Below are 56,697 nucleotides of genomic sequence, written 5' to 3' on the forward strand. Positions count from 1 at the left end.
CATGCCTGTTGCTGAGTCAATGCACATCGAAAATCCGTGTACAACAGAAAATCGGTGAATCCAGTGTTTTGAGCGCGAAAAACCCAGGATTGGCGCCAATCCTGGGTCTCGCATGTAGCCGGAACTGTCGAACGCCTGCACAGAGGACACGGAGGACACAGAGGAGGTTTTGCTTTTCCTCCGTGTCCTCCGTGCCCCCTGTGAGAGACAGAACGAGACGAGGGGCGCACCGGGAATCCGGCGCGCCCCTCGTCTTTCGATCTCCCTGCCGGCTCAGCTGCTGTAGGGATGATTCTTCGCGTAGTTGTACGCGGTCCACGCGCTGATCACATGGCACACCCATCCCAGCAGGCCGCCGGAGCCGATCCACAGGCCGGGGGTGACGATGAACCAGAAGATGGCGCGCAGGATCTTGCCGTTGTACAGCTGCCCCAGACCGGGGATCAGCAGGCTCAGGACCGCGGCCGTGCCGGGATTACGATAGCTCGCCATCGTTTCGAAACTCGGGTCGGGGGACAGTCGGGATTGTCGGACGAGAGTCTCTACGGCGGCGCGCGACGGAAGTTTCAGTCTATTTCAGAAACGACAAAAGAAATGTCTCACGCAGGGTTAGCAGGGTAAGCAGTAAACTGCGGTTCAACTGCTGACCCTGCTAACTCTGCGTGAGACTTTCTGTTATCAATCCCAGTCCCCCTCGAGATACGTGTACCCGTCGAGCCCGGCTACGTAGTCGGCGATGAAGGTGTTGGCCTCGGAGCGCTTCAGCCGGGCGTTCTGCACCTTGCGGCGGAAGGTGGCGACGAGGTCGGGGGCGTTGAACTGCACGTAGTTCAGCACCTCGGTCACCGTGTCGCCGTGCACCATGTCGCCGATCTCGTAGCCGTCTTCCGTCAGCCGCACGTGCACGGCGTTGGTGTCGCCGAACAGGTTGTGCAGGTCGCCCAGGATCTCCTGGTAGGCGCCGGTCAGGAAGATCCCCAGGATGTACGGCTGCGTGTGGTCGAAGGGGTGCAGCTCCAGGCTGGGCTTGGCCTTACGCCATCCGGTGAAGTGGTCGATCTTGCCGTCGCTGTCGCAGGTCATGTCCTGCAGCGTGCCGCGCCGCGTGGGCTCCTCGTCCAGCCGGTGGATGGGCATGATGGGGAAGAGCTGGTCGATGGCCCACGAGTCCGGCAGCGACTGGAAAAGCGAGAAGTTGCAGAAGTAGCGGTCGATCAGCACCGCCTCCAGCTCGGGGAGGATGTCCTCGTACTCCTCCGGGTCCTGCGCGGCCAGGACCGCCACGCGGTTCATGATCGCCAGCCAGAAGCGCTCGGCCGCCGCGCGCTCGCGCAGCGTCATCGCCCCCGAGTTGAAGTGGCTCTGCGTCTGCTCCTTGGCGAACGCGGCGTCGTGGTACACCTCGCGCAGGTTGCGGTGGTCCGCCTCGCGGTACGTCGCGGCCAGCTCCTGCACCAGCGGGTGGTCGTCCTCCGTCACCTCGCCCAGCGCGTCGGGCGCCTGCGTCTCCAGGTCGATCACGTTGATCAGCAGCAGCGCGTGGTGCGCCGTCAGCGCGCGCCCGCTCTCGCTGATCACGTGCGGCATCGGCACCTCGTTCTCGCGCGCCGCCTCGGCCAGCGAGTAGATGATGTCGTTGGCGTACTCCTGGATGGAGTAGTTCACGCTCCCCGCATGGACGGAGCGCGAGCCGTCGTAGTCGACACCAAGTCCTCCTCCGACGTCGACGTACTGCACGTCCACGCCCAGCTGGCGCAGCTCCACGTAGTACCGCGCCACCTCCGCCATCCCCAGCTTGATGTTGCGGATGTCGGGGATCTGCGAGCCCAGGTGGAAGTGGATCAGCTTGAGGATCTCCGTCTTTCCCGCGGCCTCGAGCTTGTCCAGCACCTTCACCAGCTGCGCGGAGTTCAGGCCGAACTTGCTCTTCTCCCCCGCGCTCTCGCTCCACTTCCCGGCGCCGGCGGTGGAGAGCTTGATGCGGATGCCCACCGTGGGCTCCATCTCCATCTCCCCGGCCACGCGCAGGATGGTGTCGACCTCGCTGATCTTCTCGATCACGATCAGCACCGTGTGGCCCAGGCGCTGGCCCATCAGCGCCAGGCGGACGTACTCTTCGTCCTTGTAGCCGTTGCACACGATCAGGTGGTCGGTGCGCTCGCTCAGCGCGAGGACCGCCATCAGCTCCGGCTTGCTCCCCACCTCCAGCCCCACGCCGTAGGGCCGCCCGTACTCGGCGATCTCCTCCACCACGTGGCGCTGCTGGTTGACCTTGATGGGGTAGACGGTGGTGTACGCGCCGTCGTAGCCGAACTCGGTGATCGCGTTGCCGAACTTCTCGGCCAGCGTGGCCACGCGCGTGCGCAGGATGTCGGAAAAGCGCAGCAGCAGCGGGAGCCCCACGCCCTGCGCCTCCATGTCGCACGCCAGCTCGTACAGGTCGATCCCGCGCGACTTGTCCTTGGTGGGGTGCACGGTCACGTGCCCCCGGTCGTTCACATCGAAGTACCCGATCCCCCACCCCTCGATGTTGTAGAGCTCGCGGGACTCCTCGATGGTCCACTTCCTGGCGATGGCGCCCTCCTGCCCGGCCGGCGTAACTGGTTTCGGAAGGCGGTGATAATGCGCGTCGTGCGCGCCGTGCGAAAGAGCAGGGGACAGGGGACAGATGGGGATTGATGCGGTACGAGAACGAAGCGGCGCACCGGAAGGACCGGTGCGCCGCTGATGCTGATTGCGCGGGAGAGTATCTGCCGCGCCGATCAGTCGCGCTGCGCGGCGGCCGACGCGCCGGCGGAGGGCGGCGGAAGCTCCACGCGCTCCCACTCCTCGTGGCGGAAGCTGGGCCCCACCATCGTCCCCACCAGCGCGCCCAGGAGGCCGCCCTCGGCGGTGAAGGCGCCCAGCGCGTTGAGGTCGCCCTTCCCCGCGGCCTCGCCGGCCACGAACCCGAGCGCCAGCCCGGCCGCCAGCCCGTACAGCGCGCCGCGGCGCATGGCCGGGCCGCGCGTGGCGCGGTTCGCCGAACGGTACACCTCGCGCACGTTGCTGCGGAGCACGCCCACGTTGGCGCCGCGCGCGGCCACCGTCACCGTGTCCATGCCGAGCTTCGCGAGCGTGCCGGTGTAGCTCCCCGACACCGACACCAGGCGGATGGGGTCGCCCACCGACAGGGGGCGCACGGGGGTGGACGGCGCGTCGGCGGCCTGGGCGCGCGCGAGGGTGGGCGCCGCCGCGGCGGCAAGGACGAGCGCGGCCAGCGCGCGCAGCGCACGAGAGGTCTTCATTTCAGTCCCGCGATGATGTGTTGCGATGCGCGGCCGGCCGATGCGGCGCCGCGGAGTTCATCGCCACCTGTTGAAAAGGGGATGCCGTCAACGTTACGGAAACATATGATCTAGCGCAACCCCTTGTCCAGCCGCTACTTGGCGCGAATCTCCAGTCGCTCGGATCAGGGCGATCGGCGGGCGGAGGTCTCGCAGAATGACAGACGGAGAGGGAGGATGCCCGGGTGGCCGCGGCGTCCGGGAACGCGAACGGCGCCCGCGGGGAATCGTTTCCCCGCGGGCGCCGTCTCACATCTCCGTGACGCTCGTCTACAGCCCGAACACCGCGCGCAGGTCCCAGGGGCCCGGGATGGGCGAGGGGGTGGCGGGCTCGAGCACCACCAGGCGCCGGTCGGCCTTGGCGATGCGCCCCACCACGAACGGCACCGGCTCGTCCTTCACCATCGCCTGCCTCCCGGGTTTGTGCGGTTGTCCGCCCCCGCGCGCCAGCACGCCCACGCGCCGCACGTGGGCGCGGCGCTCGCGGAGGGTGCGGGTGCTTCGCGGCATTGAACTGATAGTCCTGGGTCCTAAGTCCTAAGTCCTAAGTAGATCTGTCCGGCGCTGTCCTTTCGCCACAAAGTCCGCCGTGCAGCACTGACGACCTGGGACTCAGGACTTGGGACTTGGGACTTAGGACTTTCTGTTTCAGTACTTCCGGATCACGCCGACCACGATCCCCTGGATCATCACGCGCTCGGCGGGATAGAACATCGCCTGCATCGTCGGGTTGGCGGGCTGCAGCCGCACCCGGCCGGCGCCTTCGCGGTAGAACTTCTTCACCGTGGCCGCCTCGCCGTCGATCAGCGCCACCACCATCTCGCCGTTCTCCGCCGTCTGGCGCGAGTTGACGATGATGTAGTCGCCGTCGCGGATCTGCTCGTCGATCATCGACTCGCCCTTGACCCGCAGCACGTAGTTGTTCCCCCGGCGAACCATGTCGTGTGGCACCGCGACGGTCTCCCGTTCCTGCTCGGAGAAGGTGTCCAGTGGCAGGCCGGCCGCCACCGTGCCCCAGAGCTCGAGCTCGACCGCCAGCGAGTTGGGGTCGGTGCGCACCACCTCCAGCGAGCGGCTCTTGTTGTAGTTCTTCCGGAGAAAGCCCTTCTGCTCCAGATTGGTGAGGTGCTCGTGGACGGTCGCCAGCGAGGAGTAGTTGAACGCGTTCGCGATCTCCTCGTAGCTGGGCGAATAGCCGTAGCTGTCCACGAAGCTCTCGACGTAGTCCAGGATCTGCCGCTGCTTCTTGGTGAGCGCCATTGCGCGTCTCCGGTCTGCTTCAGGGTTCGCTTCCGAACAGCCGCCGAAGCAATACTAACCGAAGGTAGACCGAAGCGCAAGTAAAACGTACAAGGCTTTGAGCGAAAACATTCTGCAGCGCATCGTGGATGTCAAACACGCCGAGGTCCGCGCCCTCCGGGAGCGGGCCTCGGAGCTTCGTGGGCGTGCATCCGATGCCTCTCCGACGCGCGGTTTTGCCGCCGCATTGCGCCGCCCGGACGAGGTGCGCCTCCTGGCCGAGGTCAAGCGCCGCTCGCCCTCCGCGGGCGAGATCCGGCCGGGCGCGGACCCCGTCGACGTGGCCCGTGCGTACCGCGAGGGTGGCGCGGCGGCGCTCTCGGTGCTCACCGACCGCGACTTCTTCGGCGGCGAGCTGGATTTCCTCGTCCGCGTGCGCGACGCCGTCGACCTCCCCGTGCTGCGCAAGGACTTCGTCGTCGACCCGCTGCAGCTGTGGGAGGCGCGCGCGGCCGGGGCGGACGCGGTGCTCCTCATCGTCCGCATCCTCTCCGACGCGCAGATGGCGGAGCTGCTGGGGCTCGCGGCGGAGCTGGGGATGGACGCGCTGGTCGAGGTCCACACGGCGGGGGAGATGGAGCGCGCGCTGGCGGCGGGGTCGATGCTCGTCGGCATCAACAACCGCGACCTGTCGACCTTCGTCACCGATCTGGAGCTTTCCATCTCCTTGGCGCGCAATGTCTCGCCGGAGGTGACGCTGGTGGCGGAGAGCGGGATCCGCACGGCGGCGGACGTGGACCGGCTGGGCGCGGCGGGGTTCGACGCCATCCTCGTCGGCGAGTCGCTGATGCGGCAGCCGGACCTCCGCGCCGCGGCGGCCGCGCTGGTGGGGCGGGGGAAGTCTCCGCGCGCGGTGGAGGGATGATGCAAAACGAACGGATGTCATTCCGAGCGGAGCCGCCGCGCCGTGCTTTCAGCTGCGCCGATGGTCGGCGGCTCCCGAGGAATCTATGCTCCGTTGACGAGCGAAAGGCGGCCGTTCGCGCGAATGCAAGCCATAGATTCCTCGGGCTGCAACCATCCGCGTGGACGCGGTGTCGGTCTGGCCGCCCTCGGAATGACATAGCTCCTGTCGTACGTAACTTCGCGTCCGTGCGTGTGGAGGAGTCGCCATGACGCGCGAATGGCCGCCGGCGGTGAAGGTTTGCGGGCTGATGCGGCACGAGGATGCGGTCGTGGCCGCGGAGGCGGGGGCGCGCTACCTGGGGGCGATCCTGGCGCCGGGGTACCGGCGTACGGTGACGCCGGAGGCCGCTGCCGTTATCTTCGAGGGCCTCCCCGCCCAGCGCGCAGGCGTCTTCGTCAACGCGGCCGCGGACGAGCTCCGCCGCGCCGCGGAGGCCGCGCGCCTGGACGTGCTGCAGCTGCACGGCGACGAATCTCCCGATCTTGCCGCGGCTCTGCGGGGCGAGGGATTCACGGTGTGGAAGGCGATCCGGCCGCGCTCGGGTGACGAGTTCGCCGAGGCGGCCGTCCTCTATGCGGGCTCGGTGGACGCGCTGCTGATCGACGGGTTCAGCGCGGACGCGCGCGGCGGCACGGGGACGGCGTTCCCCTGGCGCGAGGTGGCGGAGCGCATCGCCGCGCTGGGGCTGGACGTCGCCATCGTGGCCGCGGGAGGGCTGCGGCCGGAGAACGTCGCCGAGGCCGCCTCCATCCTCCGCCCCGACGTGGTGGACGTGAGCTCGGGGGTGGAGAGCGCCGTGGGGATCAAGGACGCGGAGGCGGTGCGGGCGTTCGCCGCGGCAGTGCGCGGGCTCGCCCCGTCCTGAAATCTGTTTGCACGAAGAACCATGACCTTGCTGGAAGATTCGGTTTCCGCCGCGGTGGACGAGGCGGAGCGCACGGGCCGCTTCGGCGCGTTCGGCGGGCGGTTCGTCCCCGAGACGCTGATCGCCGCGCTCGACGAGCTGACGCGCGTGTACGCCGGCGCGCGGGCCGATCCCGCGTTCTGGGACGAGCTGGGCGCGCTCTGGCGCGACTTCGTGGGCCGGCCGACGCCGCTCTATCGCGCGCGCCGCCTGGGCGAGGCGTGCGGCGGGATCGACGTCTTCCTGAAGCGCGAGGACCTGAACCACACCGGCGCGCACAAGATCAACAACTCGCTGGGCCAGGTGCTGCTGGCGCGGCGGATGGGGAAGGAGCGCATCATCGCCGAGACGGGCGCCGGCCAGCACGGCGTGGCAACCGCGACGGCGTGCGCACTCTTCGGCCTGCGCTGCATCGTCTACATGGGCGAGGAGGACGTCCGCCGGCAGGCGCTGAACGTCTACCGCATGAACCTGCTCGGCGCCGAGGTGCGCCCCGTTGGCAGCGGCACGCGGACGCTCAAGGACGCGACCAACGAGGCCATCCGCGACTGGGTGACCAACGTCGGCGACACGCACTACATCATCGGCTCGGTCGTCGGCCCCGACCCGTATCCCCGCATGGTGCGCGACTTCCAGTCGGTGATCGGCCGCGAGGCGCGCGAGCAGGTGCAGGCGGTCGAGGGCCGCCTCCCGGCCGCCGTCGTGGCCTGCGTGGGCGGGGGATCGAACGCCATCGGCATGTTCCACCCCTTCGTCGGCGACGAGGGTGTGGAGCTGGTCGGCGTGGAGGCGGCGGGCGAGGGCGTGGACAGCGGCCGCCACGCCGCCACGCTGACGCTGGGGAAGCCGGGCGTGCTGCACGGCTGCCTCTCCTATCTCCTGCAGGACGAGCACGGGCAGGTGGCGCCGGCGCACTCCGTTTCCGCGGGGCTCGACTACCCCGGCGTGGGGCCCGAGCACTCGTTCCTGAAGGAGAGCGGCCGCGCGCGCTACACCTCGGTGACCGACGCGGAGGCGCTGGACGCGTTCGAGCGGCTGGCGCGGCTGGAGGGGATCATTCCCGCGCTGGAATCGGCGCACGCCATCGCCTTCCTGCTGCGCGAGGGCGCGCGGTGGAAGGATCGCGGCCCGGTGGTCGTCTGCCTCTCCGGTCGCGGGGACAAGGACGTGGCGCAGGTGGCGGAGATGAACGGATAGTGCCAAGTGCCCAGTGCCCAGTGGGAGCAGCGGGCGAGCCAGGCGTCGTCCAGCCGCTTTTCACTTGGCACTGGGCACTTGGCACTGGGCACTGGGCACTTTCGGGGACGAAACCGTTGTGAGAAATCAGTTCAGCCGTTAAGCTGTCGTCTGCTACCCCCACAAGTCGAGTCCCGCCGCCCCTGATGACGGATTCCGCCACGCAGACCCTGTCCCACGCACCCGCGGCCGGGCGCGCGCCCGAGCCGGCCGAGGTGCGCGCGCAGGTGCAGGACGCCGTGCGCGGGCTGACCAAGGCGTGGCGCACCTACCTGCTGTACGAGGGCCGCAGCCCCGCGCTCGACCGCATCGTCGACGGGCTGCGCGAGTCGCTGCGGCAGATGTTCACGCGCATCCCCTTCTTCACCCTTTCCGTCGAGGAGCGCGAGCTCCTGTGGGAGGGCGTGCCCGTCTACCAGGGCGACGACGGCGACCGGCCGCTGGGCGGGCCGGCCACCTCGCGCGAGAACCTGGCGTTCACGCTGTACCGCGACGGGCTGCGCGAGCTCTCCTTCCACCACGGCGTGGAGCGCGAGGAGCTCGACGCGCTGCTGGAGATCCTGGCCCGCGTCACCCGCCTGCGCGGCGAGGAGCAGGACGATCTCCTCACGCTCCTCTGGGACCACGACTGGTACCATCTCCGCTACCGCTACGTCGAAGGCCTTCCCGACGGCACCGTCCTTCCCGCGCCCAGCGGCGAGGAGCCGCAGCCGGCCGAGCAGGCACCGCGCGAGGAGGTGCAGCTCGTCTCCACCGTCAGCCCCGACGACTTCCGCGGCGCGCTGTACTTCCTGGACAGCGACGAGCTGCGGCGGCTGGAGCTGGAGCTGGAGCGCGAGATGCGCCGCGACCTGTGGACGGACGTGCTGAACGCGCTGTTCGACCGCATCGAGGACGGCGGCGCGCTGCGGCAGGAACAGATCGTGGGGATCCTGGGCGACCTCCTTCCCATGCTCCTGGGCGCGGGGAGGCTCGACACCGCGGGGCTGATCCTGGGCGAGCTGGTGAAGATCGCCACCGGCGGACAGCGCCTTCCCGCGCCGGTGATGCGCGAGCTGCGCTCCCTCTTCGAGCAGCTGGCCGATTCCGCCACCGTGGCCGAGCTGGTGCGCACGGTGGAGGAGAGCGGCGCGGCGGTCAGCGAGGCCTCGCTGGGGACGCTCCTCTCCTATTTCCCCCCCGACGCGCTGGGGCCGCTGCTGAAGGCCGCGGAGACGAGCGCGAGCCCGGCCGTGCGCCGCACCGTGCAGGCCGCCGCCGAGCGCCTGGCCGGCTCCGCGCGCGAGCACGTCACCCGGCTGGTGGGCGACCAGGATTCCGCCGTGGCCGCGGGCGCCGCGCGGCTCATCGGCCGGCTGCGCATCGCCACGGCGGCGGGGGAAGTCGCGAGATTGCTCCGCCGCACCGAGGCGGCCACGCGGCTGGCGGCGGTCGAGGCGCTGCAGGAGCTGCGCTCGCCGATGGCCAGCGAGGCGCTGCAGGGCGCGCTGGAGGACGCCGACGGCAAGGTGCGCGTGGCCGCGGCCCGCGCCCTCTCCGACCTGCGCTACGCGCCCGCGAAGGCCACGCTCGAGGCGGCGCTCGACAGCAAGCGCCTGCGCGAGTCGGAGCTGACCGAGCGCATCGCCTTCTTCGAGGCGTACGGCGGGCTGGCCGGCGCCGAGGGGGTGCCCCTGCTGGAGAAGATCCTGAACGGAAAGAGCTGGCTGGGCCGCCGCGAATCTCCCGAGATCCGGGCCTGCGCGGCGCTGGGGCTGGGGAAGATCCGCCATCCCGCGGCCGAGAAGGCGCTGAACTCCGCCTCGGCCGACGCCGACCCCGTGGTGCGCAGCGCCGTGGGGCGCGCGCTGAAGGCGGTGCGCCAGTGAGCGACGTGCTGACCCACCCCGCCGAGGCGCCCCGCTCGCAGCAGCCTTCGCCCGTCCTCACCGCGCACGACCGCGACCTGCAGCGCCGCGGCCGCGACCTGGTGTTCGCGCTGGCCGGGGCGCTGCGCGCGCTGCAGCTCTATCCCCTCGAGAACCAGGCGGTGGTCGAGGCGCTGGCCGGGCTCGAGGCCGCCGCGCAGGCCGTCCTCGGTCACGAGGACGAGATCGTCATCCGCTACGTGGGCGACTTCTTCTTCGTCAACGACGTGCGCCTGCGGCAGGACCTCGCGAGCTACGCGACGTATGGGCAGGTCGGCCGCGCGCTGCACCGGCACCGCATCGGCCAGCTGGAGGTGTTCCGCGGCGTGGAGCGCGGTGAGTGGACGGCGCTGCTCTCGCTGGTCAATGCCGAGCCCGACGAGGAGAACCCGTTCGGCGACTTCTTCGACCGGCTGGGCCGCACCGCCGTCCTCCACCTGGCCGTCGGCCCCGACCGCGAGGGCGAGCCGGACCCCACGGGCGACAAGGCGCGGCAGCTGGCCAAGCGGACGTACGCGCAGACCGTGGCCGTGGCGCGCGAGGCGATGACGGGCTTGAGGATGGGAAAGGGCGTCACGCTGCGCCCTGTGAAGCGCGCGGTGCAGGCCATCGTCGACCAGGTGCTGACCAACGAGGCCTCCATCGTGGGCCTGACCACGCTGCGCGACTACGACGAGTACACGTTCACGCACTCGGTGAACGTCTGCATCTTCTCCGTGGCGCTGGGGAAGAAGCTGGGGTTCGACAAGCACGAGCTGTACGAGCTGGGGCTCGGCGCGCTGCTGCACGACGTGGGGAAGGTGCGGATGCCGCTGGAGCTGATCAACAAGGAGGGGCCGCTGACCGCCGAGGAGTTCCCGGTGATGCAGCAGCATCCGGCCGAGGGGCTGCTGTCGCTCTTCGAGATGCGCGGGCTCTCCGAGGTGCCGCTGCGGGCGATGCTGATCGCGTACGAGCACCACATGAAGATCGACCAGACGGGCTACCCGCAGTCCATCCGCCGGCGCGACCCCACGCTGTTCGGGCGGATCGTGGCGGTGGCGGACGGCTTCGACGCGGCGACGACGAAGCGCAGCTACCAGGCCCAGCCGTGGACGCCCGACCGCGTGCTGAAGGAGATGCGCGACAATCCCTCGCGCGGATTCGACCCGCTGGTGGTGAAGGCGTTCATCTCCATGACGGGGATCTACCCGGTGGGGAGCGCGGTCATCCTGGACACCTACGAGCTGGCCGTCGTGGTGCAGGCCAATCCCAATCCCGAGGCGCTGCACCAGCCCATCGTGCGGGTGGTGTTCGACTCGCTGGGAGTCCCCGTCCATCCCCCGCGCACGCTGGACCTCTCCGAGACCGACGCCGACGGGCGGCCGCGGCACAGCATCATCAAGACCACGGACCCGGAGCGGTACGGGATCAATGTCAGTGATTACTTCGTCTGAGATCATGGGCGTCGCGCGGGCATTCAAGACGGGGCGCGCGGCGCTGGTGCCGTACGTGACGGCCGGGCATCCCTCGCCCGGGGCGACGCTCGGCGTGCTGCGGATGCTGGCGGAGGAAGGCGCGGACGTGATCGAGCTGGGCGTGCCCTTCAGCGACCCGCTGGCGGACGGGCCCACGATCCAGCGCTCGTCGTTCCGCGCCATCGAGCAGGGCGCCGACCTGCCGTGGACGCTCTCCGTGCTCGCCGACTTCCGGCGCGGGCACGACACGCCCGTCGTCCTCTTCACCTATCTCAACCCCGTCCTGCACTACGGCCTGGAGCGCTTCCTGGACGATGCGGTCGCGGCCGGCGCGGACGGGGTGCTGCTGACCGACCTCCCCGTGGGCGCCGACCCGGCGATCGAGCGGGCGGTGGACGACTCCGGCCTCGACCTCATTCGCTTGATTGCGCCGACGACGACACCCGAGCGGGTGCGCGAGATCGCGCGGGCGGCGCGCGGGTTCCTGTACTACGTCTCGCGCACGGGGGTGACGGGCGCGCAGCAGGACCTGTCCGCCGGGCTGGCGCGCGAGGTGGCCGAGGTACGCGCGGTGACGGACGTGCCCGTGGCGGTCGGCTTCGGCATCTCCACGCCGGAGCAGGCGGCCGAGGTCGCGCGCATCGCCGACGGCGTGGTGGTCGGCAGCGCGCTGGTCGACGCGCTCGAGAAGGGCGGGGTGGAGGCCGGCCGCGCCTTCGTCCGCGCCCTCCGCGCCGCCGTGGACTCGGCCGCTAGCTGACCGCGGCTGGGGCGATCGACGTCCGCTCTATCGGACCGGCCGCCATCCCGCCACTGACGTCGCTGCAGCACGGAACTGACCCCGTAAGAGTGATCGGCACCCGACCGATCGCACCGTCGGCCGATACCGCGCTGACGTCATCCTGAGGCCGGCCAGACCAGAATCGCGACTTCACCGAAGCTCGCAGGCCGAAGGATCTATAGCCTGTTGCGGCAGAGAGTTACGGAATCGAGCGAAAGTTGATTCTTGGTATCGTTGCGGGTGCCAAGCTATCGCTCGAACGCGATTATAGATCCTTCGGGCACCCCGACATCTTCGCGGTGGATGGTTCGGCGCAGCGCCCTCAGGATGACGTCGAGTGGGGTGATGCGCGAGGTTTCGAACTCAATCCGCGGTGATGTCCGTGCGGGTGTCCAAGCTCTCGCTCGAACGCCGATGATAGATCCTTCGGGCGCCCGACATCTCCGCGGTGGATGGGTTGGCGCATCGCCCTCAGGATGACGTCTCTGTCTCGCGTCAAACGGTTCGACGTGATCATCAGGACGATGCCCTTCGTCCAACCTGCGGCGGGATACCAGGCCAGCATCGAAACGTCCGCATCCGGACACTGGCCGCGGCGGCGCCGCATCCCCATCTTCCCAATCCACAACGCCATCCCACCCGCACGTCCTTCTTCCCGGGATGATGCTCCCCGACGGTGAGACCCGGCTTGTCCACACGCGCTGAACCCGCGCCGCGGCTGTCGCCGCTGCTGGAGGCGGTGCTGCGCTCGTACGCCCGCGCGCTGATGTGGGCGGGCGGCGCGATCGTCGTGGCCGCGCTGCTGCGCTGGCCGCCGTCGCCCACCGGGTACCTGGCCGCGGTCGGGGCGTCGCTGGCGGTCGCGGGGCTGCGCTACGGCGCGGTGCCGCTCAGCAAGTTCGCTTACATCACCATGACGGTGGTGCCGGTGGGCGCGCTGACGCTGCTGGGCCAGCCCACCGCCGCGCTGATCGCCGCCGCGCTGGGCACGCTGCTGGGCGACATCGCGCGCGGGAAGCAGGCGCTGGCGGCGGGGATCAACGCCGGCCGCGAGGTCGTCTCCGCCGCCGGGGCGGCCGGGGTGTACGCGGGGATCGCCGCGTGGACGCACGATCCCGTCACGGCCGGCGCGGGCGCGGGGCCGCTCGGCATCAACGCCATCCCCGCGCTGGCGTTCTTCTTCCTCGCGTACTTCGCCTTCAGCCGCGGCCTCTTCTACTTCTCCCTGATCGTCCGCGGCAAGCTGACCAAGGCGGAGTGGATGGTCATCCTCCGCTACGAGTTCGTCTCCGCCGGGCTGGGCGCCATCGCCACGCTGCTGGTGACGGCCGCGTTCTGGTACGCCGCCGAGGGGTTCGGCTGGCTGCTGATCCTCATCCCCCTGGTCGTCGTGGGGATCCTGGCGCGCGCGCTGATCGTGGAGGCCATCGCCAGCGAGGAGCTGCGCAAGGTGGTGGCGATGGAAGCCGTGATCGCCGCCGGGATGCCGCTGGGCGAGAGCCTGGTCCAGATCGAGCAGCTGGCCGCGCGGCTGGTGGAGTGGACGCGCCTGAAGATCTACACCGGCCAGCCGGGGAGCCTGAGCGCCATCTATCCCCCTGTCCGTGATGGAGATGAGCGGCTGGAGATCGACGGCCTGCGCGACGCCGCGCTGAAAAGCGATGCCCCCGTGGTGGTCGACGACGCGCGCCGCGACTCGCGCGTCCCCGGCGGGGGCGAGGGGGACGGTCCGCGGTCCATCGTGCTGCAGCCGCTGCGCTACGGGACGCTGACGCTGGGCGTGCTGGAGCTGGCGCATCACCGCCCGCGGGCATACGGCGCCGGCGAGGTGCGGCTGATCGAGCGCTTCGGGCGGCAGGTGGCGCTGGCGCTGCAGCTGGACTCGCTGGTGCGGCCGATGACCACCAGCGCGGCGGAGATGGAGGGGCAGCTGCGCGCGCTCGGCGGCCGCTTGGCCGAGCTGCGCGAGAGCGGGCACGGCGTGGCCGGCTATGCGGCCGAGATCCGCCGGCGGATCGACGACCAGTCGCGCCGCACGGCCCGCGGGCTGGAGGCCACGGAGGCGCTCGCCGCCGCCGCCGAGGCCATCGCGCGCGACGCGGGCGAGGCGGCGCGCGCCGGCAGCAGCGCGGGGGTGCTGGCCAGCGAGAACCGCGCGGCCATGCGCGAGGCCATCGAGCGCCTGGTGGAGCTGCGCGACTTCGTGGACGGCGAGGCGCGCGAGCTCCAGGCGCTGGCGCGCGCGTCGGACCGCATCTCCGACCTGGTCGCCACCATCCACGACATCGCCGAGCAGACGAATCTCCTCGCGCTGAACGCCGCGATCGAGGCCAGCCGCGCGGGCGAGCACGGGCGGGGCTTCGCCGTGGTGGCCGAGGAGGTGCGCAAGCTGGCCGACAGCAGCGGCCGCGCGGCGCAGAAGGCGGGGGAGATGGTGGACGGCGTGCGCGCGCAGATGGGCGCCGCGCTGGAGCGGATGCAGCTGGGCGCGGCGCGCGTGGCCAACGTGGGCGAGCTGTCGCGCACCGCGCTGGAGTCGGTGGACCGCATCGTCGGCGCCGCCGCGGGATCGGCGGAGGTGACGAGCCGCATGGCCGAGCGCGCGACGGAGCAGCAGGCGCGCGTCGGGGGCCTGCGCGACGAGATCGCCGCCGTCTCCCGCCTCGCCGCCGAGAACGGCGAGGGCACTACCCGCGTCGCCGAAGCCGCCCGCGAGCAGGCCGAGACCCTCGCCGAGATCGAGCGCGCCGCCGCCGCGCTGGGCGAGGTGTCGGGGCGGCTGAACACCTACATCGCCCGCTTCAGCGCGAGGACATGAGGGACGAATCGGGCCTCGGTACGAATCTCCCGTCGCCGCGCTCCGTACACAGTCCCGGAGGGCCAGTTTTCAATCAATTCGGCGCCGCGAGTCATCTCCCATGAAGCAGGACAGCCCCGATTTTCTGGCGTTCCAGGCCGCACTGGAGAGTTCCGACGAGCCGATTACCGAGATCGAGATTCAGGGCCGCCGGTTCATTGTCGAACCAGAGCCCGAGCCCGGCGTGATCGCACGGATGAGGTCGGCGCCGGTTTCGTTACGTTCAGCGTTCACGCAGCATTTCGACGCGCTGGAGCAGCGGCCGCCGAGCTACCCCGCCTGGCTTCCATTCATCCCCGGGCACGAGGTCACCGTCGGTGTTTGGGACAATCCCGAGATGAGCGCCGTCTCGTGGCCCGAACTGACGAACCCCGATGACGTGATCGATCCGTTGATCGCACAGTTGCGGCAGACGGGATGGACAGGAGCTGAGACGCGAACCGGGCGTGGCGATGCGCCCGCCGAATTCCTCGCGTTCGAGCGTGATGGGCACAGGTGTACGGTCATAGCTTCAAGTGCCGATGGCAATTGGGTCGTAATACTGACTGTTTATCCGAACCCCTAGGTCAGCTCCGTCAGCACCTCTCCTTCGCAGTACCCCCGGACGCGTTCCAGGCCGCTGTAGTACGATGCGCTCATCGGACTTCGACGTGGGAATCCGAGAGTCTGCACCCGTCCAATCGACGATTGCCGTGTATTCGAGCCCGGTGCCTTTAGAACCACTTTGCGTATGTCTAGAAAAGCCGCGTTCATCTCTGCCCTCGCACTTCTCGGATTCGCTCTTCTCGCAACAGGATGCGAAGAGGGCGGATCGTCCCGTACCACGTCGTCTACGTCCGCGCCGGCGGCGGTTCCATCCGTCGCGTATCCTCCTCCTGCACCGACCAACGCCCAATACCTCGAGCAGGTCGACCGAGAGTTGGAGTCGCTGAGGACGTTCGATGGCAGCAAGTATCGCTCGACCAAAGACGAGATCCAGATCGAGGTCGTGTTGTTCGGGGCTTGGGCGAATCTGGTCCACGAAGCCAGCGAATACACGCTTACCGCGTCGGAGCGGGCACGGGTCAACCAGCTGAGGGAACGGGTCGCGCAGGTACAGGCGCGTGAGTTCCCGCGGATGCGGGCCGCATGGGCACGCATCCTCGCGAATGCGATGTGGGAGCACGACATGATCGTCAGTTCAGGAGGCGAGGCGAACAGGACTTTGCGCTTGACGTCAGTGATCTTCGCATCGAACAGCAACATCGCGGAGATCCAGCGGACGGTGCACGAGCAGCTCAACCTGTTGCGTTTCAAGCGCGTGGAGTATCGCTGGTACCGGGGCGCAGACGAGTATACGTACTACAGCGTAGAGACGCCGGCGGATCGCGCAGTCCGTGAGATCACGAGCTCGGGGTGGGCAACCCAATAGGGGTCGAGTACCGGCACTCCGGGGGAACGACCGAAAGGCAGAGCAGCGGAGGATTTCTCCACTGCCCTGCCTGTTCGCGTGGCGGCGTGGTGGCTATGTGGCCTGAAGCTTCCGCCTGCTTCGAGGGATCTTGGTCCCAGCGTGACTTTGCTGGCGCTTGACCATCGGGCGGGCGAGTACTATCTGGATTGGGCCGCTCGGCCATGACTCCCATTTGTGTTGGCCGGAAATCCATCCGCTGAACAACAGGTCAGGTGGCGCACCGGCGCGCCGAATCAACACAGCGCCTTACCCTGCCTCAGGATACGGCACATGCCACGACTGCTTGCGTGCGGCTTCACGATCTCCCTCGACGGATATGGCGCGGGGCCACGCCAGTCGCGTGAGAACCCGCTCGGTGTCGGGGGCGAGGAGCTGCACGACTGGCTGGTCCACACCCGTGCCTTCAAGCGGACGCACGGCGGCGGCGACGGTGGGGATACGGGCGTCGACGACGACTTCGCGGCTCGGAGCATGGAGGGTATCGGGGCGTGGATCCTCGGCCGCAACATGTTCGGTCCGATCCGGGGGCCATGGCCCGACGAGTCCTGGCGTGGCTGGTGGGGCGCGAATCCGCCCTATCATGTGCCCGTGTTCGTCCTCACGCACCACGAGCGGCCGCCGCAGGAGATGGAAGGCGGGACGGTCTTCCACTTCGTCACCGACGGGATCGAGGCGGCGCTGGAGCGTGCGCGGGCCGCGGCCGGTCAGCTCGACGTTCGCGTGGGTGGGGGTGCTGCCACTCTTCGCCAGTACCTGCAGGCCGGCCTCGTCGACGAGATGCACCTGGCCGTGTCGCCGATCCTGCTCGGCGACGGGGAGCATCTGCTGGCGGGCCTCGACCTGCCGGCGCTCGGCTACAGGTGCACGAAGTCCGTCCCCGGTGAGAAGGCGATGCATTACATCATCACCAGGACGTAGGCGGCCCCGCGTCCTCTACCTGATGATCGGCCGCAGGGTATCGACGCCCCTGTGTCGCCCATTGGCCATTGGACGATCACTCGAACCCTGCGAGAAACATGTTCGTTGAAGCACAGATGCCCATCAACGGATCCCGGGCCGCGATCTGGGCCGCGATCACCGACATCGAGAACGCCGCGGAAACCCTAAGCGGGGTCGAAGACATCGAGGTTGTCGAAAAACCGGCGAACGGGCTCGTGGGACTAAGGTGGCGAGAGACCCGGATGCTGTTCGGCAAGCCGGCGACCGTGGAAAAGTGGATCACCGATGCGGCCGAGAACGAGTTCTACACGACCAGGGCGGAGGACAATGGATTCGTCTTCCTGACCACCATGCGGATCTCGGAGAGCAGGGGCGGAATGACGTTGACCAGTTCTCACGATTCCAGGCCTCAGGGCATGGTTGCGAGATTGATGTCGCTCCCGATGTTTCTGTTCAAGGGCGTGGCGAGAAAGGCCATCCTTCAGGACCTGAACGACATCAAGTCCGCGGTCGAACAGGAATGATCGATTGCGGGGCCGCTGATGCCGAGCGTCATGTCAGAAGGTCACACGACTCGTCGCCACACATCGGAACATGCTGCCACGGAGGCGCTGATGGAGATGGCCATCCCGATCCTCCCCGCGGACGACCTCCGCGTCGCCCGGGAGTTCTACGTCGACGGGCTGGGGTTCGCCGTGCGCTTCGAGGCGACGGAGGACGGCAGGACGGGCCTGCTCGGGCTGGCGCGCGGCACGATCCGGCTGACGATCGACGCGCCGATGAGCGGGCACGGGCGCGAGGCGTGCGTGTCGCTCGAAGTCGAGAGCGCGGACCGGTATTACGACGAATGGCGGGAGCGCGTCGCGATCCGGCGACCGCCGAAGGACGAGCCGTGGGGCGCGCGTACGTTCGACGTGCTCGATCCGTCCGGGAACACGCTGTTCATCATCGGGCCCGTATCGTGACGGATGAGAATGGCGCGCCGGCGGTTCGCGCGGGCGGAGCGATCCTTCCGCATTGCTGATCGATGAGAGTTGCGTACCGAGCAGGCGCGGCACTCCTGTTCTCTCTGACAGTGACAGCCGGCGAGCCCCGGCCGTGCACGGCGCAGGCTCCATGGCAGCCGTCGCCGGGGCATGCCCAGGTGCGGATCTGGCCGGGTGAGCCGCCCGGCGCGCGGCCAGCCGCGGGCCGAGAGGAGTCCGGGACGGTCGTGGACGACGCTGGCAAGCCGCGGCTCGTCGGCGGCAGGCCGTGGATCTATGTCGCCAAGGTCTCGCAGCCCACGATCACCGTTTACCCGCCGCAGGGAAGGAACACCGGCGCCGCGGTCGTCGTGTTCCCCGGCGGCGGCTACAACGTGCTGGCCATCGATCTCGAGGGGACTGAGGCCTGTGACTGGCTGACGTCGAAGGGAATCACGTGCGTGCTGCTGAAATACCGTGTGCCGTGCGTGAAAACAGGACCGTATCGCGATTGCGCGACCGCGTTGCAGGACGCGCAGAGGGCGGTGGGACTGGTTCGCTTCCGGGCCGCGCAGTGGCATGTCGATCCGCGCAGGATCGGCGTGCTCGGCTTTTCGGCGGGTGGGCACATGGTCGCCGCGCTGAGCACGCACTTCGAGCGTCGCCTCTACCCCGCGGTGGACGCGGCCGACCGGGTGAGCTGCCGGCCGGATTTCGCGGTGGCCCTCTATCCGGGACATCTCGCGGTCCCCGAAAGGAATTTCGCGCTGAACCCGGATATCCGGGTCACCGGCCGGACACCGCCTACTTTCCTGCTGCAGGCGCAGGACGATCCGGTGGATCCCGTGGAGAACTCGCTGGTCTACTATTCAGCGCTGAGGCGGGCCGGGGTTCCGGCGGAGATGCATGTGTATGTCAAAGGCGGGCATGCATTCGGCCTGCGCCGCACGGAATCTCGCATCACGCGATGGCCTCAACTCGTGGAGACGTGGCTCGGGGCCATCGGGATGATCTCGAATTAGCTCACGCTCTCGGCGACGACAGGCTTTTGCGCGCTCTTCGCGGATGCCGCTCCACAGGTTGCTGCCGCCGAAGATGGCGTCGGGGTTGACCATGTTCACCCGCACACCGATGGGCGCCCTCGATCGCCACGGCTCTGGGTGCCGGTGTTGAGGCGGATGAACACCTACATCGTCCGATTCAGCGCGATGGCATAGGCGCTGAATGCATCGGATCTCCCATGGAACCGGACATCGCGTGCCGTCGGACGGCACTGCTGAGACATAAAATTCTTGACGCGTAACGGTTTCTTCGCCTATCCATTTCAGAGCGCGGCTTCGTGCCCGATTTCCCGTTCGTTCCATAGCAGGTCACCATTTTCCCCAGACCGGAGGTGCGCCATGCCCGTCGAAGTCTACTCGACCGATACGGATTCCGGTGTGATTTCGGTTGTCACACCCGTGAACGGATCGTTTGAATCTGTTGCGCAGATTCCGATCGGAAACGCGCCCCGCGGGGCCGTGAAGTTCACGAAGGACGGTCGGGGATTCGTCTCGAATTGTGGTGGAGACACCGTCTCGGAGATCGACGTGCTGACTCACCGCGAAACCGCGAGGATCAAGGTCGGCCCGGCTCCGCGCGGGCTCGGAGTGGTGCCTGGAGATCGCTACGCACTGGTCTCGAACTCGGGTGCGAATACCATCTCCATCGTCGACCTGGGTTCACGACAGGAGGTGCGCCAAGTCGCGACCGGACGAGACCCACGCCACATGGCGATCAGCGCCGATGGCCGTCATGCGTATGTGGCGGTATGGGGCTCTCACTACGTGGCGAAGCTGGACCTCACCGGGCTGGCAGAGGGCAGGCCTGAGGAGGTGCGCGAGGTGGCGCGGATTCCCGTCGGGCACGACAGACATCCCTACAGCGTGGCGCTGCACCCGGCGCGCAAGGAACTCTACGTGGCGAGTACCCGCTCGAAGCTTCTCTCCATCATCGACACTACCAAGGGCGCGGTGGAGGCGGAGATCGACCTGGAGAGCGTCGGTGCGCGCGCTGTGGCATTCAGCAAGGACGGAGGGACGGCGTTCGTTACCATCGAAAACACATCGGAGGTGGTATTTGTGGATACCGTGCGGCGCAAGGTGGTAAACCGGATTCCCGTCGGCCCCGGCCCAAGAGGATTGGCGCTGGAGCCGCTGTCGAACACCCTCTACGTCAGTGCCTTCGCTCGCACCGGCGCCAGCGGCGGCCTCGCCTCGGTCCGGCCGGAGAATACCCTAACCGTGGTGAACCTGGCCCCGGTCGGGCGGTCGCTGGCCACGGCCGGTGCCGAGAAGAAGGTCAGGTACGACTTCGCGCCCGTGGCCCAAGGTTCGTGCAGCGTTGCCGTGCTCGATACCGACGGTCTCAGCGTCGAAGTGCGCTAGCTCGCTGACGCCGCCGTTTCCAGGCGCGGAAGCTCATCTCGATCTCACGCGTGATGGTGAATCGCATACGGTGTCCACAGCCTGGGCTGGAGTGACCGGTCCTTTTACGAACCATGCGCATTGCGTTCACGCGGAAATACGAATGGGCACTGCTGCCCGCCAAGCATCGGATCCCGCCGCCGCCCGACGAGTCCGCCATGTACGAGCGGAATTTCCGATGGGTACGCCAGCCGCGTCGCGCCGAGCGATGTGGACCCTGGCGCCTTGGCAGCGACCTGGGCTGGATCGTCCGCAGCCCGGTCGACATTTGCCTGACGCCGGTGCACGACGTGCAGGTGGCGGGGTTCGAGGGAGAGTTGACGGCGTTCTGGCAAGCCACGGGATTCGAAGAAGTGTGGCCCCGTCCTAATGGTGCAACCGCAGTGCGCCGCACGGGGTGGCTGCGCCTCTACGACATCGCTACCGAGGACGGGTGGAGGTCCATGTTCGTTCCCAATGGCGACGGCAGCGTCGAGTGGCATCTTGGGTGGGAGATGGAGTTTCCCGACACACACTTCGTCCTGGTGCTGCCCGCAGACGTACCGAGCGGGCTGGAGGTTCCCACAGGTGTGCTCAACCACCGCGCCGTGCAGCGACTGAACGCCGCAACGGGATTTTCGGTGGCCATCCGCCCGCACCGGACGGTGCGGCTCAAACGCGGACAGCCCTTTGCCCGGGTCGTGCTGCTCCATCCGGACAGCATCAAAGCGACCGCGGTGGAGGCGGGACCGGAGGAGGAGGGTGGATGAGCCCTGACGGGATCCACCACATCGAGGTGAACGTGCTAAACCTGGCTCGATCGACCGAGTTCTGGTCGTTCCTTCTCGGCGAACTGGGGTACGAGCCGTTTCAGGCCTGGGACGGAGGGAGGAGTTGGAAGCGGGGGACGGCCTACATCGTTTTCGTGCAGGTTGCACAGCGATTCACGAGCAGGTCCTTCCACCGCTCGGCGGTCGGGCTGAACCATCTGGCGTTCCACGGCGGGTCACGCGAACGGGTCGACGCTCTTGCCGAGCAGCTTCGGCGACGCGGTGTACCCATGCTGTATGACGACCGCTACCCGTTCGCCGGCGGCCGCGAACACTACGCCCTGTTCTGCGAGGATCCCGATCGAATCAAGGTGGAGGTGGTTGCCACCCAAGCCTCGGAAGGCGACTTCCGGGCCGTGCCTTCGCAGGGTGAGACAATGGAGGATTTACCGCACGAACGCCTCCCTGACCCCGCCATCCACCGCGATCATGGCGCCCGTCGTGCGCGAGGAGCGGTCTGAGGCGAGGAAGAGGACGGCCTCGGCCACGTCCTCGGCGCGGACCTCGACTCCCAGCAACGTGCGGCCGCGGTAGACGGTCTCTAGCTTCTCCGGCTCCACACCGTAGGCCTTCGCGCGCTCCTCGCGGATGCCGCTCCACAGGTTGCTGCCGCCGAAGATGGCGTCGGGGTTGACCATGTTCACCCGCACGCCGATGGGCCCGCCCTCGATGGCCGCCACGCGCGCCAGCTGCGCCTCGGCGGCCTTCGACGCGCTGTAGGCCGCGAAGTCCTTCCCCGGCGCGGTGACGTTCTTGGTCGCCACGAAGACGATGGCGCCGCCGGTGCCCTGGGCGCGGAAGTGGCGCAGCGCGGCGCGGGTGACCAGGAAGTGCCCCGTCGCGTTCACCGCCAAGCTGCGCTCCCAATCCCCCAGTTCCAGCGACTCGATGGGCGCGCAGTGCGCCATCCCCGCGTTGGAGACCACGATGTCGACGCCGCCGAAGTCGAGCACGGCCTGCTCCAGCGCGTCGGCCACGTCGGCCTCGCGGGTGACGTCGAGCCGATGGGCGACGGCCGTCCCCGCGCCCTCGCGCGCGGCGATGTCGTCGGCCACGGCCAGCGCGCCGTCGTCGTCGCGGTCGGTGACGACCACGTGCGCGCCGGCGGCGGCCAGGCGGTGCGCGATCGCCCGCCCCAGCCCGCTGGCCGCGCCGGTGACGAACGCCACGCGCCGCGCCAGCTCGCGCTCGGGCGGGGCGATGGTGAGCTTGTACAGCTCCAGCGGCCAGTACTCGGCGCCCCACTGCTCCTTCTCCGGCAGCGAGCGGTAGCCGCCCAGCGTCTCGGCGCCCGCGATGATGCCGATGGTGTGCAGGTAGATGTCGCGCGTGAGCCCGGCCGTCTTCGCGTCCTTCGCCGCAGTGAACATCCCCACGCCCGGGACGAGGACGATGCGCGGCGTGGATTCCTGCACCGCCTCGTCCGCCCGCCACCGCGCGACGTAATCCCCATACTGCTGGCGATACCGCTCCAGCGCCGAGGCGAAGTTCCGCGCGATGGCATCCACATCCCCCGGGTTATCTACATCTACCCAAAGGGGATGGACCTTCGTCGTGAGGATGTGGTCCGGCGTCGCCGCGCCCGCTGTGGACGCGGATCGCGCGCGCGGCGAGCCGACGAACGCCAGCACCTCGGGCGAGTCGGTGTGGCGGAGGATGACGCGCTTCTCGGCGGAGAGCGCGCCGCGGATCACCGGCGCCAGCGCGGCGGCGACGCGGCGGCGGTCGTCTGCATCCAGCGCGTACTTCGCATCCGCGACGAAGACGCTGCCGGGGTCGCGCGCGTCGACGTACCCTCGCGCGCGCTCCACGATCTCCATGTGCCGCTCGTAGGCCTCCTGCGGCGACGATCCCCACGTCACCAGCCCGTGGTTGAGCAGCACCAGCCCGGGCGCGTCGGGATGGGCCCGCACCGCGGCGCCGACCTCCTTCGACAGCAGGAAGCCGGGGCGGCGATAGGGGATGCGCAGCACGTCCGCACCCAGCGCGTCGTCGAGGACGGCGTTGGGATCGGGGGTGTTGATGAGCGCGAGGATGGCGTCGGCGTGCGAGTGGAAGACGGCCGCGGCGGGGATGAAGGCGTGCAGCAGCGTCTCGATGGACGGGCGCGGCGCGCGGGGATCGGTCAGCGTCCGCGCGAGGTAGTCCACCATCTCCTCGTCGCTCATGTCGCCGCGGGCGAAGAGGGGGAGGACGTCGTCGAGCCGCACGCCCGAGAAGTCGGCGTGCTTCGCGTACGCCAGGTCGGAGCCGGAGCCCTTCACGCGCAGCACGGGGATGGGGCGCCCGAGCACGTCCGTCTCCTGCAGCTTGACGGAGGTGTTGCCGCCGCCCTTCAGCACCAGCGACGGGTCCGCGCCCAGCCGGCGCGACCACGCCACCAGCTCGTCCACGGCGTCGGCGGGCCCGGCGTACAGCGCGTTCGCGGGGAGGGCGATGGCGGATTCGGTGCTCGACATGGGTGGGTTCGGGTCGGGTGCTCGCGTTGGGTGCTCGGGACTGCGTCGGGTGCGGGATACGTGTCGCGTGATGGAGTTCGGTCAATGCGAGGCGAGGGCGCTTGCGCTGCGGGGCCCTCTCCCTGGCGCTTCGCGCCTGTCCCTCCCCCAAAACCGACTGGGGGAGGGACCTGGGCTCGCTTCGCTCGCGGCTGGTCGGCGCACGGACCAGGCTGTTGCTCGTGCCGCGACTATACATCCCTCGGGCACCAGGGTTTGGTGCTGCATCAACTTACGGGGCAGCGCCCTCGGGATGACATATGCCGGGCGCACGGATGCCGCGGCCGCAGTCCGCGAAGCGGACTTTGTGCTGTTGTTGCCGCGAATTTATTCGCCCGGCACAAGCCCGGCCGCGGCCGGCTCGGCGGCGGTGGTCGCGGACGGGATCTCGTGGCGCTGCAGGATGCCGCGGTCGGTGATGTAGCCGGCGATCAGGCGCGCCGGCGTGGCGTCGAACGCGGGGTTGCGCGCGGACGAGCCGGGCGACGTCACCCGGATGCGGCGGATGGTGCCGTGCTCGTCGGGGCCGCTCTGGAAGTGCACCTCGTCCTCCGCCCGCTCCTCGATCATCACGCTCGCCCCGTCGGGCGTGGCCGGGTCGAAGGTCGAGGGCGGCACGGCGACGTAGAAGGGGATGCCGAACTCGCGCGCGCACAGCGCCTTGGTGAGCGTGCCGATCTTGTTCACCGCGTCGCCGTTCGCCGCCACGCGGTCGGCGCCGGTGATGACGAGATCGACCTCGCCGCGGCTCATCAGCCACGCCGCCGCGTTGTCGGCGATCACCGTGTGCGAGATCCCCTCGCCGGACAGCTCCCATGCGGTGAGGCGGGCGCCCTGCGCGCGGGGGCGCGTCTCGTCCACCCACACGTGCGGGCGGCGGCCCCGCGCGGCAGCCACGTAGACCGGCGCCAGCGCGGTGCCGTAGTCCACCGTCGCCAGCCAGCCCGCGTTGCAGTGCGTCAGCACCCGCGCGCCCTCGCCGATCAGCGCCGCGCCGTGCTCCCCGATGCGGCGGCAGCTTTCCACGCTCTCGTCCGCGAACGCCTGCGCCGCCGCCAGCGATGCCGCGGCGGGATCGACGGCGGACTCGGCGGCGCGCCAGGCGTGCTCGATCCCCGCGAACAGGTCGCGCGCCGTCGGCCGCGTGGCGGCGACGTGGTCGCGGGCCTCGCGCGCATACGGCCACGGGTCGCGCGCGGGCGCCTCGGCGAACGCCTGCGCCACCGCGAACGCGCCCGCCGCGCCGATGGCCGGCGCGCCGCGCACCACCATCTCGCGGATGGCGGCGGCGGTCTCGCGATGCGTGGGGCAGTCGACCAGCGCGAACTCGAACGGGAGGCGGTTCTGGTCGATCAGCCGCACCACGCCGCCCTCCATCCAGATCGTGCGGTACGGGATGCCGTGGACGCGCATCGGTCGCAAGTGCGGGGGAGAGGAACAGATGAGCCGAAAGGTGGTCAGGAACCGCACGCCACGCAACGGCCCCGGACGATGCTGCCGGTCCGGCGCGGGGGCAGGTGGGGCAGGGGACGATGCTGGTGGGACGTCGATCGGCCCCGTGCTGCCGGATGCGGTGTATCCGATCGTGGCGGATGCGTGTAAGTTGGCGGGGGCGAATGAATTCGCTGCAACAACCACACGAAGTCCCCCTGCGGGGACTACAGGATTCGGTGTTGACGGGGCTATCGCGATCGGAGCGGATTTCCTGAGAAGCCGGCCGCGAGCATCGAGATTTCGGCCCGACGAGATCTTGTAGTCCGCGAAGGCGGACTTCGTGTAGTTGTTGCCGCGAATTTATTCGCCCGGCCCAACCGGCGATCGCGGAAGAACGAATCCAGACGAGGACGATAGATGGTGGATGCGCGGGAGACGGTGGTGCTGGTGGACGAGCGCGACCGCGAGGTGGGACAGGCGCCCAAGCTCGAGGCGCACGCGAGCGGGGCGCTGCATCGCGCGTTCAGCGTGTTCGTGCTGAACGCGCGCGGCGAGGTGCTGCTGCAGCGCCGCGCGGACGGCAAGTACCACTCGGGCGGGCTGTGGACGAACACCTGCTGCGGCCATCCGCGCCCCGGCGAGCCCGTGGCCCTGGCCGCGCGCCGCCGCCTGCGCGAGGAGATGGGCTTCGACTGCGCGCTGGCGCCCGCCGGCACGTTCGTCTACCGCGCCGAGGTCGGCGGGGGGATGATGGAGCACGAGTACGACCACGTGTTCGTCGGCCGCCACGACGCGCCGCCCGACCCCGACGCCGCCGAGGCCAGCGAGTGGCGCTGGCAGCCGCCCCAGGCCGCGCTCGCCGAGGCCGAGGCGCACCCCGAGCGCTTCACCCCCTGGTTCGCCCTTGCCCTCCGCCAGCTGATCGGCCGCCAGGACGAGGAGCAGGCGGCGTAGATCGACGGAAATATCACGCAGAGACGCGAGCCGCAGAGGAATCATCCCTGCGGCTCCGAGTTTTCTGCCCACGCGAAGTCCGCGCAGGCGGACTGTGTGTCGTTGTAGCCGCGAGTTCACTCGCATCGTTGCGTATCTCCCCCCAGCACCTTTGGATCGTCGCACCATCTCCATCTCCATCTTCGTCGAGATCCCATCTCCACAATCCCACACTTGACATCCTCGCTCACCTTGGTTATTTAACTATCAGGTAAATTAACCATAAGGTTAAGCATCGTGACCGCCACCGACCCACTCAGCGCAACCTTCGCGGCCCTCGCCGACCCGACGCGGCGGGCGATCCTGGCGCGTCTTGCGTCGGGCGAGGCCACCGTGATGGAGCTGGCGGCGCCGTTCGACATGAGCCTGCCGGCCGTCTCCAAACACCTGAAGGTGCTGGAGCGCGCGGGGCTGATCGAGCGCGGCCGCGAGGCGCAGTGGCGCCCCTGCCGCCTGCGCGGCGAGCGGCTGAAGGACGTGGACGAGTGGGTGGAGCAGTACCGCCGGTTCTGGGAGGAGAGCTTCGACCGGCTGGGCGACTACCTCCGCGAGCTGCAACAGAAGCCGGGCGGCGACCCCGCGCCGTGACGCCGTTTCACTCCGGCCGCGCGGTGCGGCCGGAAATCCATCAACCGTGAACCACGGAGCCGTACGATGTCCGCAGCGCAGACCCTCGATCCCAACGCGGCCGAATCGCCCACGGCGGACCGCGAGGTCCAGTTCTCGCGCGTGTTCGATGCGCCGCGCGAGCTGGTGTTCGATGCCTTCGTCGATCCGCGGCACGTTTCCAGCTGGTGGGGCCCGCGCGGGTTCATCACCACCACGCACGAGATGGACGTGCGCCCCGGCGGCGTCTGGCGCCACACCATGCGCGGGCCCGACGGCACCGACTATCCCAACTACATCGTCTACACCGAGGTGTCGCGCCCCGAGCGGCTGGCGTGGGACCACGGCACCGTCCCCGGCGAGCCGGCCGCTTTCCAGGCCACGGCGACGTTCGACGACCTGGGCGACGGCAGGACGCGCGTGACCATGCGCAGCGTGTTCCCCACCGCCGCCGCGCGCGACTACGTGGTGAAGGAGCACGACGCCATCGAGGGCGGCAAGCAGACCCTCGAGCGCCTGGCCGAGCACCTGGCGTCGCAGGGGAGCTGAGGCTCGTCTGCCAACCGAGGTTCGCCATTCCCGCGATGTCATCCTGAGGGAGGCGCCGCGCCCGAATCGCGTGTGCTTCGATGGTCGGCGCCGACCGAAGGATCTTGCCTGTTGCCGCGGAAATGCCTGCTCGTCTCATCGGCATCGCCGCGGGGCCGGCAAGATCCTTCGGGCGCGTCGGGGTTCGGTGCCGGACACGATCCGGTGCGACGCGCCCTCAGGATGACATCGGAAGATCGCACCGCCGCGCCCTCCCGTGCGATTTCGTTTCCGAATCCCCATCTTCCCGCGCACCTGGAAAACGAGGTTGTCGATCTCGCCGGCGCTCGTTCGTCGCCCTTGTCGAGAGCGAGGGAATCGGCCGGGCAACGAGGCCCGGAGCCCCGGCTCCATCACCCACGCAGCCACAGGAGATCCCGATGCGCGTCATGGTCCTGGTCAAGGCCACCCCGAACAGCGAGGGCGAGGACATCCCCACCACCGAGCTGATGGAGGAGATGGGCCGTTTCAACGAGGAGCTGGTGAAGGCCGGCATCATGCTGGCCGGCGAGGGGCTGAAGCCGAGCCGCTACGGCAAGCGCGTGCACTTCTCGGGGAGCAGCCGCGCGGTCACCGACGGCCCGTTCGCGGAGACGAAGGAGCTGGTCGCCGGCTTCTGGATCTGGCAGGTGCGCTCGATGGAAGAGGCGGTGGAGTGGGTCAAGCGCTGCCCGAATCCCATGCCCGGCGAGGACTCGGACATCGAGATCCGCCCCGTGTACGAGGCCGACGACTTCGGCGAGGCGTTCACCCCCGAGTTGCGCGAGCAGGAAGAGCGGCTGCGCGGCGAGATCGCCTCGCGCCAGCAGTCGTGACGTCACGAACGAGAGGAGAGCCCACCATGTCGATCTTCGATCCCGCACCGCCGCCGTGGCCCAGCCGCGCGCTGTCTGTGCTCCGCATCGTCCTGGGGCTGCTGTTCATCACCTTCGGCACGATGAAGATCTTCGGCTGGCCGCCGGCGCCCGCGCCGGGGATGCCGCCCATTCCCTTCCTGAGCCAGATGTGGATCGGCGGGGTGATGGAGATCGTGGGCGGCGCGCTGGTCGCGCTGGGGCTGCTCACGCGGCCGACGGCGTTCATCCTGAGCGGCGAGATGGCGGTGGCGTACTTCCAGTTCCACTTCCCGCTGAGCTTCTTCCCGCAGACCAACAACGGCGTGCCGGCGGTGCTGTACTGCTTCTTCTTCCTCTACCTGGTGTTCGCCGGGGCGGGGGAGTGGAGCCTCGACGCCGCCATCGCCCGCTCGCGCGCCCGCGCCGCCACGAGCTAGACGCGCGGCGGGAGAATGCATCGCGGGCCGGATCGAAGCGTCGATCCGGCCCGCGCATGCATGGGAAATCGTTCAATCACAACGATCTAGAGAGACGTCATCCTGAGGCCGGCCAGACCGGCGCCGCGTCCGCGCCGTAGGTTGCAGGCCGAAGGATCTATAATCGACGTCCAAGCGATAGCCAGGCTGTCGCTCGGATGCATGCGATAGATCCTTCGGTCGGCGCCACAGTCCCGTGCAGTCGCGAGTTCGGTGCGGCGCCTCCCTCAGGATGACGTCTTTGGCACCCTCTCCTACTTCTTCACGCTCGACAGCGGGGCGTAGGGGTTCGCGCCGGGGTCCTTCTGGGCCAGCAGCGCCAGGCCCGTCCACGCGGACGAGGCCACGTGCAGGAAGTTGAAGTAGCTCCACCCCAGCCCCGGCCCCGTCTTCGCCTCGGCCGCGGGCGTGGCCACCACGCCGTAGCCGTCGCCGGTCGTGGCCACGCGGATCTGCGTCTGCAGCGAGTCGTACCAGGCCTCGGCCGGGGCGCGCAAAGAGCTGCCGCCCTTGAGCCAGAGCGCCATGGCCGCGCCGGCGGTGGCCTCGTTCTGCACCTCGCTGCCGTGCTCCGCGAACTTCGTCCCGCGGAAGCCCCCGCTGGTGGCGTTCATGTGCTGGACCATGTACAGGAGGCTGTACATCTCGTTGGCGCCGGGGTCGATCCCCGCCAGCGCCGTCCAGCTCTGCGTGTCGGTGGGGATCACCCCGTCGTTCAGCACCTTCGTGGTTCCCGTCCCGGTGACGTAGTAGACCACGTTCGCGCTCTTCTGCACCCGGCAGGCCAGCACCAGCTTGCGCGCGCTGGCCCGCGCGTCGGCCCACTTCTGCTCGCCGGTCAGGTGGTGCAGGTTGCCGAAGAGGGAGAACGCGTCGACGTTGTGCTCCACCGAGCGCCATTGGTACCTGTTCCCCCACTGGTCCTCGCCGCCGCTGAAGCCGCCCCAGTCGTCGGCCACGGTGCAGTTCGCGACGATCCACCCGCCGATCGTCTCCGCCGCGTGCAGGTAGCGGTAGCGCCCGGTGCGGTGATGCATCCGGGTGAGCGCCATCCCCGCCCAGCTCATGTTCCCCACGTCGCGCCGCCCGCCGTCGTGCACGTGGATCGAGGTGGTGTTCCCCAGCCCTCGGTCCAGCAGCTCGTCCGCGCGGGTCGCGGCGACGATGCGGCCGCCGCCCTTGGCGTCGTGGTTCAGGGCGATGACCAGCGCGTCGGCCAGGTCGCGGGCGCGCTCCATCTCGCCCCGCTCCTGGAAGTAGATGCAGGCCACCGAAGTGTCGTAGGTGTCCGCGCGCCAGTGCATCAGCGCGTGCGGGCCGTACAGCGCGTCAGGCGGGAGCCGGTACGTCTGCGCGTAGCGCGGACCCGTCACGGTGAACTGGTCCATCTGCTGCTCGAGGAAGAGGTCGAGCCGGTCCAGCACCGTGCCCCTGGCCGGCACCGCGGGCGCCGGGACGATGCGGATCGGGAAGGTGAGCGTGCGCCGCTCGGCGGCGGCTTTCCCATGCTTCTCGCGCTCCACGCCGTCCCAGTCCACCAGCTTCATGAACCCCTTGGTGTAGTTCAGCAGCTTCTTCTCCCACAGCGCGGTGAACTCCGCCTGGATCTTCTGGTCGTACGTGGTCAGCTCCGTGTAGACCGCGGTCTTCAGGTCCTCGTAGCGCGTATCGACCTTGTCCATGTACAGCCCCGTGGCCGTCTTGTGGATGATGGACACGCCGTTCTCGCCCGGCTGCCAGGTGTTGTTCCAGAACTTGTCGTAGACCTGGATGTGCACGGTGTGGGTGCGGGGATGGGTGGTGGTGACGTCGCTGTCCCAGATGTGCAGGTATCCCTCGCCGCGGCCGATCATGGTGCGGCGCCAGGCCAGCGCGCGCTCGAACAGCTTGCCGGCCATGTCGCTGTACATGATGGCCGTCTGGTTGAGCGCCGACTGGTGCTCGTAGCGGTGCGGCTCCAGCGCCTTCAGCTCCATGATCACGGCGATGTGCGCCAGCGACAGCGGCCGCAGCACGTCGGGCGCGGTCAGCGCGTACGCGCCGGGAAGCGCCGCGCACTCGGCCAGCGCCGCGTCGAGCTGGGTCAGCATCACCGCCAGCCGCTGCTTCCGCTCCTCGCGGTCGGTGATGTACTGGAACTGCCGCAGCTGGTTGCCGAACGAGCGCAGCCGCGCGAACAGCACGGTGGCGCTGCTGGCCGCAAGCGAGCTCACCATCTGGTCCATCCGCAGCTTCAGCAGCGCCTCGGCCTTCCCTTCCACCTCCTTCCACAGGTCCACGTCGGGCTTGGGGAAGAGGACCGTGTCGACCAGGTAGTTGACGAAGCTGCCGGCCACGGGGATCTGCCCCGCGCCCATGTTGATCAGCTTGTGCAGCACGTCTTCGGCGTTGAGCCTGTCGAGCGCGAGTTCCATGGTATCGCTCCAGGGGTGTGGGGGGATGGGGGGATGGAGATGAGCCGCGGTCCGTCGAGACGGCGAATCACGGTGCCGGGGACGGCGCCGTGGCGTAGCGGGATCGTAGAGTGGGAGATGGCGATCCGGCGATTGATCCGATGGTGATCATAAAACCCTGCGGCGCGGTCAGATGCAATGCTTTCGCGCGCCGGATGTATCTCCGCACGCCGACGTCTCCATCCGCGCGCACGCCCGGGAGCCAAACGGCGGGAGATCGGGCCGGGGGAAGGCGGAGATGGCCAGCCGTGCGTCCCGCGGCGGGTAACGGGCGAATGGAATTCGCGGCAACCACGGCCCGAAGTCGGCGAGAACAAGAAGCGGCCGCCGCGAACCCGTTTGCGGTAGCCGCTCTCAATCGCGGTACGAGTTACTCGGCCCAGCCGTTCAGGGCAGCGTCAGCACAGTGGCATCGGGATCGGCATGGAAGTGGTGCACGCGAATGTATTTCTCCCGCAGCAGCTGAGCTGAAGCTTGTACGGTACAGTTCCCGATGCGCAGCCAAACGACCTTCGGGGGAAAGCCCAGCCTGAGGCTGCGCTGGAGGAAGTCCGAATCCTTGGTGACCACCGTGCTCTGCCGCGTAGCTCCAAATCACTGTGTCCGTCGCATCTGCCATCCCCAGGTCCCGTACGTGCGCGCAGCCCTCGTACACGTCCGCCAGCAGGCGGACGAGCTTCCACGAGAGGTTCTGATCGAACAGCAGCCTCACAGGCCCGCCATCAGGCGGCGCTCGCGGTCTGCCGCGAATGCCAGGCAGGCCCGGATGTCTTCAGCCTCGAGATCCGGAAAGTCTTCGAGGATCTCCGCTTCCGTCATCCCGGAGGCAAGGTACTCGAGCACGTCCTGTACGCTGATCCGCAAGCCGCGGATGCATGGCTTTCCGCTGCGCTTGTCCGGTTCGATGGTGATTCGGTCCCGATAGTCCATCTGGTTCTCGCGCGAGAGGCGTCGACGCTCACGTGGGCTGGAGTGCTACAAGTATAAGCAGGCTCGAGTAAGGGTAGTTATACCTGTGCCGGATCGGGAGCCTCTCCGAGCGGTATGTCAGGCGAAGGGATGACTTTCGCCAGCCGATCCAGGAAGCTTGGCTTCTTCTCGTGCCGTGCGCGGATTTCCTCGATCCGCGTCAGCGCCTGTTCGGTGCGGCCGTCGCGCGCGGCGAGGTCGCGGAGGTCGACCAGAAGCCGGACCGCCTCGTCGTAGCGCTGCGGCTGCTTCGTCGCGATCAGCTCGTCCACCCTCGCCCACGTCTGGCGCTCGACGCTCGCGAGGTCGTCCAGGTAGCGAGCACGCACGGCGGCTCGTTCCGCTTCCGCGCGGGCTCGCTCGCGTGCTGCCCGCTCGGTGGCGGCACGGCGGCGTTCCTCGTTGCGACGCTCCGCGGATTCCCACAGCTCGGCGACGGTCCGGGGCTCCAGGTCGTCCGCCGACGTGTGGCTTCGCTCGCGAAGGCGGCGCACAAGCTCGGTGCCCACCATGTTCCCGTGCCCCTGTGCGACGCGGACGAGCAGGTCCGTCTTCTCCGCGTCGTGCAGCGCAGCCACCCACGCCCGAAGCTCTCCCTCGTCCGGAGTGGCGCTCATCGGCGGGCTCCGCTCGGCTGCGGCTTCGATCCAGTCCCGGTCGATCCGGAGGAAGTCGCAGAAGGCCTCCTGCGCGGCGGACAGACGGCCCAGCCCGGGAGGAACGGGCGGCTCCGTCGCGTCGTCGTCCAACTCCTCGTTCTGTGCGGCAAGGATCCACGCCAGGTAGAGCGCGCGAAGGTCGCCGCCGGCGATCTCCGCCCGCACCGGTAGGATCGAGGCCAGCGCCCCGTCGTCCTCCTCTTCCAGCCAGTCGCCGCCCTCGTCCTCCGAGGTGAAGGAGAGGATCACGTGCTCGCCGCTCTCCATGGCCGACGAAACGCCTGACACGCAGTAGCGGCGCGCCGTTTCCGCGTTCAGCAGCCGCTTCGGCAAGCGCAGCATCAACTCGTGCGTGCCCCAGTTGGCGAAGTACAGGAACGCGTCGAAGTACTCCTCCATCCACGCGAACGCATCGCCCTTGAAGTCACCCCAGTGATACTCCACCACGAAGCGGCTGGGGGTGATGGTGGCGCGGGACGAGTAGCGGCGCAGGGTGCCCATCTCCTCGCGGGTGAGCGGGCGGTCGACCGCCTGAAACTCGTAGTACTGGTACTCGCTCACGACGGCTCGTCTCCCGCGCCTGGTGCCAGTTCCTGCTGCGGCAGAGGTATTTCGCGGCGAGCCTTCTTCTCCGCCTGTCTCGTCGCCTTCTTCCGCCCGGCCACACGCGCGCGCTCCTCGATCGGCGTTACGACGGCCGGTGCGTCGCGCTTGAAGCGGCGGCGGTAGAGCTCCTCGATGTAGTCGGGGAGCGCAGCCTTCCAGGGCTCCTGCCCATGGTTGTCCATCTTCCCGAGCTTCTTCGGGTTCAGGCCGAGCTCGCGCGCCATCTGCACCTGTGCGTGCGACAGGCGATGGCGCTTGCGGGCATCGATCCACGCCTGCAGGTCGTGGGGGATTCCGGGACGTCCCATCGAGAGCTTCTTCTGGTGATTACTGCGTTTACTCCGCAGCAACCTACGTCGTCGACCCGGGCGCCGCGAGACCTCGGGCGCGTCCGCGCACAACGGCCGGTTGCGGGATGCGCTCCGCGTTCACCATCTTCCCTTCCCGCACCCGCTCGCTCTGTTCACCCCGACGTTCGGACCGTCCCAGATGAACCCTCCTTATCTCGCGCCTTTGGACCAGCTCCTCACGCTCGGCGAAGCGCCCGCCCGCCAGCACCCCTGGTCCGACTACGTGGCGATGGGCTTCACGGCCGAGCACGTGCCGGAGCTGATCCGCATGGTGAACGATGAGGAGCTCGCGGTGGCCGATTCCGATTCGGCGGAGGTGTGGGGTGGACTGCACGCCTGGCGCACGCTGGGCCAGCTGCGCGCGGAGGGTGCCATCGGCACGCTGGTGGCCCTGCTGGAGGGCGACGACAGCGATTGGGTGCACAACGAGCTGCCACGCGTACTGGGGATGATCGGCCCGGCGGCACTGGAGCCGCTGCGGGCGGCGCTGTCCGCGCACTCGATGGACGAGGAGCCATGGACGGCCGCGGCGGCCGCGGACGGCATCGTGGAGATCGCCAAGCGCTTTCCCGAGGCACGCGACCCGGTCCTCGACGCGCTGATGCGGCAGCTTCGCTGGTGGCAGCGGCAGGATCCGGAGCTCAACGGATTTCTCGTCTCCGATCTCGTCGAGCTGAAGGCGGTGGAGGCGGCGCCGCTGATGGAGGAGGTGTTCGCGGCCGACGCGGCGGAGATCGGCATCCGGGGCGACTGGGAGGATGTGCAGGTGGAGCTCGGGCTACTCCCTGCGCGCATCACCCCACGGCCGCAGTACTTCGTCTGGAGACGGGATCTCCATCCCACACCCGACCTTCGCATACCCGCCGCGCGCTCGTCCGCCGATGATGCAAAGAAGCGCCGCAAGGCCGAGAAGGCGGCGCGGAGAAAGAACCGGAAACGGCGGTAGATGGCTGCCTGATCACATCCTCGCGTCGTATTGCGACTTATGCGGTTCGTCCCCCGGGCGTGACGGTCGCAGGCGATCAGCCTCACGGCATGGAGGTCGGACGATGGAGGTGCTTCTCTTCGGAGCCACCGGCATGCTGGGGCAGGGCACCCTGCGCGAGTGCCTGCTGGACCCCGGCGTAGCCCGCGTGGTCACCGTCGGCCGCCGCGCGACGGGGCAGCAGCACCCGAAGCTGCGGGAGATCGTGGTGCCGGACGTCTCCGACCTCTCGTCCGTCTCCGCGGAGCTCGCCGGGTTCGATGCGTGCTTCTTCTCGCTCGGCGTCTCCGCGGCGGGGATGACGGAGGAGCGCTACTCGGCGCTGACGTACGACCTGACGCTCTCCGTCGCGCGCACGCTGCTGCCGCTGAACCCGGCGATGACCTTCATCTACGTCTCGGGGATGGGCACCGACAGCACCGGCCGGGGACGGGTGATGTGGGCGCGGGTGAAGGGCCGCACGGAGAACGCGCTGCTGGCGATGGGGTTCCGAGCCGCCTGGATGTTCCGCCCCGGCGCGGTGATCCCGATGCACGGCATCACCTCGAGCACCCGCTGGTACCGCGCCGTCTACGCGGTCACGAAGCCGCTCTTCCTGCTGGCGAAGGCGCTCTTCCCCCGTTCGGTCGTCACCACCGAGCAGTTCGGCCGCGCCATGCTCGCCGTCGCCCGCAGCGGCTATCCCACGCCGATCCTGGAAGCCCGCGACATCGCCGCCGTGGCGTCCGGGCCGGGAGTGGCGAGTCCCACCGACTCGACGCGGCACTGATCCCGCTGTCGCTATCCCGCGAACCTGAAGCTACTCGGATTCCGGCGGGGGGCGTGTTGCCGAACCCTCCCAATGTCATCCTGAGGAAGGCGCTGCGCCGAACGTTCGTCCGCACCAGCCATGGGCGCCGACCGAAGGATCTTCTCGCGGCTGCGGACAGGCTTGCCCCTTCGAGCGGATATCCGGCCCCCTCCATGCAAGATCCTTCGGGCGCGCGAGGATCCGAGTGAACGCGGGTTCCGTGTGCCGCGCCCTCAGGATGACATCGCAGGGTTTTCCCGCAGGTTCAGCAACGCCCTCTCAGCTCTCGGAGCGATTGCCCGGCGTCACGGTCGGATGGCGGGGATGATCTCGTTGCCTACGAGCTCCTGGCCCCAGCGCCCCCAGATCCCGCCCTGCCCGTAGTTCGCGCCGGTGAACACCACCACCATCTCCACCTCGGGGATCACCAGCAGCACCTGCCCGCCGTTGCCGGTGGCCGCGTAGCCGCGGTACGTCCGGCCGCCGGCGGTCAGCGCCGACATGTGCCAGCCGTAGCCGTCCGATCCCAGGCCGTAATAGTTGCCGAACTCCTCGGGCGCGATCCCCGTGGTCGCCGGCGAGATCTCGGCGTGCGGCGCGGTGGAGACGCGCACCCAGGCGGAGTCGACGATCCGCCGGCCGTGCCACACGCCGCCGTCCAGGTAGGCCTGCCCCACCTTCAGCAGGTCGCGCGGACGCACGAAGGCGCCGCCGCCAAGGTAGCCCTCGCCGGTCGGCATCAGGTTCCAGGAGTAGCGCCCGAACCCCAGCGGGCGGGCCACGGTGCGGTCGAACAGCTCGGGGAGCCACTCGCCCGTCCCGGCCGTCAGCGCCGCGCCCAGCAGGTTGGAGTTGGCGGAGCAGTAGGCGTAGCGGACGCCGGGCTCGAATGCCATCGGCAGGTCCAGCGTGTACTTCCACCAGTCCGGCTGCGCCTGCTGGGCCTGCATCGTCTCCTCCTTGCCGGGCGAGGCGTCGTCGTTGTCGTTGCACGCCAGCCCCGTCGTGTGCGTCATCAGGTGGGCGAGGGTGATCCGCGCCTTGCGGGGGTCCGGGTTGGCGAACGGGCCCCTGCTGGCCAGCAGCTCGTACACGCGCGTCCCGGGCGACAGCCGGGCGCCCTCCCGCATCGCCGCGCCCAGCATCACCGAGCCGAAGGTCTTGCCGGCGGAGCGCATGTCGTGCGGCGTCTCGCGGTCGTAGCCGTAGAAGTACTCCTCCAGCACCAGCTTGCCGCGCCGCGCCACCAGGAACGAGTGCATGAGCACGGGCCGGCGCGAGGACGGGTCGGAGTCGATCACCCGCCGTACCGCGCGCGCGAGCGCCGCCTCGTCGATCCCCACCCCGCTCCCGCGCGCCGTCGCCCACCCGTCGCCGGTCTCGGGAGGGCGGCGGTAGACGTACGGCGGCTCGCCGGGCGGCCGCGGGAAGAAGGCGGCGGCCTGCGCGGGCGCGCGGCGGACGAGCTCGAGCTCGCGATCCAGGTCGGGCCAGGAGATGCGGAGCCGGTCCGGGCCGGCCTGCGCGGCGGCCAGGCGGATCTCGGGGCGCGTGGTGTCGGGGCGGGCGGTGAAGCGCACCGAATCGCCCCCGCGGCTCACGCGGAACTGCGACACGCCGCCCCGCGAGTTGGCTTCCGGGTTCCGGAACGCGCCGACGAGCGATCCGTCGGGCCCGCGGAAGATCCGCAGGTACAGCGTGAAGCGGTGTGGGAGCGGCCGCACCGTGCCGCGCCAAACGCCGTCGCGGACGCGGCGCAGCAGCAGCGGTGTGGACATGGGCTGGCCCGAGCCGCCGGGATCGGCCTGGTCCAGCGGCTGCAGCCAGAACCCGGCGATCGCGCGGCCGCCGTCCGCCAGCGCGCCCCGGAACCCGCCGCGGCGGGCGAAGGTGAGCCGCACGCTGTCGCCCGCCGCCGGTGACCGGGCCTCGGCGCCGGCGAGGGCGGCGCGCCAGCCGGCGCCCTCGCGCGTGACCGTGATCTCCCCCGCCAGCGGAGGGCTGAACGCCGCCTCGCCCACCCAGATCCCCACCAGCGAGTCGGCCGCCGGTGACTGCGCCGGCAGACGCAGCGGCGCCAGCGCGATGCCGAGGAACGCCGCGAATGCAAGCCGCAGGAAAGTCGTCGTCATGGCGTACCGGCCTTCTGTCACAGTTGGAATTTGTGTGGAATTTCCGGTGGGTGGCGGATGGGCGTGGCGCTCGTCCGGCTCCTGTGTGCCGCGAGCGGGAGGGAAGGTTGTGTGCGAGGATCGAGGTGCGACGCCGGTGCGCGGGAGAAACGGAGCGGCCGCGGGGCAGGGAAGCCAGCGGCCGCCGTTCTCTCGTCTCCATCCCGTGCACCGAGCGACTCCTGGCTGCGAGATCCTTGCGGAACGACGCTCCCTCGCGCTTTGTACACGTGTTCCCGCCGCTCGCGCCACACCTCACCGCTTTGCGAGGAACCATGCTCCTGACCATCCTCGTCGTCCTGGTGATCGCGATTGCCGCGCTGCTCGCCTTCGCCTCGACCCGGCCCGACCACTTCGAGGTCCAGCGCTCCGCCACGATCGCCGCACCCGCCGAGCGCATCTTCCCGTACCTGGACGACTTCCACCGCTGGATCGAATGGTCGCCCTGGGAGAAGCTCGACCCGGAGCTGAAGCGCACCTTCTCGGGCGCCGAGCGCGGGACGGGCGCCGTCTACGCGTGGGAGGGGAACAAGAAGGTGGGGCAGGGGCGGATGGAGATCGTGGAGAGCGACGCGCCGCGGCGGCTGCGGATCAAGCTCGACTTCATCAAGCCGTTCGAGGCGCACAACACCACCGTGTTCGCGCTGGCGCCCGCCGGCGGCGGCACGCGGGTCGACTGGACGATGCTCGCCATCAACACCTTCCCCGGCAAGGTGATGAGCGTCTTCATGAACATGGACCGCATGATCGGCCGCGACTTCGAGCGCGGCCTGGCGAACCTGAAGGCCGTCGCCGAAGCCGAGCCCGCGCCGCAGCCGGCGTGACGCATCGCTGGCACCAGGCGCACGCACACGCGAGGCACACCGGCGGCCGCGGGGCAGGGAGCCCGCGGCCGCCGTTCTCGCGCTTACGCCGCCGGCCGCCGCGCCACCTCGAGCTTCCCCGGCAAGATGGCGAGCGGAGAAGTTCGCCTTCCGGTGCACCGGAGGCTACGTTGCGAAGGACAGGTGGCCCCGGCGCGGAAACCGGCTCGCCGTTCACCGGCCCGGCGCTGAGCAGCCTTCCACCCGGGGAGCTCCGATGGATCTTCGCCACGCCCTCCCGGCCGCCGCGGTCTGCGCGGCCACCCTGCTGGCGGATTGCACGCCCCTCGGCACCCGCGGCGCGGAAAGCCGGCACGTCGCCCCGGCGGTCGAGCGGGGCGAAGGCCTCGTCCTCCAGGCCGGCGAAGGCGAGCGCCGGGTCCGCCGCCCGCGGCCGGGCTTTCCCTCCGCCCAGACGACACCCTTCATCCTGAAGGTAGATGCGCGCAACGGCGCTTCGCCGGACCTCGTGATGGGGTACGACGAGATCGCGCCGGGCCAGGCCATCGAGCCCTCCCGCCACCGGGTCGCCGACGAGATCGTCTTCGTGCACCGCGGCAGCGGCGTGGCCCGGCTCGGCGACCGGGAATCGCCCGTGACCGCGGGGGCCACCGTCTACGTGCCGCGCAACACGCGCGTCAGCCTGCGCAACACGGGCGCGGAGCCGCTGGCCGTCGTCTTCATGTTCTCGAAGCCGGGGTTCGAGCGGCTCATGCGCGAGAGCTCCGTGCCCGAGGGCGAGGCCGCCCCCGCGCTCCTGGCCGGAGAGGAGGCGCGGATCCAGGCGCGGAACCGCTGGCACACCATCGCCGACGGCTCCGGTTCCAGCCCGGGCGGGTCGAGGAGCGGCGGGCTCATCCTGCAGCCGGGGGAAGGTGAGCGCCGGGTCCGCCGTCCGCGCTCGGGCTCGGCGGCGGCGCACCTGACCACGCCGTTCATCCTGAAGGTGGACCGGCGCAACGGCGGCTCGCGCGAGCTGGTGATGGGATACGAGGACATCGCGCCGGGCGATGCCATCCCGCCGCACCGGCACCTGCACGCGGACGAGATCATCTTCGTGCACCGGGGGAGCGGCGTGGCCGGCCTTGGCACCCGGCAGACGGCCGTGGGCACCGGCGCGACCGTCTACATCCCGCGCGACACGCGGATCACCCTGCGGAACACCGGCTCCGTGCCGCTGGGCATCGTGTTCGTCTTCTCCCGGCCGGGCTTCGAGGAGCTGATGCGGGCGAACTCCGTGCTCGAGGGGCAGCCCGCGGCCCCGCTCTCACCCCGGGAGCAAGCGCGGATCCGCGCGCGAAACCGCTGGCATACCGTCTACGGAGCAGCCGTAGCCGGAGATGCTGCGCTTTCGGTGCCGGCGTTTGCTCTGCGCGGATGGCGTGGCCGGCGGTGCGGCGGACGCGAAGCGGCCGGCGCGGATCTGCTCCGCGCCGGCCGCGCTTTCGGGGAAGGACTTCATCAAGCCGTTCGAGGCGCACAACACCACCGTGTTCGCGCTGGCGCCCGCCGGCGGCGGCACGCGGGTCAACTGGACGATGCTCGCCACCAACACCTTTCCCAGCAAGGTGATGAGCGTCTTCATGAACATGGACCGCCTGATCGGCCGCGACTTCGAGCGCGGGCTGGCGAACCTCAAGGCCGTGGCCGAAGCCGAGCCCGCGCCGCAGCCGGCGTGAGAGTGCACGATGGGTAGGCGCTTCACGCGCGGATACGCCGGCGGCCGCGGGGCAGGGAGCCCGCGGCCGCCGTCTTTGTCTTCACGCTGCCAGCCGTCGCACCACCTCAGCTGCGCCCTTCTTGTACACGGTAATGCACACCAGCTCATCCGCAGGGTCCCGCACCTCCCAGTATCGGCTGTGGCGCTGCTTAATGATGCTGTAGCCAGCGGGCTTCGGTGCGTCGGGCGTCGCGGTCGTCTGCTTGGCGGCCATTGTGCACCTCCAGTGGGCTTAACCCTCGGCGCTAAGCAGGGCTAGCTTCGGTGAAGCGGGCGGCCTTTGGGTCGTTTCGCGGTGGGCTGGCCGGTACTTCTTCGCGGGAGATCGGCCAGCCTTGCTTTTTGCCCTGTTGGTATATAATGTAATATACTTCTGCGTCCAAGTCAATGAACACATATACCAAGCCATGGATTTCAAAACCGCGACGGACCGCGTGGCGGGCTGCATCAGCCACGCCGAGATCGCAGAGGCCGCCGGCGTTTCCGTGCAGACGATCCGCCAGGCGCGGCTCGATCCGTCCGCGCCAGGGCATCGGCCGCCGCCTAGCCACTGGATGGATGTCTTGGCAGGCCTTCTTCGGCAGCGCGCAAACGAACTATGCGCGTTTGCGGATCAGTTGCAGAACCGATAGTCTGTCGCGTCGCTTTCAGGAACCCGGTCCTTCCCCGCAGATCCGCCTAGTGTGGATCTGCGTTATCGTGTTTAGCCAACGAGAATTCGACAACACAGCTGGGAGAAATGGCGAGCAACTCAGATCTGGTCCAGCAACTCTGGGGCTTGTGTAACATCCTTCGGGATGACGGGATCACATATCACCAGTATGTGAATGAACTGTCATATTTGCTTTTTTTAAAGATGGCGCACGAAACCGGGGCAGATGCCGAACTTCCGCGGGGGTTTGGCTGGACCGATCTAGCCGGACGCACTGGAGCGGATCAGTTCGACTTTTATCGCAAGCAGCTGGTTACGCTCGGGACGGACGAAAATCCACAGATACGAGCCATTTTCGCGAACCCAACCTCTCTTCTCCGGCAACCAAGTAGTTTGAATATTTTGGTGGCGAAGATCGATGAATTCGACTGGTATCGCGCGCGTCAGGAAGGTCTTGGCGATCTTTACGAGGGGTTGTTGCAAAAAAATGCGAGCGAGAAGAAGAGTGGGGCTGGCCAGTATTTCACGCCTCGACCGCTCATCGACTGTATGGTTGCGGTGATGAAGCCCTCGGTGGACGATGTGATTCAGGACCCAGCAGCTGGCACGGGTGGGTTTCTCGTCGCAGCACAAAGGTACATACTCGAGAATGGACGCCCAGAGACGTGGACTCGTGACCAACGGCAGAAGTTTGAGGAGGGGACGTTTTTCGGGATGGAGCACGTGCAGGATACGCACCGTCTCGCATTGATGAACTTGATGCTGCATGGAATACAATCGAGACCGGACGGCGCCGGCATCCGTTTGGGGGACACTCTCAGTCCGGTAGGCGCTGCACTGCCGCGGGCCACCTTGTTCCTTACGAATCCGCCATTCGGAACCAAGAGTGGCGGAGGAGTTCCAACTCGTAAGGATTTGCCGTTTCCTACGAGCAACAAACAATTTTGTTTTCTCCAACATATTTACCTTGGGCTTATGCCCGGAGGGCGGGCAGCTGTTGTCCTTCCTGACAACGTCCTATTCGAGGGCAATATTGGTAAACAAATTCGTGTAGACTTGATGAACAAATGCAATCTCCACACGATCCTGCGGCTGCCCACAGGGATCTTCTATGCTCAAGGTGTTAACACCAATGTACTCTTCTTTACACGCGGGAGTTCAGAGATAGCTAACACACAAAAAGTGTGGGTTTACGATCTAAGGACCGGAATGCCGCAGTATGGTAAGAGAAAACAACTTATCCGCGCGGCGTTTAACCGCTTCGAAGAAGAATTCGGTGATGATCCTTGGGGATCGTCTGACGCCCTGGCGCTCCGCAGGGAATCAACGGACGGCGGCCCTTTTCGCTGTTACAGCCGGGAAGAGATTGCTGCGCGGAATGAAAGTCTTGATCTTAGTTGGAGCCGGGGAAACACCCGTGACGTAGACATAATTGATCGAGATCCAGTGGAACTCGCGCACGAAGCTCTGGAAGAACTCGAGTGTGCAATGGAACACCTTCGCGGGATCCTTGGTGCTCTCGGTGAGGAGGATGAGCAGTGACCAAAGTTCCTGACGGTTGGATAGAGGCACCAATTGGCAGCCTTTGCGTGTTGCGCAATGGCCGTGCATTTGGTCCGTCAGAATGGACGACCGAAGGATTGCCGATTGTTCGTATTCAGAATCTGAAGGACCCGAATGCTACGTTCAACTATTACGAGGGGGAGGTAGACGAAGTACATCGCCTACACGGCGGAGAACTGCTGTTTTCATGGTCCGGAACTCCTGGCACGTCGTTCGGGGCGTTCATCTGGGAAGGCGGCGAAGCCGTACTAAACCAGCATATCTTCAGGGTGGATTTCGATGAAAGTCTCTTAGATAAGCGATTTTTTCGGTACGCAATGAACGAGCGGCTCAATGAGCTGATTGAGGCTGCACACGGAGGTGTCGGGCTGCGCCACATTACCAAAGGGGTTTTCGAAGCCACCCGGATCAAACTCGCGCCTTTAGCAGAACAACGTCGGATCGCGAGCATTGCCACCGATCTGCAGTCCCGAGCTGATCGCTGTCTTGAACATCTTAAGCGTATTCCGAATCATCTCGATAAATTTCGGTCCGCAGTTCTCCACGCAGCAACAACAGGCATGCTCGACTTAAACGCTGAGATCCCAATTGATGCGTGGGAACATGTGACGATCGGCGACCTGCTCATTGAGAAACCGCGAAATGGCTACTCCCCACGTGCAGTGGATTATAAGACGCCTGTGAAGTCGCTTACGCTGCGCGCGACAACCACCGGTAAGTTTCTCCCCGAGAATTTCAAATACGTGGACACAGAAATACCGCGATCCTCACATCTGTGGCTGCAACCTGGAGACATCCTTGTGCAGCGTGCTAACTCTTTAGAGTATGTAGGCGTAAGCGCAATCTATGACGGACCACCTTATGGTTTTATTTATCCCGACCTGATGATGAAGTGTCGGGCCAACGAGCGGGTACTCACTAAGTACCTTCACTATTCGCTCCTGAGTCCAGCCGTACGGAAGTTCTTCCGAGAGAACGCCACCGGGACCGCTGGTAACATGCCCAAAATTAACAACCAGACGCTAACGCGAGCCCCTGTACTACTTCCGCCATTGGAATATCAACACGAGATTGTCGATCGAGTTGAAGGCCTCTTCTCCCAAGCCGACGCGCTCGAAGAGCGATATCGCTGGGCGGTTCGGTGGGTTGAACGCTTCCCATCCGCAGTAATGGAGAAGGCATTTGCCGGCGCGTTGGGGACTCAGGATCCTGCCGATGAACCCGCGGCGCTCTTGCTTAACCGAATCCTTGCTTGGCGGGACAGGGCGACCAGTGTCCAGAAACCGAGAAAACCACGGCAAAAGGAGAGGATAACCACCGTGCGGACCCTTCTAGAGACACTCAGGGACGCTGAAGGATGGATCTCCGCTGACGAAGCGTTTCGCCGCTGTGGGCTAACTGACGGCGCAGAAACCGACCGTGTGGAACAACTTTATGGTGAACTTCGGGATCTCGCGCAGGCCGGTCGCCTCGAAACGTCGACCGAGAGAGATACTGAGGGTCGTAAACTGTACGATCGTATCAGGCTGATTGGGGAGGACGAACATGCGACTGGATAAGCTCACGATCGGGAGCCCGAAAGACAGCCCGACGCATACTTTCAAAAATCTAAAGAACGTAACCATTGACTTCGATGCTGCGCATTGGGTTACCGTCGTCATTGGATGGAATGGGACGGGGAAATCGAATGTCCTCGAGGCACTCGCAATAATTTTTCGGGATTTGATTACGAAGAAAGGCCCTCAATTTGCTTATCAACTTACTTACACGATTGGCCCAGCATCCGGAGGGCGCCGTATTGAGATTGATGCCGATCCAGACCGGGAGAAAGCACCGTACGTGTTTCACATTACACGCAAATCACAGGATATTGCCGATGCGAAGTCGGGTGAGCTCGCATTGGATTCGCATGTGCGATCGAAACTGACGAAAATTTCCAAGTTTTTGGATGAAGACCATTTGAATCTACCTCGGTATGTATTTGGCTATTATTCGGGCGAAAGCACGCGTATGCGTGATGTGTTCAGGCCATATCTGGAGTCATATGACCGGCTGCTGCGGCGCGGGGAAGATCCGGGATTAAGGCGTTTGTTCTTTGCTCTTCCCGTGCATAGTCAGTTTGTGCTGCTCGCCTTCCTGATTCAGCAGAACGAGGAAGTTCGCGCGTTCTTGGATGAACATCTTGGGCTTGACCCAGACGAAGGTATTGATTCGGTCTTGTTTGTCCTTCGGCAGCCACCTTGGACATCCAATGCTCCCGATGGGGATCCAAGATTTTGGAACGCCCGCGGGATCGTTCGGGACTTTCTTGCGCAGTTGTATGAAACCGCTTTGGCCCCTGTTCGCATCACACGCCGCGTTCCTGTTTCGCTCTGGAACAAAGAGACACTTGAATACTTATATCTTTATGTCAAGGATATCGGGGCGTTGCGATCTCTCGTAGGAGGGAGAACGCCTGCTGAATTCTTCCGGGGGCTCGAGAGCACTCACGTGTCTGAACTTATTGAAGAAGTCCGGATTCGCGTGAGGTTGAAGAAGAACGACGGTGGGGTCACTTTCCGCGAGCTCAGTGAAGGCGAACAGCAGTTATTGACGGTGCTCGGTCTCCTTCGCTTCACAGCGGAAGAACAGAGCCTTTTCCTTCTCGATGAACCGGATACACACTTGAATCCACGTTGGAGTGTCGATTATCTGAATTATTTACGCAAGTTTGTGGGAACTGACGATGACAACCGCGAAAGTAGCCACGTAGTACTCACTACCCACAACCCATTGGCGATCGCTGAATTGGAACGCGAGCAGGTTCAGATTCTCAGATTGTCCTCGCAGGATGGTGCTCGTAAGGTGGTCGTGAGTTTTCCCGAACTCGATCCGCGTGGACAAGGCTACGCTGCGATCGTTACAAGCGATATGTTCGGTATCGCGTCGTCTATGGATAAGCCGACGCAGTTACTCCTTGAAAAACAACGGATATATGCAGGCAAGCGAACTCTTACCGATGAGGAACAAGCGGAGCTTGAAAGGCTAAATCATTCCTTGAGTCGTCTCGGCTTCCGGTTCTTCCATCCTGACGATGAATTTTCGCGATACCTAAGGATCCGCAATGAGAAGCTCGAAGCTCGCTTCGGAACTGCAGACGGTGATGTCCTCGCTGGTGCCGTTCTGCAGATGAGCCGCGACGACCGCGAAGCGCTCGCTACCGAGCTAATTGACGAGTTGCTCGCCGAAGAATCCGACCTGAAGAACGAGTTCCAATGAGATTTGTCGATCTAGACAACCTTCGAGTTCCAGATGGATGGATGGACGAGGCGAAGGCCGCCGCAGACAAAGTTGCTGCTGGGGGTGATCCTGACGATGGCGCCCATGTCTGGAGAAAACTTAAGAACCAACTTGCTGTGCTACTCCATGACAAATGCTGGTTTTGTGAAACTGTAATAACGAGATCTGACAATGCAGTTGATCATTTCCGGCCCAAGAACCGGGTGAGTGATGCCGCTAATCCACATACAGGTTACCGGTGGCTTGCCTTCGACAGGTCGAACTTCCGGTACTCTTGTACGTTTTGCAACAGCTTGCGGAAGGGTGGCGGCACAAAAGGGGGTAAAGCGGATCGTTTCCCGCTTCTCGATGAGAGCTGTCGGTTGTATGCTCCTGGGGCCCTTGACCAAGAAACACCAACACTCTTGGATCCATGTGATATCAACGATTGGGAGTTGCTGGGTTGTAAGCAAGAAAACGGGGAGCCGTGCCCCGCAACTCAAGATTCGATGGACAAACTTCGAGCGAAGACCTCGATCGAGATCTACCACCTCGATCATGAACCTACGTGCAAGCAGAGGCACACGGCTGCCGTTGACCTAATCGCGAATGTTGAACAGGGGAAACGACTTTTTCTTCTTTCCCAGACGAACGCTGTGTTCAAACGGGAATGGAAGGCTGTAGCGAAGAAGATAAAGCGCGCGATTGATCGTCACTCTCCATACAGCGGAGAGATGATATTTCTGCTGCGCGGTATGCGGGATTCAGCGCACCCGTGGATTCAAGCACTTTTAGAAGGCTAAAGCTTATGCACGCGATAGTTCCCGGCTCTAGGCTTGCCCCAGCTTCTACGTAGATCCTCCACTGGCTCGGCTTCTGCATCCGCCACGACCGGAGTGAACGGCGGCTGTTTCTCCTGACTTCGGAGCCGATGCCCACCTTCCTCCGCGTGTACGATCCTGCCCCTCGCACCCGTGCGGGGGGCGCATGAAGCTGGTCGTCTTCGGACTCACCATCACCTCCAGCTGGGGGAACGGGCACGCCACGCTCTGGCGCGGTCTCGTCCGCGCGCTCATCGCCCGCGGGCACCGCGTGGTGTTCTTCGAGCGCGACGTGCCGTACTACGCCGGCGCGCGCGACCTGTGGGAGATCCCGGGCGGCGAGCTGGTCCTCTATCCCTCCTGGGACGCCGTCCTCCCCTGCGCCCGCAGCCACCTGGCCGACGCCGACGTGGCGATGGTCACCTCCTACTGCGCCGACGGCGTCGCCGCCGCGCGCGCGGTGCTCGACTCGCCCGCGCAGCTGCGCACCTTCTACGACCTGGACACGCCCGTCACTCTCGACGGGGTGAAGACGGGGCGCGAGGTGCCGTACCTCCCCCCCGAGGGGCTGGGCGGCTTCGACCTGGTGCTCTCCTTCACCGGCGGCGCGGCGCTGGAGCAGCTTCGCACCACGCTCGGCGCCCGCCGCGCGGCGCCCCTCTACGGCCACGTCGATCCGGACGTGCATCGCCCCGTGCCGCCGCTGGAGGGGCCGCGCGCGGACCTCAGCTACCTGGGCACCTACGCGGAAGACCGGCAGGCGGCGCTCGAGGCGCTGTTCATCGCCCCCGCGCGGCGGATGCCGGGGCGGCGCTTCCTGATCGCCGGCGCGCAGTATCCGCACGACTTTCCGTGGACGGACAACGTCTATTTCCAGCGCCACCTTCCGCCGGCCGGCCATCCCGCGTTCTTCTGCTCGTCGCGCCTCACGCTCAACGTCACCCGGCGAGCGATGGCGGAGATGGGCTTCTGCCCGAGCGGGCGGCTGTTCGAGGCGGCGGCGTGCGGCGTGCCCATCCTCACCGACGCGTGGGACGGGCTGGGCGCCTTCTTCACCCCCGGCGAGGAGATCCTGACCGCGTCGACGACGGACGAGGCGATCTCCGCCATCTCGTTGGGGGATGAGGAGTTGCGGCGCATCGCCGCCGCGGCGCGGGAGCGGACGCTGGCGGAGCACACGTCGAAGCGGCGGGCGATGGAACTGGAGGAGATGCTGGACGCGGCGGTGCGCGGCGAGGAGTGGGGCGGGGGAGAAGCGGTTGCGGAAGGTTCACTCGCGATGGAGGCGTGAGGGCGATGTGGGGGATCGTGCCGGCGGCGGGGGCGGGAACGCGGATCCAGCCGCTCGCGTTCAGCAAGGAGCTGCTCCCCGTGGGGAGCCGCGAGGACGAGGACGGCGTGGAGCGCCCGCGCGCGGTCAGCGAGTACCTGGTGGAGCGGATGATCCGCGGCGGCGCGGACCGCATCTGCTTCGTCATCTCCCCCGGCAAGAGCGACATCCTGGGCTACTACGGCGGGGAGATCGGCGGCGCGCACGTGTGCTACGTCGTCCAGCCGAAGCCGGCGGGGCTGTGCGACTCCATCTTCCGCGCGCTGCCGTTCATCGCCGCGGACGAGGACGTGCTGGTGGGGCTGCCGGACACGCTCTGGTTCCCGGAAGACGGCTTCGCGGCGCTGCCGGACGGCGAGCTGTCGTTCCTCCTCTTCCCCGTGGACCGCCCCGAGTTCTTCGACGCGGTGGTGCACGACGACGACGGGAGCGTCACCGAGATCCAGGTGAAGCAGCCGGGCGCGGCCACGCACTGGGTGTGGGGCGCGTTCAAGCTCCCGGCGCGCACGCTGGCCGATCTCCACGCGCTCTGGCAGGAGCGGGGGCGGCGCGACGAGTACATCGGCACGCTGGTGAACGCGTGGCTGGAGCGGGGCGGCCGCGCGCGCGGCATCCGCGCCGGCCAGGCGTACGTGGACGTGGGCACGCTGCACGGCTACCGCGAGGCCATCCACGTGCTCGAGGAGCGCCCCCCGCACCTCGCGGGAGATGCGGCGACGGTCGAGCCGCGGCCCTGGCGCGCGGCGGCCGGCGTCGCGCTGGGGTGATGCCGGTCCGGCATGGAGAGGGGCGAATGAATTCGCTGCAACAACCACACGAAGTCCGCCTTCGCGGACTACAGGCGGTGGTGCGGGCGAGGCTTCGGTGCTCGCGGCGAGCGATGGGCGGTGATGGCGCGGTAGCCTGCAGCCGCACGAAGTAACCGCGAGCGAAGCGAGCCGAAGTCCCTCTCCTGCAGTTCGGGAGAGGGACAGGCTGGACGGGCGCGACGGGTCGCGCCGGCCAGCCAGGGTGAGGGCCCCGCGCGGTCGCGAAGAGGACGCGAGGTCTGGTGTCGTGCAGTATCTAACCCGATGAGGCGACTGGAGATGACGACGACGGTGGAGGCGGGGCCGTACTCGGCGGAGATGATCGAGGCGCGCGTCCGCGAGCTGGGCCCGTGGTTCCACAACCTGGACCTCAAGGGGGTGAAGACGGCGCCCGAGCACTTCCTGGGCGACTACCCCAACATCAAGTGGCGCAACTTCGCGCACGCCATCCCCGCCGACCTCACCGGCAGGACGGTGCTCGACATCGGCTGCAACGCCGGCTTCTACAGCATGGAGATGAAGCGCCGCGGCGCATCCCGTGTCGTCGGCGTCGACAGCGAGGACCTCTATCTCGACCAGGCGCGCTTTGCCGCAGAGGTCGAGGGGCTCGACATCGAGTACCGCAAGCTCTCGGTCTACGACGTCGCCCGGCTGGGGGAGAAGTTCGACTTCGTCATCTTCATGGGCGTGCTCTACCATCTCCGCCACCCGCTCCTCGCGCTCGACCTCCTCCACGAGCACGTGGTGGGGGATCTGATGCTGTTCCAGAGCATGCAGCGCGGCTCGACGGATGCGATCGACGTCGGCGAGAACCACGAGTTCTGGGAGACGGAGCTGTTCGACCTCCACGCCTATCCCAAGCTGCACTTCGTCGAGCACCGCTATGCGGACGATCCCACCAACTGGTGGGTGCCGAACGCCGCCTGCGCCGAGGCCATGCTGCGCAGCGCAGGCTTCGAGATCGTGGAGCACCCCGAGCAGGAAGTCTACCTCTGCCGCCGCGGCGCCGTCCCCGACGAGCTGCCGCGCGCCGTCTATCCCGCGGGCACGGGAGCGGCCCGGTGATCGAGGCGGTGATGCTCTGGAACGAGCCGAACAACATGTCCCACTGGGACTTCGGCATCGACCGGGGGTGGCGGATCTACGCGGACATGGTGAAGCGCGCAGGGGCCGCCATACGCGCCGAGCGGCCCGGCCTGCCGCGCGTGCTGGGGGGGATGAGCCCCATCGACCCTGGGTTCGTCGCGAACCTGCAGGCGCAGGGCGCGCTGGACGAGATCGACGTGGTGGCGGTCCACGGCTTCCCGCTCGACTGGAACCTGTGGAGCGTGGACGACTGGCCCGCGCGCCTCCAGTCCGTCCGCGACGTCACCGACCGCCCGGTGTGGGTCACCGAAGTGGGCGTGTCGACCTACGCCAACGAGGAGGTGCAGCGGCTGGGGCTGAAGAAGACGGCGGAGATGCTGCGCGGCCGCGCCGGCCGCGTCCACTGGTACTCGCTCTTCGACCTCCCCCGCGAGTGGGGCGCGACCACGCGGCACAAGGAGCGGGAGGGATCGTCGTACTTCCGCCACTTCCACATGGGCCTGATCCGCGCGGACGGCACGCCCAAGAAGGCACTGGAGACGTTCGGCGATTACGCGCCCGAGCTCGGCCTCTGCCAGTGGTTCCACTACCAGGACCCGCGGCTGGACGAGGCGGTGAAGTGGTTCCGCGAGCTGGGGGTTACGAAGGTTCGCACCGGCCTGGCCTGGAGCGACGACCACGACCGCGGCGCCGAGGCCTGGTTCGACCGCCAGATGGCCGCGCTGGAGCCGTTCGACGTGACGGTGACGTTCTGCTTCACCCCGGAGTGCCGCGGCATCGTCCCCCACCACACCAGCCCGCCGCAGTGCGTGGACGAGTTCGCCGACTTCTGCGCGCGGATGGTGCGGCGGTACGGGTGAGGCTTACCTCGCCTCCGTTGAGCCCTCTCCCTGGCTGCTCGGCGCGACTGCGTCGCGTCCGAACAGCCTGTCCCTCCCCCAAAACCGACTGGGGGAGGGACTTGGGCGCGCTCCGCGCGCGGCTCTTCGAGTTCTCCAAGCCGCGAGCCGGAGGTGTGCGATCGCAGGCGGCATCCCATCGAAGGACAAGCAGATATGGTTGCGGTGTAACATCTTACATCCACAGAATTCCGAAAAACCGGCGCGGGTGCGGCGTGGATTCCGCAGCCGCGCCGGGGCGTTAATCAGGGTTTAAGAATCAAAATAAAACCTTTTCGCGGTTCCCTCCGTCTTAATTCGCGAGCAGACGATGCTGCTCCGTGAACTGGAAACCACGAGACGATCCGAGGAACCGATGAACAAGTCCATCGCCAACACCGTCCGCGCCGCCTTCGCGCTCTTCATGCTCGGCATCGGAATGTACGCCGGGGTCGACACCCTGGTTGCGCACGACCTGGCCAATCGCGGGCTGAGCACCTGCGGCAGCGCCGAGAATCCCTGCGCGCTGGCCCCGCTGCACGTAGCCGTTTCGCCGGTGGCCGCTCCGGCGCACAAGTCCGGCGCGACCGTCCGCGCCGTGGCCGGTGCGCCGAGCGCGCCCCGCAGCGCGATGGCCGAATCCTGACGCATCGGACCTCGGCCTCGCTTTCCAGATAGATGCCCCGGCGCCGCACCACGCGGCGCCGGGGCCGTTGTTTTGTCCCAGGTCCCGCAGATCCGACGACGAACCCCAGGCTTTCGAGTGGATCCCGGGCCTGTCCGCGGCGCGGGCTGGCCCCCTCCCCCCGGCCCCCTCCCCCGCTTCGCAGGGGCGGGGGAGAACTCAGCGCGGAAGGCAGACGCCACACTGAGGTCTCCCCTCCCCCATCCCTCCCCCCTCGTGGGGGAGGGGCCGGGGGTGGGGGGGAGCCGGCGCGCAGGGTAATCTCCGCATTTCCGCGAAGACCCCTGTCCAGCCCCCGCCCTTGCCGAACTGTGTGACGGGGTCGCAATCTTCCGGGTCAAACTCCCCGGACCCTGCCGAGCCCCGACGCCCCGACGGAGCGCGCTTGCCTGCAACGCTGACGGTCGACGAGCTGCTGCGCACCAAGAAGGACTCCCTGGCCCTGGAGCTCCTGACCGACGGGCGCGGGCTGGTGCGCGAGATCAAGAACCCCGACATCTCCAGCCCCGGGCTCGTCCTCACCGGCTACAGCGAGCGCTTTCCCAGCGAGCGCGTGCAGGTGCTCGGCGAGACGGAAGTCTCCTTCCTCGAGTCGCTCGACGACGACCGCCGCAGGAGCGCCATCGAGGCGTTCCTCTCCTTCGACATCCCCGTCATCTTCATCACCAAGGGGCAGGATCCGCCCGAGCCGCTGGTCGAGGTGGCCAACCAGGTGGGCACGCCGGTGATACTCTCGGGGCTCAAGACTTCCGAGTTCTACACCCGCATCAAGCCGTTCCTGGAAGAGCGCTTTGCCCCGACGACCACCATGCACGGCTCGCTGGCGGACGTCTACGGCGTGGGGCTGCTCTTCGTGGGCACCAGCGGGGTAGGAAAGAGCGAGGCGGTGCTGGACCTGGTCGAGCGCGGCCACCGGCTCGTCGCGGACGACCTGGTGATCGTCTCGCGGCGGGGGCACGAGGTGCTGATCGGGCGCGGGCACGAGCTGCAGCGGCACCACATGGAGATCCGCGGGGTGGGGATCATCGACGTGCACCGCCTGTTCGGGATCCGCGCCATCCGCCTGCAGAAGCGCATCGAGGTCGTCGTGCAGCTGGAGGTGTGGGACGGGAACGCCACCTACGACCGCACCGGGCTCGATCCCCAGTTCATCGACATCCTGGGCGTGCCCGTCCCCAAGGTCACCATCCCGCTGGTGCCGGGGAAGAACATCACCGTCGTCTGCGAGGTGGTGGCCATGAACCACCTGCTGAAATACTCCGGCCACGACACCGCGGCGCTGTTCAACCGGCGGCTGCAGGCGCGGATGGCCGGAAGCTCGGAGTACCTGGAGGAAGACTATGAGTGAGCCGGTGCGCGGCGTGGTGGTGGCGCACGGGTCGCTGGCGCAGGGGCTGGTGTCGTCGGTCCTGGCCATCAGCGGCGTGGAGGGCGAGGCGCTGCGGCCGCTGTCGAACGAGGGCTCGGGCCCCGAGGCGCTGCAGGCGCGCGTCAACGAGGCGCTGGGCAGCGAGGGGCCGGCCATCGTCTTCACCGACCTGGGAAGCGGGAGCTGCGCCTTCTGCGCGCGCCGCATCGCCCTGGAGCGGCCGGAGACGGCGATCGTCACGGGGGTCAATCTCCCCGTTCTCCTCGACTTCGTCTTCCACCGCGAGATGCCGCTGGGCGAACTGGTGGAGCGGCTGGTGGAGAAGGGGCGCGGGGGGATCACCGGCGCGCACCGGGAGGCGGCGGCGCATGCCGATCGTGCTGTTTAGGGTCGACGAGCGACTGATCCACGGCCAGGTGGTCGTGGGCTGGGGCGGCCCCCTGCACGCCGACCGCATCGTGGTGGTGGACGACGAGCTCGCGGCCAGTCCGTGGGAGCAGGAGCTGTACTGCCTGGGCGTGCCGCCCGAGATCGAGGCGCGCTTCCTCACCGTCGCCGCCGCGCGCGGCGACGTCCCCGCGTGGAAGGCCGACGCCAAGCGCACCATCGTCCTCGTCCGCGACGTGGAGACGGCCGCGCGGATCGCCGACGGCGGCGTGCTGGCGGGCGAGGAGGTGAACCTGGGCGGGATCCACCACGCCGAGGGGCGCGCGCGCATCCTCCCGTACCTCCATCTCCGGCCGGACGAGCGCGCGCGGCTCGACGAGATCGCCGCCACCGGCGCCGAGGTCTCCGCCCGTGACCTCCCCGCGTCGAGGAAGGTGCCGCTGAAGGAGCTGCCGGCGGGGTGATCAGGCGGATCGGGCGAATGAATTCGCGGCAACAACGGCCCGAAGTCCGCCTTCGCGGACTCCCGCGGGCGGCATTCGTCCCGGAGGCGGCTGACGAACGAGCGACACCCCTCCGGGTGTGATCCTGAGGGCGCGGCACACCGGAGCAGCGTAGGAGCAGATATCTGCCGCGCCCGAAGGATCTTGCAGGGGTTGGGATGATGTCCGCGCGGACGCGCCGGCATCTTCGCGGGATCGAGTAGATCCTTCGGTCGGCGCCAGGTACTGGTGCGGACGCGAGTTCGGCGCGGCGCCTCCCTCAGGATGACAGCAGTTGGTCGGATGGCCGGGGGACCATCGGGCGGGCAGGATGCCAGCCAATCGCGCCGAAGCCGCTCCGCGCGCTGAGGTCTCCCCCTCCCCCAGTCGGTTTTGGGGGAGGGGGCTGGGGGGAGAGGGCGCGATGCGGCGTACGCGCGGAAATCGTTCAGCGTGACGGATTTCCGCGATCGCGGACGATGGACTCCGTGTGATTCGACGCCGGTAACGGTTCGGGAACGATCGGGCACGACGGGATGAAGCCTTCTTCGCTGACGAGACACCGGACGGTATGATCCCCACCGCCGCGCAGATCGCCGTGCTGGCCCTGGTCGGAGGCCTCGTCGCGCTCGACGGGACCTCGGTGGGGCAGTTCATGGTCTCGCGCCCGTTCGTGGCCGCGGCGCTGGGGGGGCTGGTGGTCGGGCGGCCGGGGCTGGGAATGGCCGTGGGGATCGTGCTCGAGGCGCTGCACCTGGCCGTCCTTCCCGTCGGCGCGGCGAAGTATCCCGAGGGCGGGCCGCCGGCGGTGGCCGCGGGCGCGGTGTTCGCCGCGTCGCAGTCCCCGCCCGTGGCCGCGGGGGCGACGCTGCTCGTGGCCGTCCTCGTGGCCCTGGCGCTGGAGTGGTTCGGCGGGCACACGGTGGAGTGGATGCGGCAGTTCAACGTGCGCTTCGCCGGCGCGCCGCCGGAGGGGCTCACGCCCGGAGAAGTCGCGCGGCGCCACGGGATTCCCATCGCGGTGGACTTCCTGCGCGGCGCGGCGCTCACGCTGGCCGGCGTGGTGATCCTGGGGGTGCTGCTGCGCGCGATCGACTTCTCCGGCTTCCCCGAGATCGCCGTGGGCACGGTCGTCCGCCTGTCGGTCGTCGCGGGATTGGCGTCGGCGCTGCGGCTGTTCGGGCGGGCGCACTACCCGCTCTTCTTCGCGGGCGCCGCGGCGGGGGCGGTGGTGGCGTGGCTGAGGTGACGGGGCCGGGCGCGGGCGTGCGGCGGCGCATGCTGCTGCGCTCGTTCGCCGTGCAGGGAAGCTGGAACTACCAGACCCTGATCGGCACCGGGCTGGCCTTCGTCCTGGTCCCCGCGCTCCGCGATGTCTACCGGGGGGATGCGGACGGGCTGCGCGCGGCGCTGGGGCGCCACGCGGAGCTCTTCAACAGCCATCCGTACCTGGCCGCGGTGGCCGCCGGCGCCATCGCCCGGCTGGAGGCCGACCGCGTGCCGGCGGAGACGGTGGCGCGCTTCAAGGCCGCCGTGCGCGGCTCGCTGGGCACGCTGGGCGACCGGCTGGTGTGGCTGATGTGGCGCCCGATGTCGGTGCTCCTGGGCGTCTCGCTGGTCCTCGCCGGCGCCGCGTGGTGGATCGGCGCGCTGGCGTTCCTGGGAGTGTTCAACGCGCTCCACCTGTGGATGCGCGCCTGGGGGTTGAAGGCCGGCCTGCGCGACGGGCTGCAGATCGGCGGCACGCTGCGCGGCGTGCCCTTCCAGCGCCTGGGCGACCGCGCGGCGCAGATCGGCGCGCTCCTGGCCGGCTTCGCCGCGGCGCTGGCCGCGGCGCCGCGGGGCTCGCACGCGTGGGAATGGGGCGCCGGCCTCGTCGCCGGCGTGCTGGGGATCGCGCTGGGGCGCCGCGTGCGCGCCGTGGCCGCGGGCGCGATGGTGCTGGCGCTCCTGGCGGGGCTCGTCCTCGCTCGTACCTGATCGCCGGATGGGGATGGAAACGAACAGCGAAGTGCAGATCGTGAACAAGTACGGGCTCCACGCGCGCCCCGCCGCGGAGCTCGTGAAGCTGGCCAACCGCTTCCGCTCCGACGTCTGGATCCGCAAGGAAGACGTGGAGGTGAGCGGGAAGAGCATCATGGGGGTGATGATGCTGGCGGCCGAGTGTGGCAGCACGGTGCAGATCCGCGCCCGCGGCGAGGACTCGCGCGAGGCGGTGGACGCCCTGGTGCAGCTCATCCAGAACCGGTTCGGAGAGGACTGACGCCCGTGAGCCTGGTCCGCGACGGGATCCCGGCCGCGCCGGGGATCGTGATCGCCCCCGCGCGCGTGCTGCGCTGGGAGGTGCCGCGCGTGCCGCACGGCGCCACCGTTCCCGCCGAACGGGTGGAAGACGAGGTCCAGCGCTTCGTCGACGCCTGCCAATGGGCGCAGGAGCGCATCCGCGAGCTGCAGCGCCGCACCGCCGACAAGATGGGCGAGGTCGAGGCGCAGATCTTCGAGCCGCAGCTGCTGATGCTCGAGGACGTGGACCTGGTGCAGGGCACCATCGGCTACATCCGCGAGAACCACCTCACCGCCGAGCGCGCCTTCGAGTGGCGCGTGCTGGAGTGGGAGAGTGCCCTCTCGCACTCGTCGCACCCGATGGTGCTGGACCGGCTGAACGACCTGGCCGACGTGCAGAACCGCGTGCAGCGCCGGCTGATGGCGCTCCCCGACCCCGACATCGGCTCGCGCGCGGCCGACCACAAGCACGTCATCCTCGTCGCCCGCGAGCTGACGCCGTCCATCACCGTGCAGCTCGATCCCGAGCACGTGATCGGCATCGCCACCGACCTGGGGACGCGCACCTCGCACAGCGCCATCCTCGCGCGCTCGCTCGACATCCCCTGCGTCGTCTCCCTCGGCGACCTGTCCGACCAGGTGCGCGACGGGCAGGAGGTGATCCTGGACGGGCGCTCGGGGCGGGTGATCGTCAACCCCACCGAGCAGGACACCGCCGCCTACCGCGAGCGCGACTTCGCCATCCGCGAGTGGGAGCAGGAGCTGGTGCTGCTGGCCCACATGCCCTCGATG

Annotated in this window: 55 protein-coding genes and 1 pseudogene; 42 read left to right on the forward strand and 14 right to left on the reverse strand. The window is 67.9% G+C overall.

Features of this window, described 5'->3' with window-relative positions; all coding sequences use genetic code 11:
• Positions 1-273 precede the first annotated feature (273 nt).
• The 5 genes from VF092_14335 to lexA form a co-directional block, all read right to left on the reverse strand.
• The gene (locus VF092_14335) at positions 274-492 is read right to left on the reverse strand and encodes a DUF5683 domain-containing protein (protein HEX6748472.1); all 219 of its coding nucleotides are present in this window, start codon (positions 490-492) and stop codon (positions 274-276) included.
• Positions 493-678: 186 nt separating this feature from the next.
• Positions 679-2,826, reverse strand: a complete 2,148-nt coding sequence (speA, locus tag VF092_14340; protein ID HEX6748473.1) for a biosynthetic arginine decarboxylase — start codon at positions 2,824-2,826, stop codon at positions 679-681.
• Entirely contained in the window at positions 2,763-3,287 is a 525-nt protein-coding gene (locus VF092_14345) for a hypothetical protein (protein ID HEX6748474.1), read from the reverse strand. Before VF092_14345 ends, speA begins: the two co-directional genes overlap by 64 nt.
• Before the next feature lie 309 nt (positions 3,288-3,596).
• Positions 3,597-3,836, reverse strand: coding sequence for a hypothetical protein (locus VF092_14350; protein ID HEX6748475.1), 240 nt, complete (start codon positions 3,834-3,836; stop codon positions 3,597-3,599).
• A 138-nt stretch (positions 3,837-3,974) separates the two neighbouring features.
• Positions 3,975-4,586 carry a transcriptional repressor LexA gene (lexA, locus tag VF092_14355; GenBank protein ID HEX6748476.1) on the reverse strand — a complete coding sequence of 204 codons (612 nt, stop codon included), beginning with the start codon at positions 4,584-4,586 and terminating at the stop codon, positions 3,975-3,977.
• Between the two features lie 97 nt (positions 4,587-4,683).
• Here lexA and trpC point away from each other — a divergent pair, with 97 nt between their 5' ends.
• The 16 genes from trpC to VF092_14435 all read left to right on the forward strand — a co-directional run bounded on the left by trpC (position 4,684) and on the right by VF092_14435 (position 21,766).
• Positions 4,684-5,490 (forward strand): indole-3-glycerol phosphate synthase TrpC, encoded by an 807-nt coding sequence (gene trpC / locus VF092_14360; GenBank protein ID HEX6748477.1) that lies wholly within the window; start codon positions 4,684-4,686, stop codon positions 5,488-5,490.
• Between the two features lie 247 nt (positions 5,491-5,737).
• Positions 5,738-6,397: a phosphoribosylanthranilate isomerase gene (locus VF092_14365; GenBank protein ID HEX6748478.1), complete on the forward strand. Its 660-nt coding sequence runs from the start codon at positions 5,738-5,740 to the stop codon at positions 6,395-6,397.
• Positions 6,398-6,418: 21 nt separating this feature from the next.
• Positions 6,419-7,633 (forward strand): tryptophan synthase subunit beta, encoded by a 1,215-nt coding sequence (gene trpB, locus VF092_14370; GenBank protein ID HEX6748479.1) that lies wholly within the window; start codon positions 6,419-6,421, stop codon positions 7,631-7,633.
• 185 nt (positions 7,634-7,818) lie between these two features.
• Positions 7,819-9,540 carry a HEAT repeat domain-containing protein gene (locus VF092_14375; protein ID HEX6748480.1) on the forward strand — a complete coding sequence of 574 codons (1,722 nt, stop codon included), beginning with the start codon at positions 7,819-7,821 and terminating at the stop codon, positions 9,538-9,540.
• Entirely contained in the window at positions 9,537-11,015 is a 1,479-nt protein-coding gene (locus VF092_14380) for an HD-GYP domain-containing protein (protein ID HEX6748481.1), read from the forward strand. Before VF092_14375 ends, VF092_14380 begins: the two co-directional genes overlap by 4 nt.
• Entirely contained in the window at positions 10,999-11,796 is a 798-nt protein-coding gene (gene trpA / locus VF092_14385; protein HEX6748482.1) for a tryptophan synthase subunit alpha, read from the forward strand. The genes VF092_14380 and trpA overlap by 17 nt, the downstream gene beginning before the upstream one ends.
• Before the next feature lie 709 nt (positions 11,797-12,505).
• Positions 12,506-14,635: a methyl-accepting chemotaxis protein gene (locus tag VF092_14390; GenBank protein ID HEX6748483.1), complete on the forward strand. Its 2,130-nt coding sequence runs from the start codon at positions 12,506-12,508 to the stop codon at positions 14,633-14,635.
• Between the two features lie 100 nt (positions 14,636-14,735).
• The gene (locus VF092_14395; protein HEX6748484.1) at positions 14,736-15,239 is read left to right on the forward strand and encodes a hypothetical protein; all 504 of its coding nucleotides are present in this window, start codon (positions 14,736-14,738) and stop codon (positions 15,237-15,239) included.
• A gap of 354 nt (positions 15,240-15,593) precedes the next feature.
• Positions 15,594-16,085, forward strand: coding sequence for a hypothetical protein (locus VF092_14400; protein HEX6748485.1), 492 nt, complete (start codon positions 15,594-15,596; stop codon positions 16,083-16,085).
• Positions 16,086-16,397: 312 nt separating this feature from the next.
• Positions 16,398-17,045, forward strand: a complete 648-nt coding sequence (locus VF092_14405; GenBank protein HEX6748486.1) for a dihydrofolate reductase family protein — start codon at positions 16,398-16,400, stop codon at positions 17,043-17,045.
• 98 nt (positions 17,046-17,143) lie between these two features.
• Positions 17,144-17,590, forward strand: a complete 447-nt coding sequence (locus VF092_14410) for an SRPBCC family protein (GenBank protein HEX6748487.1) — start codon at positions 17,144-17,146, stop codon at positions 17,588-17,590.
• Between the two features lie 30 nt (positions 17,591-17,620).
• Positions 17,621-18,031 carry a glyoxalase superfamily protein gene (locus VF092_14415; GenBank protein HEX6748488.1) on the forward strand — a complete coding sequence of 137 codons (411 nt, stop codon included), beginning with the start codon at positions 17,621-17,623 and terminating at the stop codon, positions 18,029-18,031.
• 248 nt (positions 18,032-18,279) lie between these two features.
• Positions 18,280-19,053 carry an alpha/beta hydrolase gene (locus VF092_14420; protein HEX6748489.1) on the forward strand — a complete coding sequence of 258 codons (774 nt, stop codon included), beginning with the start codon at positions 18,280-18,282 and terminating at the stop codon, positions 19,051-19,053.
• Positions 19,054-19,431: 378 nt separating this feature from the next.
• Positions 19,432-20,457 (forward strand): beta-propeller fold lactonase family protein, encoded by a 1,026-nt coding sequence (locus tag VF092_14425; protein ID HEX6748490.1) that lies wholly within the window; start codon positions 19,432-19,434, stop codon positions 20,455-20,457.
• Positions 20,458-20,570: 113 nt separating this feature from the next.
• On the forward strand, positions 20,571-21,245 hold the full coding sequence (locus tag VF092_14430) for a hypothetical protein (GenBank protein ID HEX6748491.1): 675 nt from the start codon (positions 20,571-20,573) through the stop codon (positions 21,243-21,245).
• Positions 21,242-21,766, forward strand: coding sequence for a VOC family protein (locus VF092_14435; protein ID HEX6748492.1), 525 nt, complete (start codon positions 21,242-21,244; stop codon positions 21,764-21,766). The genes VF092_14430 and VF092_14435 overlap by 4 nt, the downstream gene beginning before the upstream one ends.
• Here the strand turns inward: VF092_14435 and rhaD are convergent.
• On the reverse strand, positions 21,692-23,764 hold the full coding sequence (gene rhaD, locus VF092_14440; protein HEX6748493.1) for a bifunctional rhamnulose-1-phosphate aldolase/short-chain dehydrogenase: 2,073 nt from the start codon (positions 23,762-23,764) through the stop codon (positions 21,692-21,694). The two genes, VF092_14435 and rhaD, sit on opposite strands and share 75 nt — an antisense overlap.
• A gap of 366 nt (positions 23,765-24,130) precedes the next feature.
• On the reverse strand, positions 24,131-25,216 hold the full coding sequence (mtnA, locus tag VF092_14445; protein HEX6748494.1) for an S-methyl-5-thioribose-1-phosphate isomerase: 1,086 nt from the start codon (positions 25,214-25,216) through the stop codon (positions 24,131-24,133).
• Between the two features lie 438 nt (positions 25,217-25,654).
• Here mtnA and idi point away from each other — a divergent pair, with 438 nt between their 5' ends.
• The 5 genes from idi to VF092_14470 all read left to right on the forward strand — a co-directional run bounded on the left by idi (position 25,655) and on the right by VF092_14470 (position 28,697).
• Complete coding sequence (idi, locus tag VF092_14450) at positions 25,655-26,191, forward strand: isopentenyl-diphosphate Delta-isomerase (GenBank protein HEX6748495.1); 537 nt, start codon at positions 25,655-25,657, stop codon at positions 26,189-26,191.
• 276 nt (positions 26,192-26,467) lie between these two features.
• Positions 26,468-26,818 carry a metalloregulator ArsR/SmtB family transcription factor gene (locus tag VF092_14455; GenBank protein ID HEX6748496.1) on the forward strand — a complete coding sequence of 117 codons (351 nt, stop codon included), beginning with the start codon at positions 26,468-26,470 and terminating at the stop codon, positions 26,816-26,818.
• Positions 26,819-26,884: 66 nt separating this feature from the next.
• Positions 26,885-27,385: an SRPBCC family protein gene (locus VF092_14460; protein HEX6748497.1), complete on the forward strand. Its 501-nt coding sequence runs from the start codon at positions 26,885-26,887 to the stop codon at positions 27,383-27,385.
• Positions 27,386-27,804: 419 nt separating this feature from the next.
• Positions 27,805-28,239 (forward strand): YciI family protein, encoded by a 435-nt coding sequence (locus tag VF092_14465; GenBank protein HEX6748498.1) that lies wholly within the window; start codon positions 27,805-27,807, stop codon positions 28,237-28,239.
• Positions 28,240-28,265: 26 nt separating this feature from the next.
• Positions 28,266-28,697, forward strand: a complete 432-nt coding sequence (locus VF092_14470; GenBank protein HEX6748499.1) for a DoxX family protein — start codon at positions 28,266-28,268, stop codon at positions 28,695-28,697.
• A 293-nt stretch (positions 28,698-28,990) separates the two neighbouring features.
• Here VF092_14470 and VF092_14475 read toward each other — a convergent pair whose 3' ends face one another.
• The 5 genes and pseudogenes from VF092_14475 to VF092_14495 all read right to left on the reverse strand — a co-directional run bounded on the left by VF092_14475 (position 28,991) and on the right by VF092_14495 (position 33,731).
• Positions 28,991-31,150, reverse strand: a complete 2,160-nt coding sequence (locus tag VF092_14475; GenBank protein HEX6748500.1) for a hypothetical protein — start codon at positions 31,148-31,150, stop codon at positions 28,991-28,993.
• Positions 31,151-31,576: 426 nt separating this feature from the next.
• A pseudogene (locus VF092_14480) lies at positions 31,577-31,762 on the reverse strand (DUF5615 family PIN-like protein).
• A gap of 135 nt (positions 31,763-31,897) precedes the next feature.
• A complete protein-coding gene (locus tag VF092_14485; protein HEX6748501.1) occupies positions 31,898-32,119 on the reverse strand; it encodes a DUF433 domain-containing protein in 222 nt (73 codons plus the stop codon).
• Between the two features lie 77 nt (positions 32,120-32,196).
• Positions 32,197-33,318, reverse strand: coding sequence for a hypothetical protein (locus VF092_14490; protein ID HEX6748502.1), 1,122 nt, complete (start codon positions 33,316-33,318; stop codon positions 32,197-32,199).
• A gap of 56 nt (positions 33,319-33,374) precedes the next feature.
• Positions 33,375-33,731: a hypothetical protein gene (locus VF092_14495; GenBank protein HEX6748503.1), complete on the reverse strand. Its 357-nt coding sequence runs from the start codon at positions 33,729-33,731 to the stop codon at positions 33,375-33,377.
• 205 nt (positions 33,732-33,936) lie between these two features.
• Between VF092_14495 and VF092_14500 the strand changes: the two genes are divergently transcribed.
• Entirely contained in the window at positions 33,937-34,719 is a 783-nt protein-coding gene (locus VF092_14500) for a hypothetical protein (GenBank protein ID HEX6748504.1), read from the forward strand.
• A 103-nt stretch (positions 34,720-34,822) separates the two neighbouring features.
• Positions 34,823-35,527: a hypothetical protein gene (locus VF092_14505; protein HEX6748505.1), complete on the forward strand. Its 705-nt coding sequence runs from the start codon at positions 34,823-34,825 to the stop codon at positions 35,525-35,527.
• 326 nt (positions 35,528-35,853) lie between these two features.
• Here the strand turns inward: VF092_14505 and VF092_14510 are convergent, their stop codons facing one another.
• Positions 35,854-37,680 (reverse strand): serine hydrolase, encoded by a 1,827-nt coding sequence (locus VF092_14510; protein HEX6748506.1) that lies wholly within the window; start codon positions 37,678-37,680, stop codon positions 35,854-35,856.
• A gap of 314 nt (positions 37,681-37,994) precedes the next feature.
• Between VF092_14510 and VF092_14515 the strand changes: the two genes are divergently transcribed.
• Together VF092_14515 and VF092_14520 are read left to right on the forward strand one after the other, a co-directional pair.
• Positions 37,995-38,543, forward strand: coding sequence for an SRPBCC family protein (locus tag VF092_14515; GenBank protein ID HEX6748507.1), 549 nt, complete (start codon positions 37,995-37,997; stop codon positions 38,541-38,543).
• 256 nt (positions 38,544-38,799) lie between these two features.
• Positions 38,800-40,278 carry a cupin domain-containing protein gene (locus tag VF092_14520; GenBank protein HEX6748508.1) on the forward strand — a complete coding sequence of 493 codons (1,479 nt, stop codon included), beginning with the start codon at positions 38,800-38,802 and terminating at the stop codon, positions 40,276-40,278.
• A 64-nt stretch (positions 40,279-40,342) separates the two neighbouring features.
• On the opposite strand, the gene VF092_14525 is transcribed toward VF092_14520, so the two are convergent.
• Positions 40,343-40,516, reverse strand: a complete 174-nt coding sequence (locus VF092_14525; GenBank protein ID HEX6748509.1) for a hypothetical protein — start codon at positions 40,514-40,516, stop codon at positions 40,343-40,345.
• Between the two features lie 193 nt (positions 40,517-40,709).
• Between VF092_14525 and VF092_14530 the strand changes: the two genes are divergently transcribed.
• The 17 genes from VF092_14530 to VF092_14610 all read left to right on the forward strand — a co-directional run.
• Positions 40,710-40,934 carry a hypothetical protein gene (locus VF092_14530; GenBank protein HEX6748510.1) on the forward strand — a complete coding sequence of 75 codons (225 nt, stop codon included), beginning with the start codon at positions 40,710-40,712 and terminating at the stop codon, positions 40,932-40,934.
• Positions 40,935-41,041: 107 nt separating this feature from the next.
• Positions 41,042-42,496, forward strand: coding sequence for an N-6 DNA methylase (locus VF092_14535; protein HEX6748511.1), 1,455 nt, complete (start codon positions 41,042-41,044; stop codon positions 42,494-42,496).
• On the forward strand, positions 42,493-44,076 hold the full coding sequence (locus VF092_14540; protein HEX6748512.1) for a restriction endonuclease subunit S: 1,584 nt from the start codon (positions 42,493-42,495) through the stop codon (positions 44,074-44,076). Before VF092_14535 ends, VF092_14540 begins: the two co-directional genes overlap by 4 nt.
• A complete protein-coding gene (locus tag VF092_14545) occupies positions 44,063-45,775 on the forward strand; it encodes an AAA family ATPase (GenBank protein ID HEX6748513.1) in 1,713 nt (570 codons plus the stop codon). Before VF092_14540 ends, VF092_14545 begins: the two co-directional genes overlap by 14 nt.
• Positions 45,776-45,816: 41 nt before the next feature.
• Entirely contained in the window at positions 45,817-46,578 is a 762-nt protein-coding gene (locus VF092_14550) for a hypothetical protein (protein HEX6748514.1), read from the forward strand.
• Positions 46,579-46,762: 184 nt separating this feature from the next.
• Positions 46,763-47,887 (forward strand): glycosyltransferase, encoded by a 1,125-nt coding sequence (locus VF092_14555; protein ID HEX6748515.1) that lies wholly within the window; start codon positions 46,763-46,765, stop codon positions 47,885-47,887.
• A gap of 5 nt (positions 47,888-47,892) precedes the next feature.
• Positions 47,893-48,693, forward strand: a complete 801-nt coding sequence (locus tag VF092_14560) for a nucleotidyltransferase family protein (protein ID HEX6748516.1) — start codon at positions 47,893-47,895, stop codon at positions 48,691-48,693.
• 306 nt (positions 48,694-48,999) lie between these two features.
• On the forward strand, positions 49,000-49,800 hold the full coding sequence (locus VF092_14565) for a TIGR04290 family methyltransferase (GenBank protein HEX6748517.1): 801 nt from the start codon (positions 49,000-49,002) through the stop codon (positions 49,798-49,800).
• Complete coding sequence (locus VF092_14570; GenBank protein HEX6748518.1) at positions 49,797-50,681, forward strand: glycosyl hydrolase; 885 nt, start codon at positions 49,797-49,799, stop codon at positions 50,679-50,681. Before VF092_14565 ends, VF092_14570 begins: the two co-directional genes overlap by 4 nt.
• A 394-nt stretch (positions 50,682-51,075) precedes the next feature.
• Positions 51,076-51,345: a hypothetical protein gene (locus VF092_14575; protein HEX6748519.1), complete on the forward strand. Its 270-nt coding sequence runs from the start codon at positions 51,076-51,078 to the stop codon at positions 51,343-51,345.
• A 424-nt stretch (positions 51,346-51,769) separates the two neighbouring features.
• Complete coding sequence (hprK, locus tag VF092_14580) at positions 51,770-52,732, forward strand: HPr(Ser) kinase/phosphatase (protein ID HEX6748520.1); 963 nt, start codon at positions 51,770-51,772, stop codon at positions 52,730-52,732.
• Positions 52,725-53,141 carry a hypothetical protein gene (locus VF092_14585; protein ID HEX6748521.1) on the forward strand — a complete coding sequence of 139 codons (417 nt, stop codon included), beginning with the start codon at positions 52,725-52,727 and terminating at the stop codon, positions 53,139-53,141. Before hprK ends, VF092_14585 begins: the two co-directional genes overlap by 8 nt.
• The gene (locus tag VF092_14590; GenBank protein HEX6748522.1) at positions 53,122-53,604 is read left to right on the forward strand and encodes a PTS sugar transporter subunit IIB; all 483 of its coding nucleotides are present in this window, start codon (positions 53,122-53,124) and stop codon (positions 53,602-53,604) included. The genes VF092_14585 and VF092_14590 overlap by 20 nt, the downstream gene beginning before the upstream one ends.
• Before the next feature lie 589 nt (positions 53,605-54,193).
• Complete coding sequence (locus VF092_14595; GenBank protein ID HEX6748523.1) at positions 54,194-54,871, forward strand: PTS sugar transporter subunit IIC; 678 nt, start codon at positions 54,194-54,196, stop codon at positions 54,869-54,871.
• A complete protein-coding gene (locus VF092_14600; protein HEX6748524.1) occupies positions 54,859-55,602 on the forward strand; it encodes a PTS system mannose/fructose/sorbose family transporter subunit IID in 744 nt (247 codons plus the stop codon). Before VF092_14595 ends, VF092_14600 begins: the two co-directional genes overlap by 13 nt.
• 13 nt (positions 55,603-55,615) lie before the next feature.
• Complete coding sequence (locus VF092_14605) at positions 55,616-55,885, forward strand: HPr family phosphocarrier protein (GenBank protein ID HEX6748525.1); 270 nt, start codon at positions 55,616-55,618, stop codon at positions 55,883-55,885.
• 5 nt (positions 55,886-55,890) lie between these two features.
• A partial coding sequence (locus VF092_14610) for a PEP-utilizing enzyme (GenBank protein ID HEX6748526.1) occupies positions 55,891-56,697 on the forward strand: 807 nt, incomplete at its 3' end.

This window comes from Longimicrobium sp. (assembly GCA_036377595.1).
Classification (GTDB): Bacteria; Gemmatimonadota; Gemmatimonadetes; order Longimicrobiales; family Longimicrobiaceae; genus Longimicrobium.

Bases quoted from the DNA above. Each gene is read 5' to 3' on its own strand.
- VF092_14575 (HEX6748519.1), top strand. From the start codon at position 51,076: ATGAACAAGTCCATCGCCAACACCGTCCGCGCCGCCTTCGCGCTCTTC.
- VF092_14530 (HEX6748510.1), top strand. From the start codon at position 40,710: ATGGATTTCAAAACCGCGACGGACCGCGTGGCGGGCTGCATCAGCCAC.
- VF092_14425 (HEX6748490.1), top strand. From the start codon at position 19,432: ATGCCCGTCGAAGTCTACTCGACCGATACGGATTCCGGTGTGATTTCG.
- VF092_14545 (HEX6748513.1), top strand. From the start codon at position 44,063: ATGCGACTGGATAAGCTCACGATCGGGAGCCCGAAAGACAGCCCGACG.
- VF092_14410 (HEX6748487.1), top strand. From the start codon at position 17,144: ATGTTCGTTGAAGCACAGATGCCCATCAACGGATCCCGGGCCGCGATC.
- mtnA (HEX6748494.1), bottom strand. From the start codon at position 25,216: ATGCGCGTCCACGGCATCCCGTACCGCACGATCTGGATGGAGGGCGGC.
- idi (HEX6748495.1), top strand. From the start codon at position 25,655: ATGGTGGATGCGCGGGAGACGGTGGTGCTGGTGGACGAGCGCGACCGC.
- VF092_14595 (HEX6748523.1), top strand. From the start codon at position 54,194: ATGATCCCCACCGCCGCGCAGATCGCCGTGCTGGCCCTGGTCGGAGGC.
- VF092_14375 (HEX6748480.1), top strand. From the start codon at position 7,819: ATGACGGATTCCGCCACGCAGACCCTGTCCCACGCACCCGCGGCCGGG.
- VF092_14465 (HEX6748498.1), top strand. From the start codon at position 27,805: ATGCGCGTCATGGTCCTGGTCAAGGCCACCCCGAACAGCGAGGGCGAG.
- VF092_14585 (HEX6748521.1), top strand. From the start codon at position 52,725: ATGAGTGAGCCGGTGCGCGGCGTGGTGGTGGCGCACGGGTCGCTGGCG.
- VF092_14350 (HEX6748475.1), bottom strand. From the start codon at position 3,836: ATGCCGCGAAGCACCCGCACCCTCCGCGAGCGCCGCGCCCACGTGCGG.
- VF092_14415 (HEX6748488.1), top strand. From the start codon at position 17,621: ATGTCAGAAGGTCACACGACTCGTCGCCACACATCGGAACATGCTGCC.
- VF092_14535 (HEX6748511.1), top strand. From the start codon at position 41,042: ATGGCGAGCAACTCAGATCTGGTCCAGCAACTCTGGGGCTTGTGTAAC.
- VF092_14395 (HEX6748484.1), top strand. From the start codon at position 14,736: ATGAAGCAGGACAGCCCCGATTTTCTGGCGTTCCAGGCCGCACTGGAG.
- VF092_14525 (HEX6748509.1), bottom strand. From the start codon at position 40,516: ATGGCCGCCAAGCAGACGACCGCGACGCCCGACGCACCGAAGCCCGCT.
- VF092_14605 (HEX6748525.1), top strand. From the start codon at position 55,616: ATGGAAACGAACAGCGAAGTGCAGATCGTGAACAAGTACGGGCTCCAC.
- VF092_14550 (HEX6748514.1), top strand. From the start codon at position 45,817: ATGGACGAGGCGAAGGCCGCCGCAGACAAAGTTGCTGCTGGGGGTGAT.
- VF092_14345 (HEX6748474.1), bottom strand. From the start codon at position 3,287: ATGAAGACCTCTCGTGCGCTGCGCGCGCTGGCCGCGCTCGTCCTTGCC.
- VF092_14475 (HEX6748500.1), bottom strand. From the start codon at position 31,150: ATGGAACTCGCGCTCGACAGGCTCAACGCCGAAGACGTGCTGCACAAG.
- VF092_14520 (HEX6748508.1), top strand. From the start codon at position 38,800: ATGGATCTTCGCCACGCCCTCCCGGCCGCCGCGGTCTGCGCGGCCACC.
- VF092_14335 (HEX6748472.1), bottom strand. From the start codon at position 492: ATGGCGAGCTATCGTAATCCCGGCACGGCCGCGGTCCTGAGCCTGCTG.
- VF092_14555 (HEX6748515.1), top strand. From the start codon at position 46,763: ATGAAGCTGGTCGTCTTCGGACTCACCATCACCTCCAGCTGGGGGAAC.
- VF092_14435 (HEX6748492.1), top strand. From the start codon at position 21,242: ATGAGCCCTGACGGGATCCACCACATCGAGGTGAACGTGCTAAACCTG.
- VF092_14405 (HEX6748486.1), top strand. From the start codon at position 16,398: ATGCCACGACTGCTTGCGTGCGGCTTCACGATCTCCCTCGACGGATAT.
- VF092_14565 (HEX6748517.1), top strand. From the start codon at position 49,000: ATGAGGCGACTGGAGATGACGACGACGGTGGAGGCGGGGCCGTACTCG.
- VF092_14515 (HEX6748507.1), top strand. From the start codon at position 37,995: ATGCTCCTGACCATCCTCGTCGTCCTGGTGATCGCGATTGCCGCGCTG.
- VF092_14365 (HEX6748478.1), top strand. From the start codon at position 5,738: ATGACGCGCGAATGGCCGCCGGCGGTGAAGGTTTGCGGGCTGATGCGG.
- VF092_14490 (HEX6748502.1), bottom strand. From the start codon at position 33,318: ATGGGCACCCTGCGCCGCTACTCGTCCCGCGCCACCATCACCCCCAGC.
- VF092_14470 (HEX6748499.1), top strand. From the start codon at position 28,266: ATGTCGATCTTCGATCCCGCACCGCCGCCGTGGCCCAGCCGCGCGCTG.
- lexA (HEX6748476.1), bottom strand. From the start codon at position 4,586: ATGGCGCTCACCAAGAAGCAGCGGCAGATCCTGGACTACGTCGAGAGC.
- VF092_14430 (HEX6748491.1), top strand. From the start codon at position 20,571: ATGCGCATTGCGTTCACGCGGAAATACGAATGGGCACTGCTGCCCGCC.
- VF092_14495 (HEX6748503.1), bottom strand. From the start codon at position 33,731: ATGGGACGTCCCGGAATCCCCCACGACCTGCAGGCGTGGATCGATGCC.
- rhaD (HEX6748493.1), bottom strand. From the start codon at position 23,764: ATGTCGAGCACCGAATCCGCCATCGCCCTCCCCGCGAACGCGCTGTAC.
- VF092_14560 (HEX6748516.1), top strand. From the start codon at position 47,893: ATGTGGGGGATCGTGCCGGCGGCGGGGGCGGGAACGCGGATCCAGCCG.
- VF092_14485 (HEX6748501.1), bottom strand. From the start codon at position 32,119: ATGGACTATCGGGACCGAATCACCATCGAACCGGACAAGCGCAGCGGA.
- VF092_14510 (HEX6748506.1), bottom strand. From the start codon at position 37,680: ATGACGACGACTTTCCTGCGGCTTGCATTCGCGGCGTTCCTCGGCATC.
- trpB (HEX6748479.1), top strand. From the start codon at position 6,419: ATGACCTTGCTGGAAGATTCGGTTTCCGCCGCGGTGGACGAGGCGGAG.
- VF092_14590 (HEX6748522.1), top strand. From the start codon at position 53,122: ATGCCGATCGTGCTGTTTAGGGTCGACGAGCGACTGATCCACGGCCAG.
- VF092_14505 (HEX6748505.1), top strand. From the start codon at position 34,823: ATGGAGGTGCTTCTCTTCGGAGCCACCGGCATGCTGGGGCAGGGCACC.
- VF092_14460 (HEX6748497.1), top strand. From the start codon at position 26,885: ATGTCCGCAGCGCAGACCCTCGATCCCAACGCGGCCGAATCGCCCACG.